We start from the raw sequence: 56,494 nt of genomic DNA, 5'->3' as shown, positions 1-56,494 counted from the left end.
CAGTGCCGCCTTGTAGGCAGCGGCACCCGGCCACCCTGAGCCTGTCTCCAGAGCCTCGTACTGCCGCGGTGTCATGCCTGCGGCCGACGCGATGTCCAAGGCGGACCGGCCGGATCTGGTGCGGTAGGCACGCAGGGTCTGCCCGACCGTCGTTCTATACATGCCCTGTTGTCCCTTTTCCGGGTGCCACCCCAGCCTGCGGGGCCTGTTGGCGCACCACCATAAGGGCCGATCCACGCTGCGTCACGAGGGGAAAGAGGATTGGGGGCACGGAAACGGGCACGCTGTCCATCTGGTCCGATCCGAGGCCTTGGCGGTTCAGTGGTACAAACCTGTATTAACTGACTGTCACAAACGTGAATATGGCACGTGCTTCCGCTGCCGAATGGGCGCGACTGTGCCCCGCCCAGGGCGGGAGGCGGGCTCGATGGGCCCGCGTCTGCCTACTGTGAGGCGGGATGCGACCCCGAGAGTGTCCCGCCGGGGCCCGCCTCACTCGCGGGGCGGGCCCGCATCGGCGGGACGCGGCGGTCGGCGTCGGAGACGTCGAGTAGTCCGGACTGAGCCAGCTTCCAGCCCAGCTGGAGGCGGCTGCTGCTGCCGCCGATCGCGTCGCTCAGTTTGGCGATGTGGTTGCGCACCGTCCGTTCGTTGATGCCGAAGCGCTTGGCGATGGTCGCGTCGGTGTGTCCGTCGACCAGCAGTTGAGCGATGGCCCGCTGGCGATCAGTGACCCCGTCGACGCTGGGCTCGGGTGGCGCGTAGAGCGGGGTCGCGGTGAACCACAGCTGGTCGAAGACTCCTGCCAGGTAGTCGACGAGCGCGGGCTGGCGGACTTCGAGAGCGACCTGACGGTCCTCCTGCGCCGGGATGATGGCTACGCTCCGGTCGAACAGCAGCAGCCGCTCGGGCAGTTCGTCCAGGATCCTCGCCTCGGCCATGCCGTCGAGTGCGGTGTAGTACTCCAGCAGGCCGCGGCCGTAGCGGGCGGAGGGCTGGTACAGGGTGCGCATCTGCACCTTCCGCTCGGCCAGCTTGAGAGCGCGGGGGAGCGCGTCGGCCAGTGCGGACTCGGAGCGGATCCCGCCGGGCTGGATGGCCAGCATCCGCTCCTGGGTGTTGTCCGCCGCCTCGTCGATGGCGGCCCTGATCCGGGGTCGGCCCTCAAGGATCGTGAACGGGCCGCTCTGAACGGGCCGCGAGACCTCCAGGTGCATCATCGGGTTGAGGAGCTCTGCCAGGCGGGCGCCGCGCTCACGCTCGACCGCCACCCGGCGCTCCAGCGTGTCCAGCAGCCGGGGCAGTACCACGGCGGCCTCCACGGCCAGGAAGACGTCCTCCCGTTCGGGATCGGGGTGCAGCAGACCGAGATCGATCAGGCAGGGTGCCCGCTCGGCCTCGGCGCGGGCAACGGATCCTCCCGACCGCAGAGCGCGCTCGTATATCTCGGCACCGTCTGCACAGACGTCCTCTTGCTCGGGGTGCTGGTGCGGCTCTATGCCCCCTGTCACTGCTGCCCCTCTCACCGGTGTTGGTCAGGCCGGATGCGGAATCCTACGGTCCGACCGGGTGTGGAAAGCGAACTGATTTTCGGTTACGAGGGGCGGTGTGCCGCCTGCGCACTGGCCCATCCCGCATCCGAACCGCTCGCCACCGCGCGCGATCCCGGGCGTGTCCCCGTGTCCCAGCGGCGCCTGCAGGCACAAAGATCCGTGTGGCCGTCCCCGTTCTTCGGTTGTCTCGCGGAGAGCCTCTCCGCCCCTCACGAACCCCCGAGGTGGCGTGGAAACGCCGCCGGATGCCGGTGTAGGGGCCCGGCGGAAGAGAACGCTCCGTGAGCCTGCGTATACCGTACCGGTATATGTCCAGGTGAGGGGAGAGGAAATTGTCCATCCAAGATCCGATGACAGCCGTTCCAGCCGCCTGGCTGCTGCAACGTGCCCGCTCGGAACCTGACACGCAGACGACACTGGCTCGGTTCCTCGGCGTTGCCCAGCCTTCGGTGCACCGCTATCTCAGCGGGGAACGAGAACCCACCTTCGCCGACCTGCAGCGCCTGATCGCCGCCATGGGATGCAGGTTAGAAGTGCTGGTGCGCTCAGAACCCCAAGCCGCCTTCCCCTTCCAGGAGGACCGGCTCACCGCCTGCCAGCCCTACCGGGTCAAAGAGCCTGCGCTTGCCCGCCTGCTGCCCATCTGCCTGCAACGCGAGCACGGAGGCTTCCCCGCCGACATCCCTGACGGACCCACCCCGGGCGAAGCACTGGGATGGCTCTACGAACTGCGGGTCCTGACCCGTCAGGCCGCTGCCCCCCGGCGCCGCCTGGAGACCGTCAGCGACAGCCACCACCACCCGCACGACGAGCAACTCCTGCGCCGCCTCAAGCCGGTCGGCTCCGGCGCCCGCCAGGCCGTCGCTGCGCTCGCCAGCGCCATCGACCGTGCGGCACAGCGGACGAGCCGCGAAGAACGCCGGCCGCGCCGTAGTCGCCGCGAGATCCCCGACCGCCTGGGCCGACGGACCTGGGCACACGCCGTGGTCTGCCTACGCGCCGATGCGACGATCTGCGCGGACCTCGCCCGCACCCTGCCCGACGAGGACCGCTACCTCGCCGCGGAGCTCAACGAACTCGCCCAGCACAGCGCCGCCTTATACCGGCAGGCCGCGGCGACCACCGCGTTCACCGCCTGGCGCAGCGACCTGGACGACCCACGCTGCCTCGACTGGCTCGACGGCGGACTCCAGAGCTGACCGCTCGGTCAGCCCTGGGCGGGAAACAGCTCGAGCAGCTTCTCGCGCTGCCGAGGCCCCAGCCCTCGGACCTTGCGCCGGGCCGGAACCTTCAACTCGGTCATCAGCTGCTGCGCGCGCACCGTGCCGATTGACGGAAGGGCGCGCAACAGCTGCTGCACCGGCGTCTTGCCGACCACATCGTCCGTGCGATTCAGCACGGTCCCAAGATCCAGTTCACCGGACTTCAACGCCGCCAGCACCTCTGCGCGTTCACGCCGCGTCCGCAGAGCCTTCTGCAACGCCTCGGCACGCGCCTCGGGACTCAGCGCAGGAAGCGCCATGGGTCTCACCCGTTCTCTCTCAGTCGATCAATTCCGGCCATCATGCCCTGACAACAAGCATTGCGAACAGGCGATTTACGGCGAGGACGGAAGCCGGGCCCGAGAGGTCAGGCCGAGTCGCTCCACGGCCCACTGCAGGGCCGGCTGTTCCGGGTCAGCGGCGATCCTCTCCGCCAGCGCCCCCGAGATGCCCTCCAGTCCGCTCAGGCAAAGGTTGGCGATATCCGTGGTGACCGCCTGGGCGCGGACCCGGTCCGCGGGCCCAGACCAGACCCTGGGCTGCCCGGGGTGGCTGCGCGCCCAGCGCGCCGATACCAGATGGGTGAGCCTGTCGCCGTCCCACCCGCTCAGCGCAGCCAGATACAGATGGGCCCGGCCGGCCGTGTCCGGGTCCGCCCGCTGGGAGAGACTGCGCTCGAAGTGCACCCGGGCCGCGCCAGGGCGGCCCGCCAGCAGCTGAGCGAGGGCGAACCCGTGACTGACCTGCGGGTCGTAGGGATCCTTGTCCTGGGCGGCCTCGTACAGGGGCAAGGCCTGCACCGGGCGGCCGGTGCGAGCCAGGAGCCAGGCCCAGTTGTGCAGATGAAGGGCGCTGCACTCCAGATGCGCGGCCTCGATCGCCGCCGCGAGTGCCCCCACCTGGTCACCCGCCTCCCACAGGGTGAGGGCGTGCAGGTTGTGGGCGCGCCCGGAGGTCGGCCAGCGCTTCACGGCTTCCGCCGCGACCTGCAGCGCCTCGGCGTCGCGCCCCAGATCATGCAGCGCGGCAGCGAGCGCCTCGTACCCGCCCAGCCGCTCGGGGCCCAGATCGAGGCAGCGTCGGGCGGCGGCCAGCCCCGCCCCCGCCGGGACGTCCGGGCCCGCCACGCGCCACAGTTCGGCCAGGTCTTCCTGGATCACCGCGCTGCCCGGGTCCAGGCGGGCAGCTGCCTCCAGTGCCTCGCGCGCTCCGGCAACATCGGTACGTCCCAGCAGGATCCGCCCCAACGCCCCGGCCATCCAGCCCTGATCGGGCGCCAGAACCACCGCCCGGCGGGCGGCGGCGATGGCCTCGTCGAAGCGCCGCAGCGCTTCGAGGGCCTCGGCCAGCGCGGCGTGCGCGGCAGCATTCAGCGGGTCCAGTGCGGTGGCACGGCGCAGCACGACGGCGGCCGCCGCAGGCCGGGCCAGGCACAGCAGCACCTCGCCCAGCAGTCGGTGGCGGTGGCTGGCGTGCGGGTCCTGCAGCTGACTGTGGGCGAGCGCGGCACGCAACTGCTGCTCCGCGTCTGCATGGCGGCCCTGTGTCATGGCCGCATCCGCCAGCTCGGTCAGCACCGCCGGATCGTCCGGATACACCGTGAGCCCCCGGCGAAGCACATGCTCGGCCTGTGCCGGGCGGCCACGGCGCACCAGGGAACGACTGAGATCGACATAGGGCTGCGAGAGCACACAGCCATCGTGGCCCTCGGGCTCCCTCCACAGCGGCTCGTCCCACCACTCGGCAACCCCGAAGTAGGCGCCCATCCACTGCAACTGGTAGCTCAGCTCCCGGTACAAGGCCTCGGCGCACTCCAGGTTGGTGGGCGCGAACTCCAGCCAGGCACGCAACACCGCCTCGTGCTCGGCCACCCGCAGCGGATCCAGCTGCCACCACAGATGGTGGAGGTGCTCGCTTCGCCGGACCTCCGCAGCGGCCAGCGCCGCGTCCGCCAGTTCCTCTCCGCCCTGGTCCCGCAGGGCGAAGGCCACCTGCTCTCGCAGGCAGGCGTGCCCCGGCTCCAGCCGCTCCGCCGCGCAGAAGGCGCCCAGACGCTCCTGCCCTCGCGCGAACAGCCCAAGCCGTACCTGGAAACGAGCACTGTTCGGATCCAGTCGAACGGCGGCGCGCAACTGCTCCAGCCCCGATTCACGGTCGCCCTGATCGCACAGGAAAGTGCCCCACAGAGCGCGCAGCCCGGCGTCCTCGAACTCCCAGCGCACCGCGTGCTCGAACTCCTTGCGCGCCTGCTCGGTGTCTCCTTCCCGCCACAAGGCCAGCGCCAGCTCCTGGGGCATGATCCCGGCACGGCGCAGGGCGCGGGTCTGCTCGCTGCGCAGCGCCGCGCGCTCCTCCTCGTCGAGCCCTTCGGCAGGCGCGATGTCACTGACGCCGGCGAACTTGTGGCGGAGCAGATCCAAAGCGAGCAAGTCGTTGATGGCATCAGCCAGTTGCCGCCACGGAAGCCACCCGGTCGGAGCCTGGCGAGCGTGCGTACGCAGACGGGCCACACGTCGCAGCCCCTCCTCGGCGGAGTGAACGCCTCCCACGCGGGCAGGACCGTTCAGCGCCTGCTCCTCCACGTCGCGCTCGTCGAACCGCTCACGTCGCATGCTGGGCCCTCTCCTGCCGATCCGGGTGGAGCCCTCACGCTCGCTGTCTGGCCCCCCGGAGGACTGGACGATCCCGGAGGATGCACAGGCAAGCACTCCCTCTCCCGCCTGACGGGCATCTCATCGCCCTGCCCGCACGTGGAGCGGGCAGGGCACCCCGATCGCGCGACGCACGGCTCCGCTCCTATCCGGCAGTCACACGGCCCGCCGGACGGGCAGGCCAAGGCCGCGGCCGCCCGCCCGGTGGGAGGCGGTGCGCCGCAGTGACCGCCGGATAGGAAGCAGGGATCTCTCCGCCGGTGGCCGCACTAGCTTCGCGCTGACCACCGCCAGGCCGCCCGCCGCACTCTCCAGGCGACTGCCGAACCAAGGAGCCCCCTGCACATGCGCCTTCGCCCCGTTCGCGCCCTCTCGCGTCCGGCGTCCATCGCGGTCGCTGCCGCCGTCTCCGGCACCCTCGCCTGGGCCCCGTCGGCGTCGGCCGCGCCCCAGGCCGACCGCTTCGGCCCCGGCTGGTCCATCCCCGATAGCGACGGCAACGCCGCGACCAGCCACATCGGCGCGTACGGGCCGCCGGGAATACGGGTCCACGGCGACTGGGAGACCTACTGCGCCGACCCGGAGAAGAAGGGCCCGGACGCGGCCGGCGGCTACGGAGCGCCCGCGGCAACCGCCCACTGGACTTCCTCGGTGACCGGTAAGCAGGTTCCCGACGCCCATGTCGCGTACGCCAGTTACGTGATCGGCCGGTACGGGCAGACCCAGAACGCGGCCCAGGCCGCAGCCGTGGACGCCGTCGTGTACGACATGCTGGCGGGCGGCACGTACGGCATCGACGGAGCCCGCGGCAAGCAGCGCCTGGCCTATCCGAACGTCTCCACCAGCTCACGCACGCTGGCCCTCGACTACATCGCCGAGGCCAAGAAGTACGCCGGCCCCTACACCCTGACCCTCACCCCAAAGACGAAGCAGGCCCCGGCCGGGCAGAAGGTCGAGGTCAGCGTCGCGGTCACCGCCACCCTCTCCGGCGCGAAGGTGCCCGGGGTCAAGGTCAAGCTCACCGAGGCGGGAGAGAAGGGCGAGAGCGGCCAGGTCACCACCGGCGCGGACGGAACGGCCCGCTGGAGCTTCACCGCCGAGACCAAGGGCACCGCCAGTGTCGAGGCGAGCGCCGACCAACTGCCCGGCTCCCAGCTGAAGCTCCTCACCCCCCGCGACCCCAAGGCCCAGCGGATGCTGCTCGCCGGCGACACCACCACCGCCAAAGCCGCCGCCACGGTGGATGTCACCGCCCCGCCCGGCGGCGTCCAGATCCGCAAGAAGGACCCCGAGGGCACCAAGATGTCCGGGGTCGCCTTCGAACTCCTCGACGCCGACGGCAAGACGGCCGCCCGCGGCACCACCGACCACGAGGGCATCCTCGCCTTCGACAACCTGCCCGCGGGCACCTACCTGCTGCGGGAGTCCAACAGCAACAGCCCGCTGCACGCCCTGGTACCCGACCAGAAGATCGTCATCACCGAGGGCAGGACAGCAGCCGCCAACCCCGTCGTGATCACCGACCCGTTCAAGCCCGCCGAACTCACCCTCAAGAAGATCGACAAGGGCAGCCGCAAAACCCTTCCCGGCGCGGTCATCAACATCGCCGCCGACACCGTGGACGCGGACGGCAAGCACGCCCCCGGCAAGAAAGTCGCGGCCCTGACCACCGGAGCGGACGGCACCGCCACCGCGAAGCTGGACGTCCTGCTCAAGGCGGGCACCACCTACTGGGCCACCGAGGTCAAAGCCCCCACCGGCTACCGACTCAACGCCACACCCCAGCAGCTCACCGCCAGGCCCGCAGCCCGGGTCGAGGTCACCATCGCCGACACCAAGACCCCCACCACCCCGCCGTCCACGCCGCCTGCCGCTCCGGGGCAGCCCGGCCCCCCGGCCGCACAGCCGCCAGCCCCCTCGGCACAGCTGGCCCACACCGGCAGCGGCAACATCACCTGGGCCCTGGGCGCCGGAGCAGTCCTGCTGGCCGGCGGAGGAGCGACGGTCTGGGCCGCCCGCCGCCGCAAGAGCACCGACACGCCATCCTCCTAAGGCAGCCCGCTGCCCAGCACGCCTTTTGACCGTCTCCGACCGCCATGACTGGACAGGGAGCCCCATGCCAGAACAGCGCCAGAGCTCCGTCGTTCCTGCGCCAATCCGCCGACGCCGGGCGATCGAGGTCTTCGGCAACCGATTCGGCCGCCTCTACAACGACGACGTTGTCTTCCCCAGCGGTGCTCGAGGCAGCTATCTGCGCTGGCAGTGGAATCAGCAAGGAGTCGTGGTCGTCCCCGTCGGACCGGCCGGGCTGGCCCTCGTGCCCACCTACCGATATCCGGTGGGGGCCGCCTCGCTGGAGTTCCCGCGCGGGGGCTGCGAGCCGGGCGAGGACCCCCAGGCGGCGGCCACAAGGGAACTGGAAGAGGAATCCGGCCTGAAAGCACTCTCAGTGCGCAACCTGGGCCAGATCCACACCGACACCGGCCTCATCGAGACCAGCGCTCATGTCTGCCTGGCCACAGTGCAGTCCGCCGCAGACGCGCAGGCTCGTCCCGAAGCGACGGAGTCCGTGGCGGCCCCTGTCTGGCTGCCCAAGCACTTGGTGCTGGAACGACTCCAGCAGGGGCGGATCACCTGTGCGGTCACCCTGGCCGCGTTCGCCATGGCGATGGCCGAACTGGACCGGCCTGCCCCGGCCTTTGCCACTCTGCAGCCCAGCGCACCGACGCAGGGATGAGGACCTGATGGATGCCCCGGACACGCGGACACCCGACCGCGACAGCCTGGCGAAGGAGCCCTTCTCGATACAACTGATAGACGCCACCGAGGGGTTCGTCCTCGCACGTCTGGCTCCCCACGCCACCACCGAACCTTCTACCGACACCGAGCGCATGGCCTCGCACCTGACGCACGGAGTGCGCCTGCACGCCATGCACGCCCGCCTCAACGCCCGCGCCGTCGGTCTCCACGAGGCCTGGCTGTCCTGGCGCCACCTGGCCGACCTGGCCCGAATGTTCAGCGACCACCCCGACTACCGGGAAGACTTCGGCCGCACGATCTGGGAATTCCCCCACCCGATCGCGGCGCGGGTACAGATCCGGCTCGCCTGCGGCCACCGCCATGTACCCCGGCCCGCGGGCGCCCGCATCTCACTCACCCGCGCCGCCCTCGACGGCGAACCCTTCAGCCGCCTGCGCGCCTCCGGCAGGCTGCGGACCACCGGCGACTTCACCGAGCACGGCGCCGGCACCTACACCGAACACTGGTACCTGCTGGCGGTCTGCTCGGCCTGTGTCCGCACCGCACCGGCCGCCGCCACCGGTCACGCCCTCGGCCGTGACCTGAAGGAAGTAACCGCGTGAGACCCATCAGACGCCGCCTAGCCCGCCGCCGCCTGGCCCGCGCGGCAGTCGCCGTGTTCATCGCCAACGAGCTGCAGTGGGGCGCCCTCCGGGACGAGATCCTCACCCAGCTCGGCACCGCACCCGCGCTGCGGGCGGATGCCGCCGCCGAAATGGACCGCATGCGCCGACGAGGACTGCGCGCCCTCCGATACGGCCTGGCCAGCGACCTCGCCCCGTTCTTCGCGAGGATCCAGGACGCCGAGCAGTCCGCAGAGCGCCTGCTGACCCCGCGCCTCATCATGCCTGCCCGGCGCGGGCCGACCACCGGGTGGGGCAAGACGAGCCTGGCCGACCGCGCAGCCGAGAAACTCACGGCACTCGGCGTCCGCCGCGAGGGCAGGCGCGGTAGGCGCCGGCGCCGCCGACCGCGCCCTGCCTGATTGGGATCAAGGGACACAGCCAGGCCTGTGTCCCTTGTCTACCTCTGCCCTCAAGGTAGATATCTCCAGGTCTAGGAGGTTCTTGGCAGTCATGCAGAGGGACGCGTAGGGACACTCAGGGACAGATTTCTCGGTCTTGCATGCGAAACCGGGTCCCGGACCGGGCGCTGGTCAGCGGACCGTGGGTGACTGTGACGAGGAGGGCGGAAGGGCCACGGTCTGCTGCTGGGCGGCGTCGATGGCCTGCTGCTGCCGCGCCGCCGGCACCGCAGCGCCTGTTGCCGCTCCGGGCCGGGTGTGCAGGTCGTGAACTCGTGAGGCCGCCTGCCCCCGTGCCGCCTCCGCCACGGACTGCAGGAAGAACGCTTGGGAGGCATCGCGCGTAGCAGCGGCTCGCTCTTCCCTGATCTCCGGCGGATAGTAATCGTACAGAGGTTCGAGGACTTGATGGCCGACGGCTCGCTCCGCCGCGTGCAGGAGTTGGCGGGCGGCATCGGGCTGCTCGACCAGCCGTTTCGGCAGGGCGTCGAGCGTGGAGGAGAGCTCCAGCGGCTCAGGGGCGGGGTCGGCGACCTGGCTGAAGACATCCATAAGGTTGCCCCGGTCCAATTCCCGGGAGAGGTACCACAGCCGCGCGCCGTTCTGCCGCACCTCGTGATCATCCCCGGGGGCTGGCTGAGGGGCTGCCGGATCAAGGCTGATGAGCCGGTCGAGCGCAGCCCGGGCGTAGGGCCGGGCCTCCTCTGTGTTCAGGGACGCGCCGGCGAGCACGGCCCAGTGGTGGCGAAGCCTCAACTGCTTCTCCGCTGTGGGAGCATTGCCCGCATTCTCAGCCTGGACGGCCCGCAGAGCGGCCCTCGTCTGCGTGTTGCCTTTCTCCACCGCCTCCCAGGCGTGTATGTCCAGGTGATCGGTCACGAGTGACAGTAGTTCGTGATCAACACGAAGCGCCCACGCCGCTCCGGCCTGGCGCCAGGCCACCCGGTCATCTCCGGGTCCACTATGCGCGGCAGCGGCACGGTGCGTCTCCCGAAGCCAGTCGGCCAGAGCCTGGCCGAGCCGCGTCTCCTGGACAGCTTCCGCCTCGCCAAGGGCCTGTGCGAGCACCCTGCCGACCGGTAGCTCGGTGCTCTCGGGTGAGGCCGCGGTCCCGGTAAGGATCACGTACCGCTGCATCGGCCGGTCGTGCTGTGCCCACTGCGCCACGGCCTCGAGCGGATCGGCGGTCAGCGTGCTCCAAGCGGTGTCGTCGTCGGCGACCCGGACCGCGTACCACCGGCGAAGGCCGCCTGCCTCGAGCGGGGCGCGCCCCTCCAGCAGCGGGAACAGAGCGTCCCATCGCGCTCCTGCCTGCTGTGCGTACCCGTCCGTATCCAGTTCGCCGCTCTGCAGCTCCTCAGCCAGCTCGTACAGTTCCAGCTGCAGATCGGATACCTCCTCAGCCCGCCGTGCCGCAGTCCACGCCTGCCCGGCGGCCTCCAGTGCTGCCCGTTGCGCCACGCTGGGTCCCTCGGTGGCCGCCAGTGCTCGTCCCTCCGCCGAAGTCAGCTGCTCGAACAGCACGCTCGTGTAGGCAGGGTGGTTGTCGGCCAGCTTGTAGGGGGCGGCGAAGCCGTCGGCGGGGTAAGCCACGACAGCCTGCCTCGGCGGCTGGGTGAACTCCACGTGTGCGTAATGGGTGTTGCCGACCGTAGCCGAGGCCAGGATGGTGGCGCGTGGCGCCGGTCCCGGGCGAGTCCCCAACTCATCGGCAGCTGGCCCGAGGTAGACATCCTCGATGTCAGCGTCGTCTGCTTCCGCCAACTTGGCTGCTTCCGCGAGTTCGGCCTTGGGTCGGTAGACGGCACGCCGCTGGCCGAAGAAGTCGCCTCCCCAGTCGAGGGCTGTCTGCTGCTCGGCTGCCCCCCGCTGGATGCGCTCCAGCATGTTGGCATCCTCGGCGAAGCTGGCCAACCGGCTCACCCAGGCGAGGACCGGGCCCCGGGGAGGTACTTCGGACAGGTACTGGATCCAGCGCACTCCCATCTCCTCCGGGTGCAGCCCCTCGGGTTCGTCGGCCAGCAGCCACTGCGCCAGTTCGCGGTCCACTTCCCAGTGCTCACGGGGCGCCGACAAGGTCGCGCGGACCTGCTCGACCAGGCTGCGCGCAGTGCGTTCCCGCCACTGTCCGCCGCCTTCGCTCTCTTCGATTCGGACCGGGTTCGTGGAGAACAGAGTGTCCGGACCGGGCCGGTGCTGCTGTGTCCACACCGACAGGGCCTGCCGGGGATCCGCGGTCACCCGGTACGGTCCGCCCTCGGGACCGATGCGCAGCAATGCTGGCGCCAAGGCCGGCACCGTCGCGGGCCCGTCGGAGGGCACAGACTGGTTCCAGGTCAGGGCTCGCAGTGTCTCGTCGACGCGGCCCAGCGCCATCCACCTCTCCACCTCCCTCCGCTCCCGCAGGCTCAGCAGGTAGCCCTGATCCAGGGCGTGCGGCACGTCGAGCACCTCGTCGAGCACGCTCATCTGCCGTGCCACCTCCAGCCGCGCCTGCTGCTCGCTGGGGAATGCGGCCCGCAACAGGCGGCGCGCCTGCGCCACAACGTCTTCGCCCGTACCCGCCGGTGCCCGGGTGATGATCTCCTCGTGGTGCGCGGCGAGGAACGCGAAGGCGGCGTCCTGGGCCGTCTGCTGCTCCTCGGACGCTGCCCGTTGGACCCTGCTGCGCTGCCAGAACTCGCGCTGAGCGTCCTCGCCGTCCGGTTCCCAATCCCGCCGCACCAGGCCGGGATCTCGCTCGCGAGGCCAGCGGGCCGCCCACGCCCGCTCTTGCTCGGTCAAGGGCTCGCCCTCCGGGGTGAAGCGGCCATACAAGTCCGCCACTTCCTCAATCCCCGGCGCGCTGTCGGCGTAGGCCTCGTAGAGTCGGTTTGACTCTTCGAAGTTGTCCCCGGCAGGAAAATCACGGTAGATGGCATACAGACGTTCCGCCTCAGCGATGGTCTCGGCGGTGTACCGGTAAGCGACCTGCGCCCACTGCCTCAGGCCGGGGTGGTCCTGCCCCAGAAAGCCGGCGATCCGGCCCGCCTGTATATCCCGGTCCAGGGCCATAGTGAGGAAGAAGTCTGCGGTGGGCCTCAACGCAGGTGCCTGCCTGGCCGCCTCGTTCATCTGCCGCCACGCCTGCTGGTAGTCCTGAGCGGACCATTCGGGCCAGGAGTCGCGGTCTGGAGAGCCCCACTGGCTTTCGTGCTCCAACAGCGGCAGCAGCTCGCCCACTCGGGCGCGCAGGCGTTCCCAGTCACGATCGGTGAGGTTGGCGAGCGCAGGGTCTTCCTCGATGCCCTCGGGAAGCGAGGTGCGGAATGCAGCTGCCCATCGATCCGCCGCGATTTCGGTACCCAGCCCCAAAGGCGTTTCTGCAGTGTCCAGATGATGCCGAAGCCATGCTACTTGGGCGTTACGCCACATGTCTGCCACCAGGCCGGGGGAGGGCTCGCTGGCGGCGAGCTCGGCCAGCGACACCTCGTGAGCCCGGTCGTCGTCGACCGCCAAGACCCGGTGAGCAAGCCCCTGCTGGTCGGCCCGCAGGATGTACAAGGCGGCGTCCAGCGGGTGCGCGCTGACGTACTCCGTGGCTTTCCCGTCAGGGCTGGTGGTGATCACGAAGTAGCTGGGGTCGTCCGCCATGCCGCCTCCTCCATCTGCTGCTCGAAGGGCACAGCGTGCCTTCGCCGACACGGAGACAGCGGTGTTGGCCGCGAACTTTGTGCACCGCTCCCGCCCCACGCAACACCATCGTGTTTCCCGTCCCGCCACACGGTGGGCGCCCGCCGATGGCGACCTCGCCGCCACCGCCCGCGCCACGCTGCGACAGCTCGACAAGTGGTGGGATACGGAGGGCGGCGGGCCCGTCCTGCGGGCTCTACACAGGGATCTCCTCCCACCGTGCGGGAGCCAGCCCAGCAGGCGCCCAGCGGGCATTGCCGCGACTGCAACCTGCGTGGTCAGGGTGGGGGAACTGCTTCCGGACCATCACGCCAAGGAGCCCCGCCATGCCAGCGCGCCCCTCTCCCACCCGACTACTGCGCATCGGGACGGCGGCCGCCGCAGCCGGACTCGTCCTGGTCCTGGGAGGCTGCAGCAGCGACCCCTCTACTCCGCGCGCAACCCACACCTCGACGCCCGCGCCGTCGCCCACCCGCACCAGGCCGCTGCTCACGGTCCAGCAGGCAGACCGGATCGTGAACCGCTATCAGCAGGTCAACACTGCCGCCAACGCCAGGCAGGACGCGACACTTCTGGGCACCGTCGAGGCTGGCAGTACCTTCGAACTCAGCCGCGCCGACTACAAGCAGTGGTCCACCTTCAGCGAGAAGGAGCAGAAGGAGTACCTCGAGCCCTGGAGCTACACCCAGCGCACCTACGACATCCCCGCTCAGGGCAAGGCGACCTGGTTCATGATGCGCGCCCACACCACCGCCCAGGGCAAGCCCAGCAAGAACTCCTCCCTGGCCGTTTTCGACAACACCGACGGCAAGGGCTTCAAGTTGGTGTTCTCCGTCCACGGCATCCAGGGCAAGCTACCCGCTGCGTTGCGTGGACCAGACGGACTGGTCACCCCAGTCCCCGCCACGGCCACGAGCGGTTCCCTGGCACCGAGGGACGTCACCGCCAGCTTCGAGGATCTCTACACCACCGGAGGCCAGCAGGAGGGCACCCGGATCGACCGCACCACCCCCTCCGCCAAGACCGCCTTGAAGATCTACAAGGAGCGGAACAAAAAGCTTGGCCCGAAGGGCGGCAGCACCCGGTACTTCGCAGCCGAGCCCACCCACCCCGGGGTGTACGCCCTCAAGGCTGGTGACGGTGTCCTGGCCTTGGTCCCGCTCGCCCACACCAGCGAACTCATGGTCACGAACTCAGGCCTCCAGATCAGCCCGAGCAAGGTGGAGAAGCTCTACGGAGCCAAGACCGGGCCCATCGTCACCGACGTCTTCCACGGCCAGGCCGCCGCCTACCTGCCCGCTCGCGGCAACGCCCGGATCCTCGGCTTCACCTACAGCGTCGTCGACGCCCACTGACCGGAGGAGACCGTGACGACCGCCCTGACGCACCTGCCCCGGGCCTTGGCCGGCGTGCTCGCCGCCGCAGCCCGCGAAACCGGACACCGCATCGACACCAACACCGCTCCGGCCGGGCTGGAATGGCCTGCCGATGTCCTGGCCACCTCCCCGAGCCGGCGCTGCACCATCCTGCAGGTCGCCCCGCTCGCGGCCGACAGTGAGCAGATCAGCGCGCAGACCGCGCAGGCACTCCAACGCGGCCTGGACATCGTGTGGTTCACCCCTGAAGCCCACGACCCGCCCTGGCTGCAGTGTGTCCCCGCGGTCCGTGTCACCGCACCCGCACGTCCTGGCGGAGAGTGGACCGCGCAGGCCGCCGTGCAGCGGCTGACCGCTGACGCCTGTACGTGCGGCCCGGCCTGGGGGCACGGCGCACACCGCTCCTGGGCACCGCCCGAGCCGGTCCCTCTCGCCGCGATGCTGGCCGATCTCCTGGCCGGCCGCCTCGTCCACGCCACCGTCCAACCTGACCTGCCGGGGCGCCGGTTCACCGCGTGGGCGAGGAATCAGGACGTACGCGCCGAAGCAGACCACCTGCGCACCCTGGCCGCCGGCACCCGCGAGCTCACCGACGCCGCCAAGGCCTCAACGCCCTACATTCCGCTCCCCGAGGGGCGGCCCGCCGCGCCGCTGGGCCAGCTGCTGGAGGCCGCCCGCCGATGGGCCTGCCACAAGACCGGAGTGCTCTGCCACATCGAAACCGCGAGCGCCGACTGGATGGCCGGCGGCCTCCTGGTCACCCCCAGCAGCCGCCCTCCAGGCAGCGCGCTGCCCCCGGTCACGGCCCTGGTGCGCCCCCTGCCACACATGGCCGACTGGACCAGCGAACTGAGCACCGTCCCGGTGCTGGTCGGATCACCGGAGGAGTACTTCACTCTCCGGCGCACCGCACCCGCGGCCGCCCAGATCCTCATCCTGTGACCCGGCCTCCTGCCCTGCGCTTCAGTCACTTCCATTCGGCGGCCGGCCGGCGTGCCCTCTGGGAGAGCCTCCTCAAGACGCCCGCCTCATGGGCCCATTGAGCACTCCGTAGCCCGCCGGGCGGGAGCGAGACGGGCGCCCGCCCGAAGGGCATTGCTGGAGCACCACGCCGGTGACAACGCTGAGGTCCGTTTCTCCGGCCCCTGCCCGCCTGTACCCCCCGGCGGACCAGCCACGGGGCCCCGATACCCCTTGGCGAGCGAAGGTCACGATGACACCCGACACCCCTTTGACCGTACCCAGATCCATCCCGGCAGCGTCGCAGCGTGCTGTCGCGGCACGGGCGTCCGGCCTGCGGACTCCTGGCTCGGCCTCACCGGCCCAGGCGGCACGACGGTGACCGCGACGATCGCGGTCGATGCCGCCGCTCCGCCTCGTGCCGCACGGCGCCTGCTCATCGGCTTCTTCGTCGGGCTGGGCGTGGTCATGGCGGTATGGGGGGCGCGGATGCCTGCCGTCCAGGCAGCAGCCCACCTCGGCCCCGGCCGACTGTCCGTGGTGCTGCTGGCCGCAGCGGCAGGCATGGTCGCCGGTCTGCAGATCGGAGGCCGCCTGGCTCAGCGGCACGGCCCCGCCCGGCTGCTCGTGGCCCCCGCCATCGTCTTCGGCCTCTCCCTCGGCGCCCTGGGACAGTGCCGCTCCCTGACCAGTCTCTGCGTCGTCGCAGTGGCCTTCGGCCTGGCACACGGTCTTCTCGACGTCGGAGTCAACGCGGCAGCGGTGCAGTGCCAGCAGAGTTTCGGCCGCAGCATCATGTCCGGGCTCCACGCCGCTTACAGCCTGGGTGCATTGGCCGGTGCCGGCCTCGCGGCGGTCACCACCTGGGTGTCCCACCAGGTCGTATTCGCCGCCGTTGCCGCCGCAGTTGCCCTGACGGCCGCAGCAGCCGGACCGAAAGTACGGCACATACAGGCGCTCAACCAGCACTCCGCCGGCGAAGAGCACAGCGACTCCGGCGGGCCCAAGGGACTGAGCCGCTCGACGATGTGGCTGCTGGGATCGCTCGCAGCGGCCTGCCTGCTCGCAGAAGGAGCGGCCAACGACTGGGCGGCTGTGCATCTACGCCATCTGCACGCGTCAGAAAGCACGGCGGCATCCGCCTACGCTCTCTACAGCGCCGCCATGGCCGCAGGCCGACTGTTCGGTGACCGGTTCACCGCCCGCTTCGGCGCGGTCACCGTCGTACGCGCAGGCGCCCTCATCGCATCCGCCGGCCTGGCCGCAGGACTGCTCGCCAACTCCGCTCCTGCGGCACTGGCCGGATGGATGGCCCTCGGACTGGGCCTGTCCACGGCCGTCCCCTCCTTGATCACCGCAGCCGGACGCGGTGGCCCGCGAGCCGTGGGCACCGTCGCGGCGACCGGCTACATCGGTCTGCTGGCCGGACCCGCCGCGATCGGCGCGCTCGCCTCGATCCTCACGCTTCCCACAGCCCTCGTTCTTCCCGCAGTCCTGGCTGCCGTCGTCGCAGTCACCGCCCGCCGAGCACTGGAGTCCTGATGGCCAGCACACCCACCCCCGCTTCCCAGCCCTTGCCCGTCGAGGAGCTGGAGGCGGTGATCTGGGACTACAACGGGGTCCTCGGCCTGCAGCCGACCTCCGAGATGTGGTCGCGTCTCGCGGTCCTGGCCGGTTGGCCCGCCGCGCACACCGAGATCTTCATGCGGGCCTTCTGGGGCAGGCGGGCCGCCTACGACGCCGGCGTGCTCAGCGATCACGCGTTCTGGCACGACCTCGTGCGCGGCGGACGGGAAGCGGGCCCCGGAAGCGAGCTCCTGGCCGCCCTGCGCACGGCCGACACCCAGATGTGGACCCGCACCGACCCGGCGGTCCTTGAGGTCCTGCACAGCGCGCATGCAGCCGGAGTTCCCTCGACGCTGTTGTCCAACGCGCCGCTCCCGCTGGCCTCCGCTCTCGACGACACCGAGTGGTGCGCCACCCTGATGTCCCGCACGGTGTACTCGGCCCGGATCGGGGTGAACAAGCCCGAGGACAGAGCGTATGAAGCTGCCCTTGCAGCGGCTGGATGGCCCGCCCCCGGCCGGACGCTGTTCGTCGACGACCGAGCCGACAACATCGAAGCCGCAGCCCGCCTGGGGATGCGCACGCTGCACTACCGCGGGGACGCGGCCGAGCTGGCCAGCAGGCTGCCGCAGGCCACCATGGTCTGATCCACCGGCAACTCCTGCCGCTGACTCAGCTGTCCCGGCCCCGGCCGCACGCCTCGCGGGAGGCGTCCAACACGTGGACTCGACGCGATCTTCTCTGTCCTCGTGCGCGCTCTTTCGGGCCAGCAAAGCTCCGCACCAGGGCGAGGGCTGCCGCACCTGAGAGGCGGGCGGCAGCCCGCCGACCCCCGCTGAGGAACGACGCACGACCGGCCAGTTCGGCGCCCACCTCCTGAAGACCGTCCTAAGCTGCACCCTCCTTTGACCCGGAGCTGACCCACCTTGTCCCGCACGCCTCCGCAGATCAGCGTCATCCCCCCCACCCGCCTGCTGCCCAATCGGCTTCCCTACCTGGAATTGCTCCACGAGAGCCTCACCGCACAGACGGTGGAGTGGGAACTGGTCCTGGCGCTCGACGGAGCCGATCCCGACCTGGTGCCGAATTCTCTGGCTCGCGACCGGCGCGTCAAAATCCTGAGGCTGCCCAAGGTCGGCGCCACCAGCGCCCGAAATCTCGCGCTCAACCTGGCCGAGGGCGACTGGATCCAGTACGCCGACGATGACGACGCCTTCCCCGCAGATGCCTTCGCCGCACGCCACAGTTACGCTCTCCGCAGCAACCTGGGCTGGGTGGCGGGCTGGCTAGCAGACCTATTTCCCGACGGCACGACCCGGGTGTGGAGGTGCCCTACGCCGCCCGGCGTGCATTCAGCCGGCGCGGTGTGGACGTACTGGCCTTCCCCCAAGGACACCATCCCTCTCTGCCAGACCCAGATGATCGCCCGCCGTGAGCTCGTGCAGGCCGCTTGCGGCCACGGAGGTCTGCCCCAGGGCGAGGACCTCGTCTACGTCTGCGCACTGACCAACCTCAGCGCCGGGGCCTTGCTGCCTGTGGTGACCTACCACTACCGCCAGCACGAGGAGCAGATGACCCGCTCCCGAGACCACGATCGCCTGGAGGGGGCTGTCCGCGAGTTCGCGTGGCAAAGCGGACGCCAACTGCGAGCACGTCTGGAGAACCACCCAGCGGAGCGGCTCGACACCACAGCACCGGCGGCTGCCTGAGCGGCACGGAGGCGGTGCGCTGCCCGCCTCACGGGAGGTGCACCAACAAGTGGGCCGTCAGGCGGGAGCACACCGTACACCCTGGCTCAAGGCCTCGCCCCGGCCCCGGCACGGTGCCCAGACTGGCTGCGCACCCCGCCCCTGACCCGAGGTGCGCAGGCAGGGGACGGAGGAGATGGGCACCTGCTCCGTCCCCCGCCTTATTGCCCCCTCGCCCGAGAGAGCCCTGATGACCGTCACCTCGCTGTCTGCCGGTGTCCGCGCCCGCTGGCACCGCACCATCGCCTCGCTGCCGGAGGACCGGCCCGCGGTGACCCCCTTCCACACCCGGCAGTGGGCCGCGGCCTGGCAGAGCCCGCAGGTCGAATCGGCCCTGACGCACCGGCACTTGCTTCTCACGGACGGCCAGTACAGCCACCGGCTCTCGTACCAGCTCTCCGACACCAGCCCGCTGTGGAAGGCCCTGGAGAGCGACACCCACCGCCGCACCCCCGTCTTCTCCGGCCCCCTGGTGCACGCGCCCAGCCTCTACAGCCAGTACGGCGGGCTGCCCGGCGCCTCCGCCCTGGTCCTGGCCGAGGCCGTCGACCGGGGCCGCCAGCTCGCCCAGGAATGCGACGCCCAGGCCCTCCTGATGCCCAACCTGGCGCCCGCTGAACTGGCACAGTGGACCCGGATCCGGCCCCCCGACGCTCAGGTGCGCCTCTTCTACGCCCACCGCACCCCGGTCGGCGCCGGCCTCGCGGAGTTCATCGCCCGCATCCCCAGCAGCCAGGCCCGCGAGGAGTTCCAGCGACAGCACCGCCGCGGCGCCTCCGCCGGGTTGCGCCTGCGTGCGGTGACCGGCGCCGATCTGCCGCCGGTCTTGCCCACTGTGCATGCCCTGCACCAGGACGAGGCCCGCAGACAGGGCCGTCCTGCCCTCTACAACCTGCCGATGCTCACCGTTCTGCCCCGCATCCCCGGTGCGCTCGCCCTGCTGGCCGAGGAGACCGACGGCACTCTTGCCGGGGCCTTTCTGGGCTTCCGCCACGGGACCACGCTCTATCTGTGGGCCGAGACCGTCGCGCACGGTCGACGCGGTGACCATGCCCTGGGGTGGCTGCTGGCCGAGAGCATCCGCCATGCCGCCGCCACCGGCGCCCGCGTCCTGGACGCCGGACGCGGCCACTACCAGTTCAAGCGCCGGATGGGCTTCACCCCCGTCCCGCTGACCACGGCTGTCTACCTCACCGCCCCCGCCCCCCGGGTCATCAGCAGCCTGCGGGAACTGGACACCGCCCTGGACGCCATCGGCCGCCCCTGACCCAAGGAAGTGGACATGACCGCACACGAGGCCACCCCCGAGGGCGCCCCCGCCCTGCTCCTGATCGGCACGGGGGAGAGGCACTACTGGCAGGACGCGCTCAGGTCCCTGGCCGACCGCTACCGCGTCCTCCTCCTCGACGACACCGCGCCGACCTGGCAGCAGCCCTTCCTGGCTGACCACCAGGTAACCGACCTCAGCGACACGGCCGCGCTGCGCGCCGCCGCCACCAGCCTCGCGACCGCCCACGACATCGGGGGAGTGCTCACCTGGGACCCGGCCGCCCCCACCGCCGCGGCGGCCGTGGCCCAACTGCTCGACACCGCGGGACTGGACCCTGCGGCCGCACGCGCCAGCCGTAACCAGGCGACGGCCCACGCCGTACTCGACGCCCACGGGGTGGACGCGCCCCGCTGGGTGCCGGTCGGTAACGTCGGCCAGCTCCGCATCGCCGCCGAGCACCTCGGCTACCCCCTCGTCCTCAAGCCCGCCATCGCGGGCAGCGCGGGAGCAGTCCGGGTGGACGGAAGCGAACAGCTCGATACCGCCTACGCGTTGACTGCGCAGACAGCCGCCCGGCATGGCAACGAGAGCGCGGGCCTGCTCGCCGAGGAATACGAGTACGGGCCCGAGGTCGGCGTCGAAGTGGTCTCCATCCCCGGCCGCCACGTCGTGGCCGCGATCACCCACATCCAGCGCGGTGAGGCCTTCGAAGCGACCGACCGCCTTGTCGCACCCGCCCTGCGCTCCCCAGTCACCGACGCGGCCGAGCAGACCGCCGTCGAGGCGCTTGAGGCGCTCGGCATCACCCACGGCGTCTCCCACGTCACGGTGCGGCTGACTTCCAGCGGGCCGAGGGTCACCGCCGTCACGCCGTGCCTGGCCGACGACCTGATCCCGCACCTGGTCCGACTGGCCACCGGTATAGACCTGGTGGCCGCCGCCGCCGACCTGGCCATGGGCCTCCTGCCCGACCTGCGCCCCAGACACCTGCGCGCGGCAGCGATCGGCTTCGTCCACCCGCACACGGCAGGAGAGCTGCGGTCGCTGACCGTGGATCCCGCTCTGGCCGCCCGCACCTGGTGTGACCGGGCCGTGCTCGAGCAGCAGCCCGGCACCCACCTCGCTCCACCGGCCGACGGCCACTCCGCACGCCTCGCCCACCTGGTGGTGACCGCCGAGACCCCGGCGCTGTGCCGCAGATACCTGGACCGGGCGCTCGCCGCTGTCCATGCCACCATCGAGCCGGCCGGCCCCGATGACCAGGCCGACGAGCAGGCGGTCGCCGCCTGATGCCCGCCCACCAGCCACTCGTTCCCGCCCCCGCCGCCGTAGGAGCGCCGGCAGCGGGCAGCCCGGCGCCCCTCGGTCACCAAGGAGAGCTCGGCGGGGCAGCGCAGGCTCTCGATGCGGCCTTCCTCACCCGCAGCCCGCTCCTGGCCGCCTACCTTCCCGCCGGATACCCCGACCCCGCGACCAGCCTGGACCTGCTGCACCAACTCGTCGCCAGCGCCGACATCCTGGAGGTGGGCTGGCCTTACAGCTGTTCCGAACGCCAGAGTGGCCGGATCGCAGGTGACCTGCGATGACGTATGGCGTAGATGTACGTGACGCAGCTGCCCGTCGTTCCGTCGAGCTTGGCGGGCAGCCGGTGGGGCCGGTCCTCGGCGCCTTCTCGGTGGCGGGTTTTCCGGATCTCCGCAGCAGCGTGGACGCCTTCGTCGCCTACGCCGAGCACGGCGCAGCGATACTGGAGGTGGGGGCGCCAGCGGCGGATCCCTGGCTCGATGGTCCGGCTATCGCCGCAGCTCATCGCTGTGCTCTTCGCGCTGGTGATGGCGTGCGCATCACGCTGGAGACGGTGCGGCGAGTGTCGGCTCGAAGTGACGCGCCCGTCGTCGTCATGAGCTACTGGTCGACCGTTCAGGCCCTTGGTCCGCGGCGAATGGCCGCCGAGCTGGCCTCCTGCGGCGCGACGGGGTGCCTCGTACCGGACATTCCATCGGAGCACGTGGAGCAGTGGGTGGCGGCCGCGACGGAGGCCGGGATCAGCGCTCCTCTCCTCGCCAACCGGCAGGCGCCGTACGACGAGTTGGGAATCGCATGCCGGGCCGCGACGGGGTTCGTCTACGCGCCAGCGGTCGCGGGGCAGCGTACGGGCTACTCGGCCGGGATCGACCTGGACAGCCTCGCTGCCTTCGTACGATCCCTCCGGCGCATCGCTCCGTCGACCCGGGTCCTGACTGGGATCGGAGTTTCAACTCCCGCAGTGGCAGCTGCTGTTGTCGCCCACGGGGCCGTTGATGGGGTCGTGGTCGGCTCGCCGCTCATCCGGGCGTTCGCCGAAAACGGCCTGAGCAGAGCAGCCGGTCTCGTGCACGAGTTCGCCGCCTCGATCGCCCAGCCGCGGGGCCGGTGACTCCATGCACGTACTACAGGCCGAAGGCGCCGCCCTCGATGAGGATGAGCAGGCCGATGACGTTCAGCACCAGGCGCAGCAGGACGTGGCCCCAGCGGCTGAGCGCCTTGGCGATGACGGGGCGGGTGGCGAAGTAGCGTCCGGCGGATCACGCCCCCCTGGCCTGACCGGGCCCCAGCGTCCACTCAGCCTCGACCTGCCGCGGCAGGTCCACCGGCTTCGCTCCGCGACGCGTCTGCCGGTTGCCGTCGGCATAGGTGTGAGCACCCCGGACCAGGCAGCGCAAGTCTCGGCGTTCGCGGACGCCGTGGTCGTCGGCTCGGCAGTGATCCACCGAATGGTGGGCCAGCCCACCGCTGCCGCCGAGGTCGCCCGCCCACTCCGCGGCCGGAGTACGCCGCACCCGGCGCTCCCAAGCCTGACCAACAGATTCCCCACCACCAACTCCATGAAGCAGCCCGCGCCATGCGCATGCAAGAAGGAGCTCATCCGATGACGAAGAACAAGATCCGCAGCACCCTCGCGGCAGCGGCAATCACAGTTGCGGCACTCGGAGGGGCAGTGGCAACCGCCCCGGAAGCGGCAGCGGCCTCGTGCAACCCCTGGACGCAGAAGGGCAAGACGACGACCGCGGTGAGACTCCGGTCGAACCACTCCACCAGTTCGGCAGCCCTCGGGGTCCTGAGCAAGGGCACCCGCGTCACCTCCAACTGCCTCTGGTGGGACGGCCACTCCCAGTACCAGTGGTACCGGGTCAAGGTCACCAGCGGCGCCAACACCGGCCGGACCGGCTGGATCTGGGGCGCCTACTGGTGGGGCTTCGCGAACTGACCGCCAGCGTCTTCCCGCGAGCGGTCACCGCGTAGCCGGGCATAACCCCGCCCGGCTACGCGGCCTTTGAGCGCCTCGCTGCCGTCCTTCGTCTGCCGGCTGCGGACACGCGGGACGCCCTGGGGCGCGCGGGGATTGCCGCTGCGCCCAGTTGGCGGGCGAACTACGCCAGGCTCTGCGCGTTCCGGCCGTGACAGCGGCCTGACCGGCCCATACGCGGCCGTGTCCCTGCGGACGTGCGGGCTACCCGGTCACCTGACAGCGGTTCCGCGCTGAGGGGAAGAGTCCGCGGCGCGCTGGGGAGCGGTTTGCGCCGGGATGGCCGGACCGGCCGCCGGGGACGGCGCTGCGGCGGCCGGTGCCGGCCGCGCGACGTCCATCGCTGCCACACGCTCGGACGATTCACGGGCCAGCCCCCACAGCGCCGCGGTCTGGGCATGCGTCAGACGCACCGCGGCCTTGCCGAACAGCCGCCCCGCGTCAGGGAGGGACCCTGCCCGCTCCGCCACCTCAGCGCTGTGGGTCCGGTGCTCGGGGAGCAGCGGCGTCATACGCCGGTGCGCCTGGGCTTCGATTGCCTCCACGCTGGCCTGGTCGTGCAGCCCGGCAGAGACCGCCGTCGTGCGGAGCAGCCGCAGCGCGGACGGCGAGATGTCCTGGCCTGAGTCGAGGTCCGACTGCAGCCTAGCCGCAAGGTTGACCACCGCTTGCAGCTTCCACAGCTGTGCACTGTGGGGGGTCATGATCCGCTGCTCCAGCGGCCAGGTACTCAAGGCGTAGTAGCCCTTCACGGCCTGCAGATCGCCGTTCAGCACGGAACAGACGAAAAAGGGCCGTTGCGAGGTCTGATGGGAGTTGCGCTCGCCCTCGCGCAGCGACCGCAGACTGTCCACGGGCAGGGCGTCATCGTGGAACGCCGCGTAGGCCTGGGAGATCAAGGTAGGGCCGGCGGGAGCGCGGAGAACGAGCAGAGCGGCATGGACCTTCTCCCGCGCGGTGCGTGGCGCCTGCTGGCCGGACTCGACGGCTTGTTCAGGTAAAGGGACTGGCTGTTCGACGGCCCGGTGCAGCACGAGGGACGTCTCGATCCTCCACTGGGTGAAGGCCCGCTCGGATTCCTCCCGCAGTGCCCGGATCTCCTCCTGCCCAGCCCCATCGGCCACGGCGCGGCGGGTGGCCGCCAGGAGCCGGACAAGCTCCTCTTCGCGGGCCTGGAGGTCATCGGACATGAGAGCACGCTGCCACGAGAGCCCGTTGCCGCAGGGAGGCATAGCCCGCCGCCCGGGCTCGGCAGGCCGACGCAGCCCGCCGGGCAGGAAGGACGGCAGATATCCGACCGCGGGACGGGAGGCCACAAGGTGGCCGTGCCGGGACCTCTCGTGCTCCTGTCCGGCGCCGCTCATGCTCGGCGGATGTCAGGTGCCAGCCACAGGGAGGGGCGGGTGGACGGCAACACGGATCTGCTGGTGGTCGGCTTCGACCTGCGCACCAACCGCGAGGTCCATGTCTCAGAGCAGCCCGCGCAGTACTGGCGCGCCCGCGGCTACCCGCACGGCGACGCCACCCTCATCTGCTGCTACTGCTACCGCGGCATCGACGCCCCCCGGGGCACCCGGATCCCGCTCGTGGTCCGGGGCCGCCTCGGGGGACAAGTGCGCACGCACTTCGCCCACCCACCGGGCCAGGCCCCCACCGCGGGCCACGACCCCGAGAGCGTGTGGCACCTCCATTCCAAGCACACCCTGGCACGGTGGGCCCGCACCCAGCCCGCCGTCACAGCTGTCCACATCGAGCAGTGGACATCACAGCGCGACCGGCGCGCCGCCGTCCTGGCGACCCTCATCGACGGCACCCGCCTCGCTCTGGAAGTGCAGAAGGAACTGCTCACCGACGCCCACTTCCAGGCACGGCACCACGACTACGCCACTCAGGACATCCGCGACGTGTGGTTCTGGCGGCCTGGCCTGCAGGTGCCGCACGCGGTCCTTGCAGAAGGACTGCCCGTATGGTTCCTCGACCCAGCCGCCGTCCAGGCCGCCACCCTCATCGCCCGTCCCCACCTCCGCCCCCACCAGTGGTGGCAGCTGACCGACCTCGCGCCCTTCGCACCACACCACCCGCCCTGCGCGCTGGACACCACGGAGAAGGTCAACATCGCGCTGGACGCCCTCGGTCTTGACCAGCACGGGGCCTCGCTGCCCCGCGCGCTGCAAGAGCAGCTGCGCGAGGACCACCGCAAGATCCAGGAGCTTGCCCGCCAGCGCGCCAACGAAGCAGGCCGGGCTGCACTGGAGCGTTTCGCTCGTCAAGGCCGAACGCACCGCCTTGCACCGCGCCTGCCCGGTCAGGCTGTCCCCCGGCGCCGCCAGGCACCCGCAACAAGAACACCGCCAGCGCCCAAACCAGCCACACCGCAATGCGAGGTCTGCAGCAAACCCCTCGACCCCCGCCTCACCCCCTACGGCCGCCACCTCTTGTGCTGACAGCCCCGAGCCGGGCCTCGCGCGTCTTGCCGGGGCCGGGGCCGGCGGGCAGCGGCGGGGTGGCTGGGCAGGCTTCGCGTGCGGCGTCCTGGTCGGGTGCAGGTCGTGGACAGCACCAGCGCAGCTGCGTCCCGGGTGGCACAGGCCGTGACGGACAAAGACATGAAAGCGTGGCTGAGGCCCGGAAGGGGGCCGCCGTTCGGCCGTGGCCGGCCGCCCGGCTCCGTACCTCCGCACGTTGCCGTGACCCCGCGGCGCCGCCGGGGCTTACGTTCGTCGGCTGAGGCAGACAGGCCGGGGGCGGGCGAGGCCGGTCGACACGCGCGACGCGCCGGGACGCGCGATGGAAATGCTGAGCGGATTGAAGGATCAGCGCCCACGGCCCGCAGTTGCTGTACAGCATGTAGAGAGAGACACGCCCTCACCCCGGTTGACCTGCTGGTTTCGCTGACTGATACCGCTCCCAAGATCGGATATGCCGCTTAGGGAACCGTGTTATGCCGCTCCTGAGACCGCGTTATCCCGCTCCTGGAGTCTGGATATCCGGCTCCCAGAAGCGGCAAGCATGAACCATGAGTACATGTTGTGGGAGTTCAGGGATCCGGACTCGCGTTAGGGTGTGCATGTACTCATGGTTCATGTAGCCCGACGACCGGAGAGACGGTATGGCGCGCTCTGCGCAGCAACCGGGGGAGAGCGGTGCCCACGGCCCGGAACCGCGCACGCGCTTCGGCTACATCGGCGGCTACAGCACGGTCGACAACGAACGCCTGGAAGCACTGGCAGCCGTCCCCAAAGAGGACGGAGGGCTGACCGACCGCGAGTTCCGCATCTTCATGTGGTTCGTCGGCGCCACACCCTGCCCGGGGGAGCCGGTCATGAAGACCACCGCGTACATCGGCAAACGGACGGGGACATCCCCCGACGCCCTGGGCCGCATCGTCCGCAAGCTGGTCAGCCGACGGCTCCTCTTCCTCGCCGACGAGTTCGGCCGACAGCGGTTCTACAAGGTCAGCCCGTACTTCGCGAGCCAACTGTCCTCCGCGGAGCAGCGTGAGGCGATCCGGGCCTACAACCCGCCGGACATCCCGGGACTCCGGGACCTGCAGCGGCCCAGGTTTGTAAAGGGGGATCAGTGACCACCAGCGGCGACCCGGTAGCGCGCGAAGTCCTGCGGCGCACCAAGGGCCTTAAACCCAACCAGCGGCTCATCATGCAGCTCTACGCCGTCATGCCCAAGGACTTCAGCGGCGCGGTCAAGCAGACCGCCACCAACCTGGCCGGCGAGCTCGGCATGACACCCACCCTGTTCAGCCGGGTGCGGGGAGAACTCGCCAAGGACGGCTGGCTCGAAGAAGTCGAACGAATCTCCAACAGCCCCATCTTCCGCCTGGGCGAGAAGGCCACCGGAGAACGCACCGTCATCCCACTGCGGTCAGCCTGACCCACTCCGCTCCCACCCGGCCGCATCGGACAACGACCAAGCGACCCAAGCGACTGAGATCGGGACGCCCGTCATCGGCGCGTCCGCAGCGGGACGACAACAGCCCCAAGACGCCCGCGCTGCGGGAGACGGCGCACTCGGCAGCCCGCGCGGCGGGAGGCCGCCGGGTCCGCCGCGACGAGGGCTGGCTGCGTCCGGACAGCAATAGGCACGGTGGAGACCGAGGCCGCCCGCACGCGACCGGCGCGGGGCAGTATCCCGGAGGAGACCGTCATTCCCGCCATACGCAAGACCCTAACCGCCACAGCCCTGATCGGCGCCGTCCTGACCGGCGTCGCAGCCTGCGGGACCGCCGAGAAGCTCTCCGCGGCACAGAAGATCGACCGGGCCGTCGCCAAGCTCGGCGAGCAGCGTTCGCTCTCCATGGAACTCGACCTGGACACCGACACCGCCACCCTCGAGGCCCTGGACACCAAGGCCGACCCCGGCAACCCGATGCCCACCGAGGCCACCCAGCTGCTCGCCGACGCCCGCGTCTCGCTGTCCGTGCAGTCGAAGAAGCCGCTGAAGGACTCGGCGGAGAAGGACCTCACCGGCATGGCCGTGAAGTTCTCCAGCGCCGATACGGACCTGATCGAGTACCGCATCGCCGGCGACTACGCCTACCTGCGCGCCGACGCCAAGGCGATCGCCGCGAAGACCGGCAGCCCCCTGCCGGCCGCCGAGGACCTCCCCGAGACCGCCACCGCCCTCAAGGCCCTCCTCAACGGACAGTGGATCAAGATCTCCACGGCCGACCTCAAGGACGGCACGGGCACCGGCGCCAGCGCCGCCCCCAGTCCCGACGCCAGCACCCAGCGCAAGCTCACCGAGGCGCTGCGCACCGTGCTGACCCGCGAGGTCGCCCTGAAGGACACCGGCGAGCGAGGCGGCACCGACCACATCACCGCCACCGCCGCGCTGAAGACCCTGCTCACCGAACTCGTCGACAAGGTCCGCCCGTTCGCCAAGGACCTCCCCCCGGGCGCCGCGCTGCCCTCGGCCAAGGACCTCAAGGACGTGCCCGACGAGAAGGCCACCGCCGACTTCGCCCTGAAGAACGGCCAACTGACCAAGGTCACCGTCAACCTCGCCAAGCTGGCAGAGAACGCCAAGGTCAAGAAGTTCGACCTCGTCGTACGGCTGGGCACGGGCGAGACAGCCACGGCACCATCCCAGGCCACCAAGGTCACCATGGAGGAGCTGAGGCAGCAGTTCCTCGGCGCCCCCGCGACCGGGAGCCTGGAACAGACCCCCACCGCGTGACCCAAGCGCGGGCCGGTGCCGCCCGGCCCGCGCCGTCCCGACGGCTCATACGCCGTCCTGCTCCTCCTGCAGCCGCAGCACATCCAGGATGTGCACGAGCTGACCGTCTTCCGTCCGCGCAATCAGCATCACCTCGTGCGGTTCGACATCCCCGAAGTCGGCAGAGGTGATCTCCTCCCGCAGCTGGCCCTCGAATCTGGCGCACGACGGGCAGTTCTCCAGATGGATCAGATACCGGGCCGGAGCGCGCACCTCGGCCCGGCCAGGCCGCTGCTCCGCCTCCAGCACGAGGGCCTCTTCCCCGCTGAGATGCCACCCCATCCGCCCCGTGACCCGGTACAGCATCAGCGGACGGCCGATGTGCTGGGCCTCGAGCAGCGAGCCGATGGCATGGACCACGTCCCCACGGCCGAAGTGGCCGGTATCGATGATCCGCTGGTGAACGGCGCTGGTGCTCAGTTCGTCATCCGACATGGCCGCGACCGTAGGGCGACGACCGCAGTCCGGCATCATCGGCTCCCGTCCCATGGGCAGCAATCCGCGCCCGGCGCGCCCTACGGACAGCTCCCACTGACTGCCGCCCGCCCTGCGGGCCGGCCAGCACCACGCGAAAGGACACCGGTAGCTGACCAGCCCACCCGGCCCCTCTTCCTGGAGACCCCGTGAAGATCCGTTGTCTGTTCCGCCTCCGCCGCACGACCACGCCAGCTGTCCTCGCGCAGCTACCCAAGCAAGCCTGGGAGCAAGACGGCCCCTTGCGGATCGGCGACCTGGCCCACGCGCCGCAGGACTGCTTCCGTGAGGAGGTCGTGTGGGTGAAGGGCGACCGCGTCGGTGTGCGCACTTACCCCGCAACCGACTCTCGGGGTCATGCCTCCCGCTCCCAGGTCCGCCATCTGCACGACTGCGAGCCGTGCATGGTCGCGCCGCCGCCCCGGCCACCGCCGAGGAGGAACGCGAGAGTGCCTACTGAGACCAGCGGCCGGTAGACGACCGCGAGCTGCACGACACGGGGGATGAAGGAGCGGGTCCTCACCGACGCCAGCCCTCACTGAAGGGACCGAGGTCTTTGGGACGCCGGCACACCGGGTGCGGGCGCCGGTGGGGCGGCTGGCTTCCGTCACGATGGGCATGGGCCCGCCAACCGCCCCTGGCACGAACACTGTCCCACTCCCGACGCACGTACCGGTGCGCAGGCCTCTGGCAAGCGGCAAATCCTGCGCGGGCGCGGCACATGAGGCAGCTGTGACCGGGCACGTTGTCCGTGGCGCCCTCTACAGTGGGCCCACCGCGCCGGTGCTGAGCCGGAAGGAAGGAGAGCACAAGTGCAGGAAACACAGGGCCCCTACGCCTGGTGCTTCTCCCACGGCGTTCTCCATCACTTCCCGGCCGCCTCGACGCCTTGGTGCACGGCCACCTGGGCGTGGCTGGCGGGGGAGAGCCGCGAGGAGGCGCTGGCGGCGAAGACCGCGCGCTTTGGCGAAGCGCGTTTCCTCGACGCCCTTCCCCTGACCGACCAGCTCGTTCTCACGGGCGCAGGGCAATCAGCAGGGCCGCGCTGAGACGGCCTGGAGCAAGGGGGCGGGGATGAGTACATCGCTGGGATGGCGAGGGGAGGGCGCGTGCCGGGTCACGGATCCGGACGCCCTGTTCGAAACTGGGTCTGCCCAGAACCGAGCCAAGACCGTGTGCACGGGCTGCCCAGTCCGGCTGGAATGCCTGGCATACGCGCTCGATAACCGCGAGTGGTTTGGCGTGTGGGGCGGGATGACGCAGCGGGAACGCCGGGCACTGCTGCGCAGCCGCCCCAACGTCACCTCTTGGCGACACCTGCTAGAGAACGCCCAGGCCGCAGCCGAATTGGAAGCGGCCACCGGTGCCCGGACATCCGCCGGCCGAGCCCAGGCCAAGGCGAGCTGAGCGCCTAGCACCACCGCGTCGCCCAGGGACACAGGGACTCCCAGGGACACACCTCCCGGCAACACTCCGGACTTCGAGCAGCCGCGCGATGCACCGTTACGTGCCCAGACCGGTCTCCGAGACGCGCTGCTTCAGCGCCCGCCGGGCGGAAGGAGGCGATGAGCGGCATCCGACTGGGCTCCGCACGACACGGATGATCTCGCCAGGACGGTGCGCGGGGTGCGTCCCGCCCTGCGGGAAGCTCCCACACTGACGTACCGCCCGCTGGTACGCGACCGAAGTGGCGCACCGGCAGAGCGTGGCCGGTGCGCCATGACCGGCAGGATGACCAGCGTCCGCTCCCAGCACACGAGCAGAGCAGAAGGAGAACGCGGCGATGTCGATGGAGATGGAGTTCCCCGTCCCGGACTTTGAAGGGGCCGCGCGGACCCTAGCCGCGCAGCGCGAAGGCGTTCGCCGGGCAGTGGACCAGGGCCACCTGGCCCCCGACATCGGCGCAGCGATGACCTCCCCGCAGGCAGGGGGCTGGCTTGCCTCGCAGGGCTTTGAGGTGGTGGCCTCCCTCGACGACCTCGAGGGCCCCTCCAGCGGATCCGTGGAGGTCCCCGCCGGACTCGCGGACCGCGAGCTGTCCGGCCACGCCGATCTCGCCAATGCCTGGCAGCGCCTCCAGCTCTACCGCCGGCTGCTGCTCACCGGCACCGCCGAGCAGCAGCGCCAGCTCCTCAACCGGCAACTTCTGCAGCAGATGTGGCCGCAGAGAATCGGCCCGCCCGCTCTCCTGAGGACCTGGGAGGACCGCTTCCCCGAACTGCGCCACACCCCCAGCCTGTGAGGAACGAACAGCAACTTGAAGTCGCCCGCGTGGCACTCGCCGCATGCGGCAGCCGCGGCTACAGCCTGGCAGGCAGCCTGGCGATGCAGGTGCACGGTGTCCGCGGCGCCCGGGACTCCGACGACGTCGATCTGTTTATCAACCAGCTCCTGGATGACGCCGACACTGTCCGCCAGGACGTTACCCAGGCACTGCGGGAGGCCGGCTACCACGTTGAGCAGGTCGCCACCTGGGGTGTGACCGACGGCGTGGCGACCGCGCAGAACGGCGAGATGTCGGTCAGCCACCCCGACCACGGCACGGTCAACCTGCAGATGGTCTGCGTCGCCCGGTACCTGAAGCCGGTCGACCGCGACGGGATACCGGTGACCGCGATCGGCGAGTGCCTCTACCGCAAGATCGAAGCGCTGCAAAACCGTTTGGGCGCCAAGGACTTTCTCGACCTGGCGCTGCTCCAGGCGCACATGGGCCAGTCCAACGCCGACCGCTACATCGGCATCTACATCAGCGCCCTCGCCCAGCACCAAGGCCGCCCGGAAAGTGAACTCCAACAGGACCTCTACCAGGCGTTCGCCCAGGTGGCCCAGGTACCCGACGAGGCATTCGCCGCCTACGGCTACACCCCCGCCCAGGCTGTGGAAGCGCGGACCGCCATCCTGACCTGGGCAGACCGACTGGCACCCGAGCCCAACCCGATGCGCCGCGACACGGCGATCGCCTCCGGTCACCTCTCGATCACCTACCAGGACGCGCAGGCCGCACTGAACCGTATGGCTTGCAGCCCCTCGATGACCCGGCTCTCCGACCAGCAGCTCAGCTCCTGGCGCGCTGAGGTGACCACCAGCCTCCTACAGGCCATGGCGACCCGGCAGAGCACCCAGCACGCACAGCAGCAGCTCCATCCGATCACCGGAGAGCTGGAGCGCCGTGCTCAACTGACCCCTCACGAACGGGCTGCAGAGGACGCCGTACGCAGAGCCGAGGAAGCCGAACAGATGGCCGGCGGCGACCCCGGCCGCCTCGGCCCGCTCGGCGTCCTCGTCCGTCTCAAGCCACCCCCACCCCCCGCCGCGTCCCCGCCGTCCAGCCCGCCCCAGACCCCGGCGGCCGAGGCGCTACTGCACCAGCAGCACCTCCAAGCCCACCAGTACATCCAGCCAGGCACGGGCAGGCAGACGTAGTCGCCAGGGGCCTTGCGGCGGCACGGCGACACCATGGACACCGAGGGACGGGCAGACGGAGGGACACACAGGGACACAGCTGACAGCAACGCGCCCCGCCCCCTTGGAGTGATGCAGGGACCACGGCCCGGCCGCGGCTACCAATGAGGCGGGGGCGGGGGCCACCCCTCGCGGTGAACAGGTTTCGCGGCCAGAGGGGGGCGGCCACCCGCAACCGTGACGAATCCGGCCGTCCAGTCACGGCGACCACGCCCTGCCAGACGGAGCCAGCCGGCTCGGGGCCGCACCGCGGACCAGGAACCCTCGACACGGCAACGGATCGACGCCCCGACGGTGGGCAGACAGGGACACAGAGGGACACAGCCGCCAGCAACGACCAAAGATCAATCCGCAGGCCTACCACCCGGCGGGCACCCCACCGTCCCGGGCTGCCCGCCGAATGGGAAAACCGCAGGTAGCTGCCCGCCCCACGGGCCTGGCAATCTCCGCCGTCCGCGGCCTTGGCGATCGTGTGATCCGTCCAACCGCACGATCCCCCTACTCACCCAGAGGAGAGCCCGTGACGCCTGGCATCGTCTGGATCTACACGGAGGGCTACCGGGACGGGGACGGCGCCGCGCGTCTGCTCCGCGCGGACAGGGCCGACGAGATCTTCCAACTGAGCTCCTCGGCCATGCTGGTCAACGGGACCGACACAGTTTGGGACCCCATCAGCCCCCCGTCCCGGCCCAAGGACCTCCCGCCGCAGTTCCTGATCGCCCTGGCCCGGGCCATGCAGACGGCCCGCCACAAGTGCGCGGACGGCAATGACCGGGTCGTGACCGCCCAGTACAGCCAGACCACCGGGTGGCGATGGCAGGTCTGCCTACTTCACGAGATACCCGACCCGCCCCAGCGCGAGCCCCTGCCGCCGGCTCTCACCGCCGCGACACGCTCGGTGTGGGGGATCCCCTCACCCGAAGCACCGGAAGCGGACAGCCCCGCTGCCTAGAGGACCTCAGGGGGCTTCGTAAACGGCAAGTCCGCGAAAGCGGCATGTGATGGACTACCGACTGAGTAGGGACTGCTCACGGTCGAGGGGGAGGACGTGGACCGATGCATCGTCCTGGTGGACGCCGGATATCTGCTCGGCGCGGCTGCGACTCTGCTGACGGGCGACGCGACACGGTCGCGCCTGTCCGTCGACCACGGGCAGCTGATCGACCAGATACGCCACCGCGCTGAGGCCGACACCGGGCAGACACTCCTGCGCATCTACTGGTTCGACGGAGCTCCCGATCGGGTGCCCCAGCCTGAACACCGGCGCCTGCGGGTGATGCCCCGGGTCACCGTGCGTCTGGGCCTGCTCACCCGCATCGAGGGACGATTCCAGCAAAAGGGCGTGGACGCGGCCATGCACGCCCAGCTGACCGAGCTCGCTCGCAACCACGCCTGCAGCGACATTGTGCTGATCACCGGCGACGGAGACCTCTTGCCCGGAGTGATGGCAGCCAAGGACCACGGCGTGGCCATCCACCTGTGGGCCGTACAGGCGGCCGACGGCGAGTACAACCAGTCCGAGGACCTGGTGGCGGAGGCCGACGAGCGGCACCTGCTGGACAGAGCCTGGCTGACCCAGGCCATCAAGGCTGCCGAGCCGTCCTCGGCGGAGCAGGACGCGAAGGCCCCAGTCCCGCCCGTGCTCGAGCATGCCACGCCGGGCGGCGAGCCCGAGCCTCCCGTGTCAATGCCGCCCCGAATCCCCACCCCGAGCGCCCTGGCTCAACGCCCCGCGCCGGCCGCCGCCTTGCGCTGGTCCTCGGACACCGGCTGGGTCGACCCGGACGCAGGGTTCCCGCTCCTGCGTGACCTGACCACCCCGGAACAGGAGTGGGCGGACCGAGAGCACGACATGACCCAGGTCACCGGTGAGCCCAGGGAAGTGGGCCGAACCTTCGCCACCCGCTGGACCCAGCGACTGCCGCACGCTCAAGCCGCGCAGCTCATCGACGCACTCACCGAGGCCAACCCTCGCATCCCGCGCTCCCTCGACGGTGAACTGCTGCGCTACGCGGCCCGCTTCGGAATGATCGGCAACGAGATGCTGGAGATCAGCGAAGACGACAGGGTGGACCTGCGTGCGGGATTCTGGGATGGCATCACACTGAAAACCGACCAGTTGGCCGCCGCCCGCTGAGACTACGGTCGCCTCGGCGAGATACGCGAGCCAGAGACGGCAGCCCGCTCACGCCCGTACGACGGGAAGCGGCACAAGACCAGCCGACCAGCTGCGCGGATGCCTGCAAAGATGGACACCGGACTGTGTCAGCCGGGGGGGAAGCGAGGGGAAGTGGCTTCAGGAGAGAAGCGCGGCCGATTGCTCGTGGTCGACTTCGACTTCTTCTTCCATAACCCCTATGAGGGCATCCCCGCCCCGCACCGCGGCGATGCGGCGCTCTACGACTGGGCTCACGGGGAGAACCGTTGGCTGCGCGAGACCATCTGGCCGATCCGCGCCGAGGAGTTCCTGCGAGCTGGCATTCAACCGCCGCGTTGCGAGGGATACGAGGACTTCTGGGCACGGTTCACCTTCACCAGCGACAACCCGCCCCTGTTCTACGCCGACTCCAACATCTACGCGGGCCGTCTCACCCCCATGCACTTCGGCCTGTTCAACCTGAAGACCACGGTCTGGAAGGACATCCACCTCTTCGACGCCCACCACGACAGCGGCTACCCCCACGATCACGGGCCGGCGTCCTTTGAGGAGTGGAGAGAGATCGGGGAGTTTTCGTGCGAGGACTGGATGCTCGTCCACCACGACAAGGGCAGCCAGCTCACCCTCACCTACCCGGCTTGGCGCCCAGGCGGCGACTCACATCCGCCCATGATCCCCCTGCACACCACGATCGACGACGGGCGCAAGGTGGCCACCACGTTCGACGCCGTGTTTCTGTGCCGGTCCGGCTCCTGGGTGCCCTCCTGGTGCGACGACCAGTTCACGGAGCTGCTGAACGCCTTCCCCGGTCGGATCAGCCTGTTCCCCGGCAGTGAGTGGACACACCCGCGACCGGATCCCCTGCCACACGCGCGGCGAATGGCCGACATCTTTACTGAGCTGCGAACCCGACTCGAAGCACAGGCGACCCACACGCCCCTGCCAACTCCCGGCGCCCGTCCCGCTTCTGCTCCACCACGCGCCCTTCAGCACACCCCCCACCCTGACCAGTCCCGCGCCCGCCCGAGACATTGAACTCACCCGACGGCGAAGGTGTTCGCCAGCCTTCCCCCGTGCGGGTGTGTAGAGTGGCTGCACCGACGACGCGGGGTGGAGCAGCTCGGTAGCTCGCTGGGCTCATAACCCAGAGGTCGCAGGTTCAAATCCTGTCCCCGCTACTAGGTAGGAAGGGCCCGGTGACCCGGGCCCTTCCTCGTGCTCGGTGCCTGTGCCGCTTTCCAGGACCGTTGCCTCCTGTTCCGGCATCCGCCGACCGGCTTGCTGAAGAGCGAAGCGGGGCAAAGCCTAGGCGGCCTTCGTTTCCACCCAGGTCGTGCTGCCCGCCTGGCGGGCAGCACCCGTGAAAGCTGCCCGCCGGAAGAGAGCTCGAAGCCCAAGAAGCCAGCTGCGCTCCCAGCGGGCCATGCCGACCGAAACACTGGCGCCCGCCGACCCTTCTCGTCGACGGAGCCAGCAGACATGACCCATTCAGCGATCCCAACGTCCCTGACGACCCCGCTCAGCAGCACCCTTCCCCACCGCACCCAGGTACAGGTGGGTTGCCTCAGCGGCTCGTCGGCGCTGGCTTACCTCGACGAGCACTGGCCCGCTCTCTATGCCCGAGACGGCCAGGCCACGCCGTACCAGTGCCGGGCCTGGCTGGGAGGTTGGGCCATCCACCAGCCCCCCGGCTCGGAACCCGTGGTCATCGTCGCCCATGACGGCCGGGGAACGGTCGCAGCCATGGCCATGGCACGGGACACCACCGACAGCGGCACGCTGCGGCTACGCCCCTTGTCCGCACCGACCGCCGAAGTCATTCGCCCCGTCGGGCCAGGCGCCGAAGACCCTTTTGTCACGGCCGCGTTGATCGGGCATCTGAAGGCTCACGGCGAGGACGGTACCGAGGTCGTCCTCGCGGACATCCCAGCGGCCAGCACGATGGGCCGGCATCTGCGAGCGCAGTGGGCGGGGCACATCGTGGAATCCCCGTACGCCACGGTCACGCTCCCCGTCGACTACAGCGCCCTCTCCCGCTCCACCCGACGGGAGCATCGGCGGCGCCAACGGACCTGGGACGACCTCAGCCGCACCCATCACGTCCTCTATCGCCGTACACACAGCCCCAAAGACCTCCTGGAGACCTATCCCCGCCTGCTCCGTCTCCACCGCCTGGAGTGGCCGGAGCAGGCCTCCGGAGCGGAAGACGACGCGGCCTGGCACACCGTGCTCGAGCGGTGCGGACCGGGCGCCTTCATCGCCACTTTGGCCGTGGACGACCACATCGTTGCCGCGCAGCTCTGCCTGCGCCGAGGCACCCGGGCGTATTCGCTCCTCCCGGCCATGGACCCGGCGTACCGGAGCCTCGCCCCGGGGCACGCCCTACTGCGCTACCTCACTGCGGATCTCGCAGCCGCCGGTCATCGGATCCTCGACCTCGGCCGGACCACATCTGACCCCGGACAACACGCCTATAAGGCGCAATATGGGGCAATATGGGCAGATTCGTTGACGGCGTCCACCTGCCCATCCGGGACCGAGACGGCCACACAACTCCGAACCGCCTGCTGAGAGATTCGCTGCTGGGGCGAAGCGAGACCTTCAGCGTCCCGCCAGAGAAGAGACGGAGAGGCGCCGCCGCGTCTTGTGCGTGGGAAACTGCCAACTCCGGCCCGGCTGAGACCGGGGCGGAGCGTCGACGGGCAGACCGCGCCGGGACCAGTACGTCGTTACGGCCGTGGCACATCCGGCGCAGCAGGCAAGCCGTCATCGAGGCCACCGACGATTGCGTCGAAGAGCGCGGGGTCGCCGGGCAGCGGGCCGGTGGACGGCGGCATGTCCAGCAGGATCCAGGGGGAGGGGGCCGGGCCGGGCCATTCGAGGCTGCGCTGGCGGTCGTGGTCGACCATGAGAACGCGCGGGGTGGGGGTACGGGCCAGAGCAGCAACCAGATGACCGGAAGTCGAGGTCTTGCCCTCGCCGCCGCGGCGGAGGCTCTTGTCGTTGAGGATGCGCCGTACGGTCTCCTCGACAGGGCGGGTGGTGCACGGCGCACCAGCACGTGCTGCGGGGAAGGCGAGAGCACGGGCCTGGGCAGGGGTCATACCGGTGGCAGCGCACAGCGCCCGCACCGTGTCCTCGGGCAGGCCGCCGGAGAGGTCGGACAGGCGCTGGCCGGCGGAGCTGCCAGGCTGGAGGCCAAGGACTTCCATGGCCTGGTGCCGGTGGGTACCCAGGGCGGCCGCGACCCGCTTCACGTAGTCGGGCAGCGCCTCGCGGGGCCGAGGCAGCGGCGCGCAAGGCAGACGCGAGGGGCGGAGGGCCTGCTGACTGGCACGGGCAGTGACGGCCTCGCGGGCCTGCTCCAGGGACGTCCGGGGGTTCTCGCGCATGTAGGCGCGCACCGCGCGGTCGAACTGACGATTGAGGCGGTCGGTCACGACTCTCACATCCTCATCGGCCTGCCGTCCCACACCCGCCGGCCGACACACGAGAGGTTCGAGGCATGACGGAACCACTCGCGCGAGTCTCAGACTTCTGCGGTCCCCCCGGCGGTGTGGGCGTCAGGGTCTCGGACCGGGCGCGGCGCGGTTGCCCAGTGGTGCACCACCACACTACCGGCGCTCCCCGCAGCGACTGAAGGCAGGGAGCACAGCGCCGCGCGTCCAACGCAGGAATTCAGCCGCTCCGCCGGGCCGGGCCTTGCCGGACCGGGATCGGCCGCAGGGCTTGCGCCGCTCCGGCGGCCAGCGGCCGACCAGAGGTGGCCAGCCGGGCAGCGCCGCAGGCCGAGGGCAAGAAACTGGTCATCTCCCTGCGCCCGGTCCCAGACCGCTACGCTGGCTGCAGGCACACCGCCGCCGAAGGGGAGTGAGGACATGGCGTCGCACGAGAAATGGACCGTCGACCGGCTTCACGTCGCCCTGCCGCACAGCGCGCTCCGGCAGCAGCTCGTGACGGACGTCAACATGACCGACCTGGAGGAGCTGCCCCGACGCCTGGAGGGCTGGGCAGGGGCCGCGGAGACGCTCGAAGCGGCACGCCCCCGCATCGAGGCGGCACGCGCCTACGTCAAGGAGCACGGTGTCCTGCCGCCCGAGTACGACAACGCCCCGGACATGACCGACACCGTCATCGACGACGCGCAGGGGCGGCGAGGCGCCGCGTGACCTACAGGCTCCACATCCCGGGCGACCAGCACGACATCTACAAGGCGCTGCCCGACGAGGCACGCCGCGACATCGCGGTCTGCCTCGTCGACGCCGTCCACGACCCCCTCGGAGCCAGCGAGCCGTACGGCGAGGACGACGGGATCATCCGCACAGTGGCTCGCGGCCGCGCGGCTGTCGTCATCCTCATCGGCGAGCAGACGAACACGATCACCGTCCTGGCGATCGCCTACGCCGGCTGACCTGAGGCCCGGGAACAGCCGTGGGTGGCCCTGCGGAGGGCGAGGCGGTGGGCGCGCAGGCGCGGAGGTTTCTGGGCAGGCTGCCCTGGGACAAGGCCCACCAGGTGCTGTCCCACCCGGACATCGTGCGGGCCGCCGCCCGCATCCAGGAGCATGAGCTGCTGGCCGGGGCTGAACTCGCGCCCCGCTTCGGCGTGTTCGCAGACCGATACCGCCAGGCCGTCGCCACGCCCGACTATGAGGTTCTCAGCCGGATCTGCCCCGCCAAACACGGGCAGTGGGGCCGGGCATGCGTGCTCGACTCCGGCCACGAAGACGCCACGGGCGGTCTGCACTGGGGGCTGACCACCGACGGCCGGCCGATCGCGTGGGCAGGCACCGCTCCCGACGACGAGTGACCTGGCCGGAGGCCAACTGGCCAGTACAGCACGGCCTTCCGCGGCGACCGCTACTGTCGGCAGGGACCGTGAAGGAAGGCAGAGACGTGGCGCGGGTGAGGCGGGCACGAGCGCCCGAGAAGTACGAGCTGTTCCAGTGCAAGCTGTGCCCGTGCAAGGGGACCAACCAGCAGATTCGCGGCGTTGGCGCGCGGATGGCGGCCTACCGGGTGTGCAGTTCGTGCGACTTCTGGCTGACGTGCCTGGGCTACATGATGCTCGGCGACCAGGACCCCGACGGCCGCCGTGTGCTGAGGATCGACGGCCGCCACTACCTGACCTGGACCCAGGAGCAGGGCTTCCCGCCCGAGATCGGCTACGCCGGCGCGGAGACGCGGCGGTACATCCTGCTCGACGATCCGGCAGGCAGCGTCCGCACGACGCATCTGCTGTGGCTCATGGGGCACCATCCCGGAGGACTTCCGCGACCGGATGCCCGACAACGCCGTCTTCGCTCCGGCAGCGTAGAAGCCCGCGACCGGACGTTCGCACTCCGGGCGCATGCGGGCGCAGCCGACAAGGAGCGGGCGACTCACCCGGCCGGTACCGGGCAGCTGAGCTCGAGGACCCGCTCGCACAGCCGGCCCGTGACGTGCGTGCCGGTCACCGATACGTCCGAGAGCCACTCGGCAGCCGCCAACTGCTCCACCAGCATACTGAGTTCGGTGGGATCGACGGCACACAGCGAGGCCAGCATCTCGACTTCAAGGCCCCGGCCGAACGGCCCCAGCCGCCCATCGGCGCTGCTGTGCGCGGCACAGGCAAGAGCGAGCAGCCGCACCGCGGCCGGCGTCTTCTTTTTGCGCAGCTTGCGCTCGCCCACGGCCTTCTGTGCCCACCCCGACAGTTTGGCCCGCATCGACTTCCCGAAGACGAACGGCCCGCGGTCGCCGTCATGGGGGAGGAGCGAGGGCACGATGATGTGGGTGGGGTTCTCGGAGGTGGAGGCCAGTAGATCGGCCACGGTCCCGGGCAGCCGCAGCCAGCCCGCGTCGACCATCGCCTGGAGAAGCTGTTCGGCATCGCCCAGGGGCAAGCCGTTTACGTCCAGGGCGGTGACGTTGCCGCTGCCCCTGCACGCGGTGCGCAGCGTCAGCAGCAGCATGAGCAGACGCCCCTCCGGGCCAGGAACCGGCGCGTGATCGCGGACGTAGGCGAGGACGCCACGCGCGTGCTCCCACTGACTCGGCCCGGTCAGCACACGTGCGACCGCCCCCTCGAGGCCCTGACCGGTGCGCTGCTCCCACTGAAGACGGACGTTGGCCGCCGCCTGCTCGGCCCGCCGCGCCTCGGCACGCAGGCTCCCGTCGTCCGTCACGTCCGCCCAGGTGGCGAAGGCGCGCGCTTTGCGGGCGTGCAGGCTGGCCAGGAGCTCCAAATCCGGCTCGCTGGACTCCTGGTAGGCACGAAAGGCATCGCCGAGCTCGATGAGCTCGTCGCGCAGTACCACCGGCTGCAGATCGTGCGGCACGACGCGTTGCGCGATCTTCCCCCACCGCTTGGCCCGGCGCGACCTCGGCGCGGCCGCCGCCGATCGAGGCGCGGGCAGCCGCTGACCGCCGCCCACCTCCCTCTCTGGGGCATCGGGCGCAGTGGCGGAGAAGACCGGCGCTCCCACCCCGTCCCCGGCAGCACGTCCGGGAGTCTTGCCCGCGCCGGAGGCAGGGGCCGCCGCTGCGGCGGGGGCGGTGGCAACGACGCGGGCGGCGGGCTGGGCGGCCGCGCAGCGTGAACAGCATTCCCACGCCCGCCACCATCGCCCGGTCGGATCGGTGACCACGGCCAGCACCACGGCTCCCCCGCACCGCAGGGCCCCGCCTGCGGGGCCCTGCCCCCGGCCTTCTCGGAATGCGCCTGACATCCTTCCGCGCGGCAGGCACACGAAGCATCACGCCGCGGCCCCCCAGCTGCCCGCAGGTGAGCCTTGAGATGGGCAGTGGCGAAGGACCGCCCCTGAGCGGCGGAGTCCAAGCGCTGCGGTGGGCAGGCGCTCCGGCTGCAGGTGACCTTCACCGCCGGCACGCCGCGCCCCGCAGCATCCAGGCGTACGGTCCACACTCGCCCCGTCACCCGCTCGCTCGCGACATGGGCCTGCGCCATGAACCGCCCCTTTCCGCTACCACCGAAGACCGGATATGCCGGTCAACATCATCAGGTATCCGCCAGTCTCAACGCAGGACACCGGCCGCATCGCGTCAGCCGTGGTCACTCGCGAGGGCTGAGTCGTCTCCGGAAGGACGGGAGGAGCGAGATACGACAAGCCGTCCGCCTGCCCCATGACACCGGCCAAGGCAGCTGCGGGAGCCGTCCTCGCCGTGTAGCGTCGCTGCCAGATGTCGTGGTTCGTACTGCCCGCGCGCGAGCGCGGGCGCTTTGCTGTGCAGTGCCGGACCAGGGCGATCACCTCTGGGGCCGCGCGGTGCGGTTCCTGACAGCGACTGAGAGGCACCAGCATGGCCAGCGGAACCGTCAAGTGGTTCAACGCCGAAAAGGGCTTCGGCTTCATCGCCCAGGACGGCGGCGGACCGGACGTCTTCGCTCACTACTCCAACATCAACGCCTCCGGCTTCCGCGAGCTGCAGGAAGGCCAGGCAGTCACCTTCGACATCACCCAGGGCCAGAAGGGTCCGCAGGCGGAGAACATCACCCCCGCCTGAGTCTGGACGTCATCCGGGCCCGGGGAAGGCGTTCCCGGGCCCGGATGAGACGGCGCGCACACGGCCCAACTGGCGTTTGAACGCCCGCAGCCACGCCCGCGGACCGGCCGCCGCCACGACCGGCAGGCCCGCCTACTGGGAGGCGTTGCCTCTTTCGTGGGCCCCGCAACGGGGCCTTGGGGGCACCTCGCGGCCTCGCGCTGCTGCTGCACCTGTGCCGGACGATCCGCCGATCCCACGGCAGCCCATGGATCGAGGACAAGCCGCGCTCACACGCAGATGTACGTGCGAAGAATGATGCTATTTCGTACGGTTCACTTCCCGGCTCTGACAGGACAACCGGGCTCGGCGGTCCCGCGCTCCGATCGCACGCCGCGCGGGACCGCCATCAACGGCTGTGGCGAAGGGCCATGGCTGGCCATGCCGATGTGCCGGGTGTCATGCCTGACCCTGTGGGACCCGCGCGGCTGGGCTCCACATCATTTCTTCGTGCCGGGCCCCTCGTGGGCGCCACCCTTCGGGCCTGTCGGTGTCGGCCGCAGCCCCGGCCGCTGTCTGTGAGGGCCCAGTTTCACTTCTGGCCGGCAGTGCACGCAGGGCGCCACTTGGCGGCCGAGCGCGTCGATGGCCTGCTGGCGGGTGACCGGCTTGCACCGACCGCTCTTCTTGGCGGCCCAGCAGGCGCCAACATGGAGAGCATCCACGTTCGCCCTGTTGAGGCCGTACTGGATCAGCCACTCGGGCTCCGCAGGGCGCCGCTGCTCGCCCTGGCGGCGCTCGGTCTCCCGGCGTTCCTCCTCTGCGATCCACTGATCGAGTTGGGCGAGGGATGCCGCCGTCTGCTGGACCACGACGCGGCGGGCGAAGCGCAAGAGATCGAGACGGGATGGTGAATCGTTCACGAGTTCGAGTGTAGATTTTCCCGGAAGGTTATTCGATCCTCAGTTCGATAACCTGCCAGGGAAGGAGGCGGGGATATGACGACCGTGAACAAGGCATCCGGAGGGCGGGTCTCCACCGTGATGCACGTACGCTGCCCGGACCGTCTGCCGGATGAGCTGTATCGCCGCGTCCTTGAGCAGATGGCCGATCTGTCCCCGGTCGTGCAGGCACTCCCGCCTACCGCGGCCCTCGCCGAACTGAAAGGTGCCCTGCGCTACCACGGAGCTGGCGCGGATGTGCGCCGCCTCGGCCAGATGCTGCGCGTGCGCGCCCTGACCCGGCACGGCGTCAACCTGCGCATCGGAATCGGACCGGTGATCAGCACGGCCACAACCGCCTCCGCCCAGGTTCCCACGCCCGGCGGCGTGCTGGTCATCGCTCCCGACGAGGCTGCCGACTGGCTGGCCGAGCTGCCCGTTGAAGCCCTGCACGGCATCGGTCCTCGCCAGGCAGACGCACTCCACGACTACGGCATCCACACCGTGCGCTTGCTCGCCGCCGTACCCATGGCCACCATCCAGCGCCTCCTGGGAGGCCGCGCCGGCCGCCTGGCCTCCGAACGGGCCCGCGGCATCGACCCCCGCCCCGTCGTCTCCCGCAACCTGCCCGCCTCCGCGACCGTCCGCTACACCTTTGACCGGCACACCCTGGACGGCGCTCACACCCGCGCGGCCCTGCTCGAACTCGTCGTCCGTCTGGGGCGGCTGCTGCGCCGCCGCGGCCAGGCCCCGCAGGTGCTGACTCTGAGCCTGGCGTTCGCCGGAACCGCCCGCTGGGAGAAGAGCCGTCGCCTGGCCGAGCCCTCCGCGCACGATGATGACCTACGCACCGTCGCCTACCAGCTGATGGACGCCGCCGGACTGCAACGCGGACGCCTGACTGGCCTTGCGCTCAGAGGCGACGACCTCCTGGACGCCGATACCGTTCCTCAGCAGATCTCCCTCGACCCCTCGCGGGAAGCCCGCCTGGTAACCGAGGCCGCTGTCGACCGAGTCCGCGACAAGTACGGCTCCGGGGTCATCGGCCCTGCCACCGTCTTCCGTCACGCCTCATGACGGTGCTCCCTGACCACCGTCCGGCCGCGACGACTGACAAGTCCCGCCGCAAGCGGGCGGTGTTGTCAGTGCGGCCCGGCATCCTGTCGATGACGGATCGTGAAGAGGGAGTGGCAAGGATGCCAGACAGGGAGTTCGCCGTCGCGATCCCCGCAGCTGACGAGGGAGCGGTCAAGCCGTGGCGGAAGCTGCTGCGCGGACTGGACGAGTCCCAGCATGGTGCACGTGGCTGCTTGGGGGACTGGCTCGAGGCTGGCGCCTCCTACGGCCTCCCGGCGGGTGCCGTGATCGTACTGTGCGACCCGCTACCGGGCGGCGACAAGAAGCGGGTGCGCCTGTGGCGGGTAAAGACCGACGGCACAACCAAGGTGGAGCGCGATTCCACGCTCGGCTCCGCCAACGCCTTCGGCACCTCAGTGCGCGGCACGATGCGCCGCCTGGTGGACAAGCACCCGCCCCGGCCCGGACCCGTACGGCAGCTCACCGCTGCCCCGCCGCGCGTCAACGAACGCGCGGACACCTGCGGGCTATGCCGCCAGCCGGTCGCCGCCCGCGAAGGCGTCCTCGCGCGCAACCACCGTGGCTACACCGAAGCCCGCCACCAACCGGGCCAGTGCCCACCCCCGCCGCCCCTCAAGAACGACTACCCGCAGGCCTGCGGCCGCTGCGGCGGCTGGCTGGAGAAGGGCGAAGGCATCCTCTACGAGGCCGCCCCGGCGCTGCCCGGACTGTACGGGGCCAAGGCCCTGCTCAAGGCTCGCCACCCCCAGGACTGCCCGCCGCCCGGCCAGCGCACGGCGCCCCCGCCGCGAGCCAACATGCGCGAGCAGGACTGCATGCTGTGCGGCCACCTCGTCGCGGCAGGCACCGGCCTCCTGGTCCGCCAAGACGCGGGCTGGGAGGTACGCCACCTCGAAGGCAAGTGCCTGCCGACGGAGGAGCTGTGGGAGATCACCCGCGGTGAACCAGGCCCCTACCGACGACGCCCCGAACGCTGGGCCCCCGCGGGTACCGTGCTGCGCAGCACCCTCTACGACCACGGCCGTCCCTTCCCCGACGACGCACCCGGCTTCCAGCGACTGCGAGACGGCGAGGTCTCCGCGATCGTCACCACGGTCCGCGAACGCCGCCCGGAGTACTGCCGCGACGAGGACGGCAACCAGCCCGGCGACCTGATCGGCGAGGACGGCTGGTACTTCCGCATCCTCGTGCGGCCAGCCACCGCCGACGAAGCCGCCGACATCCTGGCCCAGGAGGCCACCGCGCACCGCCGCGCCTCCCTGGCCGAGCGGCGACGACGGCTGTTCGAACAATCCGACGACGGCGAGATCCCCGAGACGGTCGACCTCACCGGTACGGTCCAGGTCGATTTCGGCGCCCTGCGCTCCCTGCACCAGCACTGGCCCGATGATGAACTCCACGTCGACGAGATCGCCGGCACTGCCTGGTTCCTCCGTTACAACGGGGCGGACGGCGACAACTGGTCCGCGAACAACATCGCCGGCTTCATCGCTCGTCGTATGCCGCTCACCCCGGAGCGAGCCCAGCTGATCGCCGATCTGCGCGCTGAGTACGCAACTTGACCTTCCCATAGGAAGCGATCTGTCCCGAAGACACCGTCAGTGTCGGTGGCCTACGGCACAGTGGCGGGGTGCAGCCACTCTCTGGCTTCACGCCGCTACGATTCCGAGGGCAGTGATGGACCGCGACACCTACGCCAAGAACTTCGCCAAGCGCCGAGAGGCCGAACTGCCCGAGCAGTTCCGGTGGGTGCCCAGAATGTACCGGGCCGCTGCGGCACGACTGGAAAAGCTGCAGCGGCAGGCCGAGCGACAGTTCCCCGGCGTCTTCGATCGGCTGGACCATGATCGCGAAAGCGCTGCCGACACGATCCCGTCCTGGTGCTGGTTGCCTGTCGCCCACGTCCAGCAGGTTCTCGCCGACCACTACCCTCATCGCGTCACCACCACCCCTGGCGCGACCGGTCCCGGACGCGCTGTCCTGGCAGCCGGCGACGCAGCCCTACTGGCCGCGATCGGCGCATGGCGGGCCGCCGGACGCCACATGGTCAACATTCACGACAGCATGGTCGTCGAGCTGGGAAAGGCGAGCGACCGGATGCCCGCCGATCTGCCCCAGCGCTGGCCCCTGTACGGCCTCTACATCGTCTCGGAGGCGCCAAGCGGGGCCCTGGGCGCCTTCCTCCATCTGGAGTGGGACGAACGAGAGCGACGAGCTGAACTGCGCATTGCCCCGGACGTCTCCCCGACCGCCGCGCTCGACCGCATCCCCGTCCAGCCGCTGCACCTGGAGGGTGACACTGTCACGGAAGCCGCCCGCCGAACAGTGCTGTCGCTCCAAGCGGGGGTCGACAGGTTCCTCGGCACGCAGACCATCCCGGACATCTCCCCGGGCAGTGCCGTCGATGAGACCGCCCGACTGATCGCTGAGAAGAATGCGTTCTGGGTGGCGGCGGCGGACTGGCTGGCTTCCGACCGCACAACACCGTTCGACGCTGCCGTGCTCGGCGGCGGCGACCCCACGGACCAGTGGCCGCCCGCAAAGACCCATTCCACAGGCCATGCCCCGATGCTGTGGCTCGCCGGTCCAGCGACTTGAACACGAGCGGCGCGCTGTTTACAGCAGGTACTCCCGTACCCCCGCCTCCCCTCCGCCCTACCGAGCCCCGGTGAAGCGCGGGACGTCGGCGGGGGCGAGGTCGGGGCGGGGCCGGTGCCATCGTGCGGGGTGCCGCCAACGTCCGGCGCTGTCCCGGGCGACATCGACGCCGACCTCCACGACCAGCTCAGGCCGTACGAGCGTGACGTGCAGGACCTCGCGGGAACCCCACCCAGCCGAGAACGTCCAGCCAGTCCACGGATGCCCACCCTCGGCCGGAGCCAGCATCGTGCCCACACTCCGGCCCGCGGCCTGGGGCAGCGTTGTGCTCCGGCCGGTGTACTGAAGCCTCCCGCTGGCGTCGTAGCGCCCCAGCAGAAGGGTGCGTGGCGCGACGGGGGAGCCGGTGACCGCCCCGACGATCGCATCCTCGGTCTGGCGCGCTTTGTACTTCCGCCAGCCGCGAACCGAGGACTCGTAGGGGCTGTCCAAGCCCTTGAAGACGACGCCTTCGAGGCCGGTAGAAGTCCAGGTCAGCCACTCGCTGACGAGATCGGGGTCGGTGGTCGACGGGCACAGCGTCCACGGCGCGGTCAGCCGCCGCTCAGCGAACAGCTCCACCAGCGCGGCTCTACGCCGGCGGTACGGCCACCGGGTCGTGTCCGTGCCCGTGAGCCGCAGCAGATCGAACACGACGAAGTGAGCGGGCCACTGCTCAGCCAGCCGGGCCGCACCCGCACCGCGCCGCTGCAACCGGCCTTGGAGCCGCTCGAACGCCAGGCGCCCGGACTCCCACACGACCAGCTCTCCGTCCAAGGCTGTCGCGTCCGGCAGCTGCGTGCTGGCGGACCGAATCTCAGGGAAGGCCGGAACCAGGGCGGTGCCCTTGCGCGAGCGGAGTACGAACCGCCCGGCGTCCACCGACAGCAGGGCCCGCCACCCATCCCACTTAGGCTCTGCGGCCGAGCCCGGCGGCAGGACCGGTTCGGCCACGGGGGCGGCGAGCATAGGTTCCGGCAGCGTCCAGGTCATGTACCGATGCCTTCCACCCAGACTGCCGAGCAGCGGGCCTGCCCGACACAATCAGCCTCGGGCAGAGTTACGGAACAGACCCGCAGCTCCGTGCGGCCACCTATGTCTTCACCCGGACCAGCATCCGCTCCACCTCCTGTGGCGGGTACTCGGCGAGCGGGGCAGCCGTCTGCTCGACCCAACGGCGGAACGCTGCTTCCGCGGCGGCTTCGGCGCCGGTGACTGGTCGTCTGCCGGAGACGGACCCTGTGACGTGAACGGTTCGCTCCATACCCACTCGTGGCGGCTGATCTTGAAAATGTGCAATCGGTGCCCTGCTATCTGGCCCGGCGACCATCAGTCCCGGCAGATGGATGCACGCCTGGTTGCTGCTGGAGATTGTGAGCGTGCTGTGACCGTGGCAGCGGCTGCACATGGCGCGCGGATTGCGCCGGTTGGCCAGCGAGTTGCGCAGCGCGGTCTCGCGACTCACCGGCGATCTTGTGGGCCCGTTTCAGGAGTTCGCCTGCCTGGGGAGTGGCCGGCTCCTGGCGGAGCAGCGCGTCGAGCTCGTCGCCGGTGATTTTGCCGTTGCGGTCCAGGAGGTCACTCGCTGCGATGATGGCTTGCCAGTGGCGGTCGCGGAAGGCCAGGGCGGTACTGCGCGCGTGCCTGAGCTGCTCCGAAGACGCTCCTGTTGCCATGAGGGCTGCGTAGTCGTGGTTCGCCAAGGCCTGCACAGCGGATTCCCTTAGAGGGCTCCACAGCTGCTGGTCATGAAGCCACCGCTGCTGGGCTAAGACTCCCCCGTACAACAGGGTGAGGTAGGCAGTTGACGAGTGCCATGTGACGTCGGTGTACGCCTCGGCCATGCCAGCATCGGGCGTCTCTGTTGGGGCGATCACGCATTCGGAGACAGAGGCTTCATCCGTCGCCAGGGCGACGATGGCATGTCCGGCTTCGTGCAGTGCCGTGAACCGGCGGTAGAGGGAATCGTCGAACTGCAAGGCTTGGCCTACAGTCAGACGCCCTGTAGGTGCGTCTTGAGCAGAGACCTCGTCTGCCACGTCTGTCCTCCTCTTTGCGCGCTGCTTGATTGGCAGCAGGCGTCAAGTCTCGCGCAGGGCAGGCGGTTTGAAAGCATCCCCGGAATCCGTCAGGTCCACCAGGCGTCCCTACGCCGCCGGTACGGCCACCAGGGCGGATCCGTTGCCGAAGCATTCGTCAGGTTTGCGCTGCTGCCCGCAGTCGCCAGCTGTCTTTGATCTCCGTTGCGCTGGATGGAGTGCATGAGATGTGGCCCAGTTCCGGGGCTTCTGCCGCGACGAGGACGTCGACCTGAACATCCCGGTGGACCTTGACTTCTCCCGATTGGACTGACACCGCTGCCAGGGCGGCGACTTCACTAGTCTGGCGCCATGCGATTGGGGGAGGCACTGAAGCAGCGCAGCGCGTCGCTCGTTGTATCGGCCATGCTCACGTGCCAGGTCCTCACCACAGCGGTCAACGGTCCCCATCCCATCGCCGTCTACACTGCGCTCATCAGCGGCGCGCTCTGGACCTGGCACGGCCACCACACCACTGACCGTGCCACCTCGTCCGGCTTCCTCGCACAAGCGCTGACTTGGGACTCCTTCGTCCGCCCGACCAAGGCGCCCGACCACCCCACCGCGCTCTACCTCGCGATGGCCGCACGCATGCGGCAGACCGAGCAGTACGTGCGCGCATTCGCCGGGCAGCACGGACTGGAGCAGATCTCTCTCGCACTGCCCGGCGACCGGCACAGCTTCAAGGACGCCCGCGCGACCGGCCACGGCCGGCGCGGGCACCTGTGGCTCGGCGCCCACTGGTTCCACCCGCAGCACACCCACCACCTTCCGTCGGTCCTTGAGCACGAGCTCGCTCACCTCCGCCGCCGTGACACCCGCACACGACGGGTCATCGAAACCTGCGCGCTCGTGGCAGTCACCCTCGCTGCAGGTCTCCTGCCCACCTGGGCTTTCACCGCGACCGCCCTGACGGCGTGGACGGGCACCGCTGCTCTGCACTGGTGGGCTGAACTCTCTTGTGATGCCGCCGCGGTGAGGGCCTGCGGCCGCACCAGTGTGGCCGCCATGTGGACGGCCGACATCGCCGACGAGCGCACCACGTCCCTGACCGCCCGAGCCTGGAACTTCATCCGCGCTGGGCACCGGCACCCGCCCTTGAGACTGCGCCGCTGGTTCGCCCTCCACACGCCGCTGCGCCCCAGCGATACACCCCACCCCCTCAGCACCCTTCCCGGCGCCCCCTACACGACCCCCTGCGGGTCATTCGGACAGTGAGCGCCCGCAGACCGCGGCACGGGCCAGGACGATCATGGCAAGCATGCCAGTTATCGAGTGAGCAGGTCAGGATACTGCGTGGATCATTCCGTTGAGAAAGACGCGCAGTCGGTACATGTTGGGTTTTCTGGACTCCTAACGTCACTGGGGAACGGCGCTGTTCAGCGCGCCTACCCGGTTGGAGTCTGCTGCCATCGGGGGGTGACACCGAGTGCTGCCCACCACCTGGTCAGCTGGGCGTTGCTCACCAGGCAGGTGTTGAGTTGCCAACTCGGGTGCCCCTGCGGCCGGATGTGACTGAGGACGTCCCGCAATGTGTCCTCCAGGGCCTCGACGCGACGGGAGTCGGCCGTCGTGTCGCTCATCGCCTTGGCCTCTTGGGGGAGGGGGTCGGCGACGAAGGTGCCCCTGCCGTGCACGATGTCGACCAGCCCTTCGGTGCGCAGTACGCGCAGCGCCGCCTGAGCGGTGGAGCTGGCGATCGCGTACTGCTCCTGAAGGCTGCGCACGGGGGGCAGGCGTTCGCCCGGCCGCAGATGTCCGGACAGGATCTGCCGCCTGAGGTCTGCGGCAGTCCGCTTATAAGGAGGCAGCAGGGCAAGATCCGGCGAGGGTGGCGCGACGTCGCCCGCCGTGTTCACCGGCTGCCCCGGGCCGTGCCGCGGCGGGGCCGGTTCGGTTCCCGGCCGATCTGCGTGGCGACCTGCCTGATCTCCGGCTCGCCGTAGGCGGTGCGCACCCCGGAGGGGCTGTACCCGGCGCGGCGGGCGAGCTCCTCCAGGCCGTAGGGGCGGTTGCCGTGGAACTCGCGTCCCCAGGCCAGGTGTTGCCGGATCCGGGCGTCTACGGCCTCCTTCTGTGCTTTCAGGTCGTCGAGCGCCAGCAGCAGCGGGTCCGTCTGGAGCGCTTGACTCGCGGCCTCCAGACTGAGGGCGTCGTTCTTGCGCTGCTCTGCCACCTGCTCGCAGGCATCGGCGTAGCAGTCCTCGGGAGTGACGGTCCCCGGTTCGGGCATGGGGTGGCGCAGGGCAGCCAGCTCTTCAATCGGATTCATTTTGCGATCATCGCAAAGATTTACGATGATCGCAATAGGTCCTGTGGCTCCAGCGCTGCCCGTCGGTCGGCGGCGGCAACACCACTGCTAGGGCGGTCCCAGGCCCTGCCATGCGGCCAGCGGCGGCGCCCGGCCGACGGCAGATCGCGCCTCCTTCCGCGGGCTCCTGCCGGGCAGCCGGCCACTGGCCGGCGCCAGGCGCGCTCACCTGCCCCGGTCGAGAGCGTGCGCCCGCCCAGCGGTACGCCGAATGATGTTGTTGCCCGTCCGGCGGGAGGGCGCGCGATGGGCAGGTCAGACCAGGCAGGCTGGGGCCGGGGCCGTCCTAGTCTCGGCTTGCTGCCCCGATGGAGGGGCGCACCGCGAAAGGGAGCCGACTTCATGACCATCCAGCCGACTGCCTCGATCACCACCGACCCCACTGGCCTGACGCTGCGCGTCGAGTACACCGCTTCGCTCCTGGACCTTCCCGTGCTGGACATCTGGCAGGTGCAGATACAAGCCGAGGGGAACCCCGTAGGCAGCCTCCGGGCCGTCCGCGGACTGTACGGGGGTGGCCCGCAGGAGGCGGAGACGTGGAACGAGGGGTGCTCCGTCATGGATGGGGTGCTTTCCGTGGACATGGCGGCAGCCGCCGAGCAGGACTTGGTCCCCGAGGAGGACGAGCAACTGGCCGACCTTCGCTCCCGGCTGTCCGCGCGGGGAGGCATCTGCGCCGTGGTGGCCGAGCAGCTGCTGAGCGATGAAGCGGTGGGGCTGAGGGAATGGGGATCCCGCAATGTGCTTGTCTTCGACCAGTTTTCCTTGTCGGCGCCTTGGAATGACCCCGTCACTGCGGCTTGCGTGATCTCTTCGGTGGTCGGCCAGGCGGCCGCTGGTGATTTCCTGCTCGTCTTCCCCGCAGGGACAGTCACGGGAGGAGGAGACACCGCCCTCCTGGAAGCGGGAGGACGCCTGCTGTGGGCAGAGCAGTACACCGACGACCTGTACTGCCTCGACACCAAATTCGATCATGGCGAGGGCACCGCCGAGGCGTGGGAGTTGCTGCTCTCCCGGGTCCGACGCTGACCTGTCGAGCGCCCGCGCCTCCCGGGGACGGGGGTTGCCGCCGCCGGGTGCTGCTGGCCGTGGTACCGCAGACAGGTCGTTGAACCGCCTCGTGGATCCCGGCCGCCCGGGCGGGAGGCTCATCCGGCTGCGATCCGGGTGAGCATCAGGTGAAGCCGGTCGGCTCGCCCCGGCTCCCAGGCGGGCAGCAGGTCGCCGGTCGAGGGATCGAACTCGGCGCGCCATTGCGCGGCGCGTCCGCGCATGGTGGTGTCCCAGCCGTTCCAATCGGGCCCGGGCATGGTGGAGATCCAGGCCAGGTCGAGCTGATGCCCGAGCGCGGCGAGCCGCTTGACGACCGGCTCGAGGGCGACCGGGGTCCAGCCCATCAGGCGCCGCCCGCCGAGCCGGTCCCGCAGCACCGCGGCGGCCTCGCCGGCCGGGACGGCATCGCCGGGTACCCCTGGGGTGCGGGGACCGGCCAGCTGCACCCGCAGGTCGCACAGCGCCTTGCCCCCGTGGTCGACGGCCGTGACACGAGTGGACAACGGCGGCCTGGCCCGCCCCGACCCAGTGGGCTCGGCAGCCTGCACCTCGGCCCAGACGATGGCGAGATCCTTGAGGCCGAGCAGCCGCCGGGCCCAGGCGGACAACTCGGGCCGCCCTTCGCGCAGTTCACGCTGCCGCTCGCGGACGCGCGCGATCGACCGGCACATCGCGCACAGGTGCCGGTCCTCGTACGCGGTCAGCGGCTGCTGCGCCCTCGCCCCGCAGTCCTCGCACTGCCGGATTGCCATTCGCCGCGCGGCGGCCGCCGCGAGCTGGGCGGCGCTGGCCGCTGTCGGCTCCGCCTCCGCCACCAGGTACAGGGGCTGGCGGGTCTTCTTGTCGCGGAAGTCGCGGGCATTCACGTAGGCCCGCACCGGACCGCCGGGCTGGCGGGGGAGATCGGCGTGGGCGAGCTGGGTGCGGGTGGCCAGCGTAGGCGGCACCTGCCGCCAGCTGTCGTACGTCACCGTCACGGCGGCGGGCTGCGGTTCAGCGGGCATGGGACACGTCCTTCCTCAGGCGAGATGAACACCAGCGATCGCGCCCCACATCATGCGGATTGCGCGATAAGCGATGTACAAAAGCCACCAACCACTCCTTACAGAACATCGGAGCCCTGACCTGGGCACACAAAAACCTCGAAGAATCGCCTTACAAACCCTTACAGTTCGGGGCTGGGCTGATCAGCCGGACGCTCCTCCCGCATCCGCAGCATCCGCCCACGGCAGACCGAGCCCCGAGAACAACGCCTGCAGATCCGGCGGGTAGCTGGCGTACCTATCACGCGCGGCATACAGCCGCTTCCTGAGCTGCACCTCACGCCCACCCACCTGCGGCCGGTAGTCGGCCGTCACCCGGATCTGTCCCGCCTCGTCGACCAGGGGACCGGCCTCGGCGATGTGCCGCTGCGCGGCGATCACGATCTCCATGAGCCGCTCCTTGCGGCCCCGCCGCGCCTGGGGCACCGCCGAGGTCACCCGCGCGTCTCCCACCGCCGGACCCATCCGCAGCCTGCCTAGCTCCACCCGCTGCTCCTCGTGCAGCTCCCTCCACCGCACGTGCTGCTCACGCAGCCACTTCCCGAGGTCCTCACCGCGGTAGACCCGGCTCCCGTGCAGGAGCTCGGCGCGAGTACCGCCCTCGTTCTTGAACCGCTCAAGGCGTACGAGCTGGCGGTGCCAGGCGGCCGTCCATGGCCTGCCCTCGGGGACCCGCCACGCCCAGGAAGCAGGTCGCGGCATCCCCTCAGCGGCCGGAAGCCCCCCGATCTTGTCGAGCTCCGCGTCCTCGACGCCCGGCCGGCGCCGTTCGGCCAGCAGCGCCCCGATGGCCACTTCCTCGCCGTCGACGTCCACGGTTTCGTCCTGGCGGGGCAGCAGATGCCCATGTGCCTCGACGTAGGCCCGGGCGGCGGCCAGCAGCAGGGCCCGCCCTTCCGCGCGCGGCTGCCAGGCGAAGCCTTTCTCCGCCAAGAACTGCACCAGATCGGGGTGGACACGCGGCCCACGGCGCATCCATTCCGCCCTCGCCGCCTCGGCGTCGCCCAACTCCTCAGCCAAGCGCGTCAGATCGTCCCTGTCCGCACGCGCCTTACGCCGCAGCTTGTCCAACTCCACCCCGAGCTGGACACCGTCCTCCTCCCAATCAGCCGGCACCTTCAATGTCCCGTGCTTGGCCTGGTAGGCGGTCGCGGCCTGCATCACGCGCTCGATGTCCCAGCTGGCCGGATCACTCACCACGCTGATCCTCAGCCAGTCCACCACCGCCCGCATCGAACGCTGCCGGGTCAGCGTGAGCATCTGCGCCAGCTCCCGCGCACGCTCCTCGCGACGCTGCCGCTCCTCGGCGTCCGTGAGAGCCGAGTGCGGCGAGCGGCTGGTCGACTCGATGGAGGCCGCCCCACCGTCAGGCTCGTAAGACTCCACCGCCCGCAGCATGTTCGTCACCGGGTCCCAGTCGGCCGTCTTCACCTCCTCGTCCGCCGGCCCTTCCAGATGCAGCACCGGCACGATGATCGACGCCGTCTTGTCCGGATTGCCCCGGTCAAAGCGGAGCGCCCGACCGGCGATCTGCAACAGCTCATGCTGCGCCCGCCGGGGCTCGACCAGGGCCACCGCGTCCACCGCCGGAACGTCAATGCCTTCACTGAGAACGCGCACCGAGCACACAACGACGAGGTCCACTTCGTTGCCGTCCAGATCGGTGCCCGCCGCCAGGGCCTCAAGCACCTCCGCCCGCTCGCTGGCCGGTACCTCCTCGTGCAGAGCCACGGCGAACACCCTGCGAGGGGCCGTCGTGCCCTGATCGTGCAGCAGCCGCGACTGCTCCGGCATCGCCTCGGCCGCCGCGATCGCCCCCGCCACCGTGCGGTGGTAGGTCAGCATCCGGCGGCACCCGAACTTCCCAGCCGCCCGCAGCGTCGCCCCCACCGCCGAGGCCAAGAGCTCCGCCTGCACCGTCTCGTCACCGCGCCCCTGCTCCGCGACCAGGTCCCGCAACCGCGCCTCGTCGACCTCCGCGACAACCACCTGGCTCCGAGCCAACTTGCCCCGGCGCTGCGCCTCGCTCAGCCCCATCCGGTAGGCCACGGGCCCGTGCAGCTTCTCCGACATCCGCACCGGCGGCGTACTGATCTGCCGCCCCCGCGCGTCCCGAGTCACCGCCCCGATCAGCCGCGGCGTCGCAGTCATCGCCAACTGGTGCACAGCAGGCACCAGACGGTGCGAGTTGATCCGCCCCCACTGCTTCGAAGTCTCCGTATGGTGCGCCTCATCCAGCACCTTCAGATCCCACGGTGGCAGCGCCGCGAGCCCGTCCCGGTCCTCGCGCAGCTTGTGCGCCGCGATGATCGTCTCCACACTCGCGTACGTCGTCAGCACCGTGTACGGCTCACCAGCCGCACGAAAGCCGTGCACGAGCTGAGCCAGCACACGAGGACTGGTGGTCACCCGCACCCCCGCATGCTCCATCCCCACCAGCCCCGCATCACGGTCGGCGTACACAGCCACCACTTGCCCACCGCGCCCCGACGCCCTGGCGACCCAGTACGTCTGCTCCAGCAACCCGCGGGTGGGAACCGCGAACAACATCCCACCCTGCCGCGCCACCCGGTCACCGACCATGAACCCGATCCTGGTCTTGCCCAGCCCAGGAGCCAGATGGATCTGCGCAGCATGCCGCTTGCGACGCGACCCAGGCTTGGGCGTGTACACCTTCATGACCGCCTCAACCGCCTCCGGCTGATGGTCGTACAGCCACGCCCAGTCATCACCCAGCGCCGCGCCCAGTTCGGGCAGGGCTCCACTCACCACAGCCAGCCCTCGCCGGCCCGCGGTGAATGGGTCCGGTTCGTTGCGCATCATCGTTCCCTCCCAGGCCCACCTTGATCACCAACCCAGGTCACGTGACCAAGATCAGAACCCGAGGGCTCGAGACTGTAGGGGTGGGGGGCGAATTCGCCGATCACCCATGTCTTCAATTCTGTGACAAGGCTAGCGGGCCGAGGTAGGCTGACACCACCTAGTCCGACCCAGTCCACCCGAAAGAGACCGGCCGACACCCGCACAGCGGTAGCCGCCCCCACCCTCCTAACCAGCCACACCGGAGGCCACGGAGTGGACTCTGGTGGCAGACCTTAGCAACTGACCAGCCGTCAGCCGCCGAACTTCCCGGTTTTCCTGCAACTTTGAGCGGCCCCTCAGATACACTCGACAACACGAGGAGAGAGGGTTGGACCACGGAGTGGGCCGGCACTCTCACCGCCACAGAGAGGAGACAGTACAACCCAGTCACCCCAGGGCCACGGAGTGGACCTGAGTCTGGACTCCGTCGGAGTCCAATGCCAAGCGGGCCGTAGGTCCGCCGCGTCCTCCTCCGGAGGAACGACGCGGCGGAC

55 protein-coding genes and 1 tRNA gene (1 of these 56 cut by a window edge) are annotated in these 56,494 nt (G+C 70.2%); 38 read left to right on the top strand and 18 right to left on the bottom strand.

Features of this window, described 5'->3' with window-relative positions:
- Together ACWC0C_RS39370 and ACWC0C_RS39365 are read right to left on the bottom strand one after the other, a co-directional pair.
- Positions 1-162: the 5' portion of an MmyB family transcriptional regulator gene (locus ACWC0C_RS39370; RefSeq protein ID WP_450869271.1), read on the bottom strand. Its footprint begins 948 nt before the window's first position; the window shows 162 of its 1,110 coding nt (coding positions 1-162); it begins with the start codon at positions 160-162; its stop codon lies beyond the left edge, outside the window.
- Between the two features lie 281 nt (positions 163-443).
- Positions 444-1,511, bottom strand: a complete 1,068-nt coding sequence (locus ACWC0C_RS39365; RefSeq protein ID WP_450869270.1) for a LuxR C-terminal-related transcriptional regulator — start codon at positions 1,509-1,511, stop codon at positions 444-446.
- 392 nt (positions 1,512-1,903) lie between these two features.
- On the opposite strand from ACWC0C_RS39365, the gene ACWC0C_RS39360 reads away from it, so the two are divergent.
- On the top strand, positions 1,904-2,752 hold the full coding sequence (locus ACWC0C_RS39360) for a helix-turn-helix domain-containing protein (protein ID WP_450869269.1): 849 nt from the start codon (positions 1,904-1,906) through the stop codon (positions 2,750-2,752).
- Between the two features lie 8 nt (positions 2,753-2,760).
- Here ACWC0C_RS39360 and mihF read toward each other — a convergent pair whose 3' ends face one another.
- Entirely contained in the window at positions 2,761-3,075 is a 315-nt protein-coding gene (gene mihF / locus ACWC0C_RS39355; protein WP_450869268.1) for an integration host factor, actinobacterial type, read from the bottom strand.
- A gap of 75 nt (positions 3,076-3,150) precedes the next feature.
- Positions 3,151-5,427 (bottom strand): tetratricopeptide repeat protein, encoded by a 2,277-nt coding sequence (locus ACWC0C_RS39350; RefSeq protein ID WP_450869266.1) that lies wholly within the window; start codon positions 5,425-5,427, stop codon positions 3,151-3,153.
- A 384-nt stretch (positions 5,428-5,811) separates the two neighbouring features.
- On the opposite strand from ACWC0C_RS39350, the gene ACWC0C_RS39345 reads away from it, so the two are divergent.
- The 4 genes from ACWC0C_RS39345 (at position 5,812) to ACWC0C_RS39330 (ending at position 9,250) form a co-directional block, all read left to right on the top strand.
- A complete protein-coding gene (locus tag ACWC0C_RS39345) occupies positions 5,812-7,518 on the top strand; it encodes a SpaA isopeptide-forming pilin-related protein (protein WP_450869265.1) in 1,707 nt (568 codons plus the stop codon).
- A 64-nt stretch (positions 7,519-7,582) separates the two neighbouring features.
- The gene (locus ACWC0C_RS39340; RefSeq protein WP_450869263.1) at positions 7,583-8,203 is read left to right on the top strand and encodes an NUDIX hydrolase; all 621 of its coding nucleotides are present in this window, start codon (positions 7,583-7,585) and stop codon (positions 8,201-8,203) included.
- A 7-nt stretch (positions 8,204-8,210) separates the two neighbouring features.
- On the top strand, positions 8,211-8,828 hold the full coding sequence (locus tag ACWC0C_RS39335; protein ID WP_450869262.1) for a hypothetical protein: 618 nt from the start codon (positions 8,211-8,213) through the stop codon (positions 8,826-8,828).
- Positions 8,825-9,250, top strand: a complete 426-nt coding sequence (locus ACWC0C_RS39330) for a hypothetical protein (protein WP_450869261.1) — start codon at positions 8,825-8,827, stop codon at positions 9,248-9,250. Before ACWC0C_RS39335 ends, ACWC0C_RS39330 begins: the two co-directional genes overlap by 4 nt.
- A 171-nt stretch (positions 9,251-9,421) precedes the next feature.
- On the opposite strand, the gene ACWC0C_RS39325 is transcribed toward ACWC0C_RS39330, so the two are convergent.
- Positions 9,422-12,922: a hypothetical protein gene (locus ACWC0C_RS39325; RefSeq protein ID WP_450869259.1), complete on the bottom strand. Its 3,501-nt coding sequence runs from the start codon at positions 12,920-12,922 to the stop codon at positions 9,422-9,424.
- Between the two features lie 365 nt (positions 12,923-13,287).
- Between ACWC0C_RS39325 and ACWC0C_RS39320 the strand changes: the two genes are divergently transcribed.
- The 11 genes from ACWC0C_RS39320 to ACWC0C_RS39270 all read left to right on the top strand — a co-directional run bounded on the left by ACWC0C_RS39320 (position 13,288) and on the right by ACWC0C_RS39270 (position 23,128).
- The gene (locus ACWC0C_RS39320; protein ID WP_450869258.1) at positions 13,288-14,316 is read left to right on the top strand and encodes a hypothetical protein; all 1,029 of its coding nucleotides are present in this window, start codon (positions 13,288-13,290) and stop codon (positions 14,314-14,316) included.
- A gap of 12 nt (positions 14,317-14,328) precedes the next feature.
- A complete protein-coding gene (locus ACWC0C_RS39315) occupies positions 14,329-15,279 on the top strand; it encodes a hypothetical protein (RefSeq protein ID WP_450869256.1) in 951 nt (316 codons plus the stop codon).
- A 396-nt stretch (positions 15,280-15,675) separates the two neighbouring features.
- Positions 15,676-16,839, top strand: a complete 1,164-nt coding sequence (locus ACWC0C_RS39310) for an MFS transporter (protein ID WP_450869254.1) — start codon at positions 15,676-15,678, stop codon at positions 16,837-16,839.
- Complete coding sequence (locus ACWC0C_RS39305) at positions 16,839-17,510, top strand: HAD-IA family hydrolase (RefSeq protein ID WP_450869252.1); 672 nt, start codon at positions 16,839-16,841, stop codon at positions 17,508-17,510. The genes ACWC0C_RS39310 and ACWC0C_RS39305 overlap by 1 nt, the downstream gene beginning before the upstream one ends.
- A gap of 279 nt (positions 17,511-17,789) precedes the next feature.
- On the top strand, positions 17,790-18,572 hold the full coding sequence (locus ACWC0C_RS39300; RefSeq protein ID WP_450869251.1) for a glycosyltransferase family 2 protein: 783 nt from the start codon (positions 17,790-17,792) through the stop codon (positions 18,570-18,572).
- A gap of 229 nt (positions 18,573-18,801) precedes the next feature.
- Complete coding sequence (locus ACWC0C_RS39295; protein ID WP_450869249.1) at positions 18,802-19,878, top strand: GNAT family N-acetyltransferase; 1,077 nt, start codon at positions 18,802-18,804, stop codon at positions 19,876-19,878.
- Positions 19,879-19,893: 15 nt separating this feature from the next.
- Entirely contained in the window at positions 19,894-21,171 is a 1,278-nt protein-coding gene (locus ACWC0C_RS39290; RefSeq protein WP_450869248.1) for an ATP-grasp domain-containing protein, read from the top strand.
- Positions 21,171-21,467: a hypothetical protein gene (locus ACWC0C_RS39285; RefSeq protein WP_450869246.1), complete on the top strand. Its 297-nt coding sequence runs from the start codon at positions 21,171-21,173 to the stop codon at positions 21,465-21,467. Before ACWC0C_RS39290 ends, ACWC0C_RS39285 begins: the two co-directional genes overlap by 1 nt.
- Positions 21,464-22,297: a tryptophan synthase subunit alpha gene (gene trpA / locus ACWC0C_RS39280; protein WP_450869244.1), complete on the top strand. Its 834-nt coding sequence runs from the start codon at positions 21,464-21,466 to the stop codon at positions 22,295-22,297. Before ACWC0C_RS39285 ends, trpA begins: the two co-directional genes overlap by 4 nt.
- Before the next feature lie 4 nt (positions 22,298-22,301).
- Positions 22,302-22,793, top strand: coding sequence for a tryptophan synthase subunit alpha (locus tag ACWC0C_RS39275; protein ID WP_450869242.1), 492 nt, complete (start codon positions 22,302-22,304; stop codon positions 22,791-22,793).
- Positions 22,790-23,128 carry an SH3 domain-containing protein gene (locus ACWC0C_RS39270; protein WP_450869240.1) on the top strand — a complete coding sequence of 113 codons (339 nt, stop codon included), beginning with the start codon at positions 22,790-22,792 and terminating at the stop codon, positions 23,126-23,128. Before ACWC0C_RS39275 ends, ACWC0C_RS39270 begins: the two co-directional genes overlap by 4 nt.
- Before the next feature lie 251 nt (positions 23,129-23,379).
- Here the strand turns inward: ACWC0C_RS39270 and ACWC0C_RS39265 are convergent, their stop codons facing one another.
- Entirely contained in the window at positions 23,380-24,357 is a 978-nt protein-coding gene (locus ACWC0C_RS39265; protein ID WP_450869239.1) for a hypothetical protein, read from the bottom strand.
- A gap of 213 nt (positions 24,358-24,570) precedes the next feature.
- Here ACWC0C_RS39265 and ACWC0C_RS39260 point away from each other — a divergent pair, with 213 nt between their 5' ends.
- The 4 genes from ACWC0C_RS39260 (at position 24,571) to ACWC0C_RS39245 (ending at position 28,360) form a co-directional block, all read left to right on the top strand.
- A complete protein-coding gene (locus tag ACWC0C_RS39260; protein WP_450869237.1) occupies positions 24,571-25,611 on the top strand; it encodes a competence protein CoiA family protein in 1,041 nt (346 codons plus the stop codon).
- 665 nt (positions 25,612-26,276) lie between these two features.
- Positions 26,277-26,750 (top strand): MarR family transcriptional regulator, encoded by a 474-nt coding sequence (locus ACWC0C_RS39255; RefSeq protein ID WP_403826088.1) that lies wholly within the window; start codon positions 26,277-26,279, stop codon positions 26,748-26,750.
- Positions 26,747-27,055: a replication initiation protein, RepL2 gene (locus ACWC0C_RS39250; RefSeq protein ID WP_403826085.1), complete on the top strand. Its 309-nt coding sequence runs from the start codon at positions 26,747-26,749 to the stop codon at positions 27,053-27,055. The genes ACWC0C_RS39255 and ACWC0C_RS39250 overlap by 4 nt, the downstream gene beginning before the upstream one ends.
- 213 nt (positions 27,056-27,268) lie before the next feature.
- Positions 27,269-28,360 (top strand): hypothetical protein, encoded by a 1,092-nt coding sequence (locus ACWC0C_RS39245; RefSeq protein ID WP_450869236.1) that lies wholly within the window; start codon positions 27,269-27,271, stop codon positions 28,358-28,360.
- Between the two features lie 45 nt (positions 28,361-28,405).
- Here the strand turns inward: ACWC0C_RS39245 and ACWC0C_RS39240 are convergent, their stop codons facing one another.
- Positions 28,406-28,834, bottom strand: coding sequence for a hypothetical protein (locus ACWC0C_RS39240; protein ID WP_450869235.1), 429 nt, complete (start codon positions 28,832-28,834; stop codon positions 28,406-28,408).
- Positions 28,835-29,228: 394 nt separating this feature from the next.
- Positions 29,229-29,396 carry a hypothetical protein gene (locus tag ACWC0C_RS39235; RefSeq protein ID WP_450869233.1) on the bottom strand — a complete coding sequence of 56 codons (168 nt, stop codon included), beginning with the start codon at positions 29,394-29,396 and terminating at the stop codon, positions 29,229-29,231.
- Between the two features lie 289 nt (positions 29,397-29,685).
- Between ACWC0C_RS39235 and ACWC0C_RS39230 the strand changes: the two genes are divergently transcribed.
- The 9 genes from ACWC0C_RS39230 to ACWC0C_RS39190 all read left to right on the top strand — a co-directional run bounded on the left by ACWC0C_RS39230 (position 29,686) and on the right by ACWC0C_RS39190 (position 37,064).
- Positions 29,686-29,922, top strand: a complete 237-nt coding sequence (locus tag ACWC0C_RS39230) for a hypothetical protein (RefSeq protein WP_403826073.1) — start codon at positions 29,686-29,688, stop codon at positions 29,920-29,922.
- 25 nt (positions 29,923-29,947) lie between these two features.
- Positions 29,948-30,280 (top strand): WhiB family transcriptional regulator, encoded by a 333-nt coding sequence (locus tag ACWC0C_RS39225; protein WP_450869231.1) that lies wholly within the window; start codon positions 29,948-29,950, stop codon positions 30,278-30,280.
- A 376-nt stretch (positions 30,281-30,656) separates the two neighbouring features.
- Positions 30,657-31,115: a hypothetical protein gene (locus ACWC0C_RS39220; RefSeq protein ID WP_450869230.1), complete on the top strand. Its 459-nt coding sequence runs from the start codon at positions 30,657-30,659 to the stop codon at positions 31,113-31,115.
- A gap of 29 nt (positions 31,116-31,144) precedes the next feature.
- On the top strand, positions 31,145-32,296 hold the full coding sequence (locus tag ACWC0C_RS39215; RefSeq protein WP_450869228.1) for a hypothetical protein: 1,152 nt from the start codon (positions 31,145-31,147) through the stop codon (positions 32,294-32,296).
- 559 nt (positions 32,297-32,855) lie between these two features.
- A complete protein-coding gene (locus ACWC0C_RS39210; protein ID WP_450869226.1) occupies positions 32,856-33,287 on the top strand; it encodes a hypothetical protein in 432 nt (143 codons plus the stop codon).
- Positions 33,288-33,383: 96 nt separating this feature from the next.
- A complete protein-coding gene (locus tag ACWC0C_RS39205) occupies positions 33,384-34,472 on the top strand; it encodes an NYN domain-containing protein (RefSeq protein ID WP_450869225.1) in 1,089 nt (362 codons plus the stop codon).
- A gap of 153 nt (positions 34,473-34,625) precedes the next feature.
- A complete protein-coding gene (locus ACWC0C_RS39200; RefSeq protein ID WP_450869223.1) occupies positions 34,626-35,528 on the top strand; it encodes a hypothetical protein in 903 nt (300 codons plus the stop codon).
- 69 nt (positions 35,529-35,597) lie between these two features.
- Positions 35,598-35,671 (top strand) — tRNA-Met (locus ACWC0C_RS39195).
- 301 nt (positions 35,672-35,972) lie between these two features.
- Entirely contained in the window at positions 35,973-37,064 is a 1,092-nt protein-coding gene (locus tag ACWC0C_RS39190) for a GNAT family N-acetyltransferase (protein ID WP_450869221.1), read from the top strand.
- Positions 37,065-37,222: 158 nt separating this feature from the next.
- On the opposite strand, the gene ACWC0C_RS39185 is transcribed toward ACWC0C_RS39190, so the two are convergent.
- Positions 37,223-37,933 (bottom strand): hypothetical protein, encoded by a 711-nt coding sequence (locus ACWC0C_RS39185; RefSeq protein ID WP_450869219.1) that lies wholly within the window; start codon positions 37,931-37,933, stop codon positions 37,223-37,225.
- A 438-nt stretch (positions 37,934-38,371) separates the two neighbouring features.
- Between ACWC0C_RS39185 and ACWC0C_RS39180 the strand changes: the two genes are divergently transcribed.
- From ACWC0C_RS39180 to ACWC0C_RS39170, 3 genes are read left to right on the top strand one after another with little or no spacing between them, the layout of a single operon-like run.
- Entirely contained in the window at positions 38,372-38,662 is a 291-nt protein-coding gene (locus tag ACWC0C_RS39180) for a hypothetical protein (RefSeq protein WP_450869218.1), read from the top strand.
- On the top strand, positions 38,659-38,904 hold the full coding sequence (locus ACWC0C_RS39175; RefSeq protein ID WP_450869217.1) for a hypothetical protein: 246 nt from the start codon (positions 38,659-38,661) through the stop codon (positions 38,902-38,904). The genes ACWC0C_RS39180 and ACWC0C_RS39175 overlap by 4 nt, the downstream gene beginning before the upstream one ends.
- Before the next feature lie 20 nt (positions 38,905-38,924).
- Positions 38,925-39,302: a hypothetical protein gene (locus tag ACWC0C_RS39170; protein ID WP_450869216.1), complete on the top strand. Its 378-nt coding sequence runs from the start codon at positions 38,925-38,927 to the stop codon at positions 39,300-39,302.
- Positions 39,303-39,873: 571 nt separating this feature from the next.
- Here the strand turns inward: ACWC0C_RS39170 and ACWC0C_RS39165 are convergent.
- On the bottom strand, positions 39,874-41,133 hold the full coding sequence (locus ACWC0C_RS39165) for a hypothetical protein (RefSeq protein ID WP_450869215.1): 1,260 nt from the start codon (positions 41,131-41,133) through the stop codon (positions 39,874-39,876).
- Positions 41,134-41,794: 661 nt separating this feature from the next.
- Here ACWC0C_RS39165 and ACWC0C_RS39160 point away from each other — a divergent pair.
- On the top strand, positions 41,795-41,998 hold the full coding sequence (locus ACWC0C_RS39160; protein ID WP_037751662.1) for a cold-shock protein: 204 nt from the start codon (positions 41,795-41,797) through the stop codon (positions 41,996-41,998).
- Positions 41,999-42,477: 479 nt separating this feature from the next.
- Here the strand turns inward: ACWC0C_RS39160 and ACWC0C_RS39155 are convergent, their stop codons facing one another.
- Complete coding sequence (locus ACWC0C_RS39155) at positions 42,478-42,900, bottom strand: DUF6233 domain-containing protein (protein WP_450869214.1); 423 nt, start codon at positions 42,898-42,900, stop codon at positions 42,478-42,480.
- Between the two features lie 75 nt (positions 42,901-42,975).
- Here ACWC0C_RS39155 and ACWC0C_RS39150 point away from each other — a divergent pair, with 75 nt between their 5' ends.
- From ACWC0C_RS39150 to ACWC0C_RS39140, 3 genes are all read left to right on the top strand, one after another.
- Positions 42,976-43,995 carry a DNA polymerase Y family protein gene (locus tag ACWC0C_RS39150; protein WP_450869212.1) on the top strand — a complete coding sequence of 340 codons (1,020 nt, stop codon included), beginning with the start codon at positions 42,976-42,978 and terminating at the stop codon, positions 43,993-43,995.
- A 119-nt stretch (positions 43,996-44,114) separates the two neighbouring features.
- Positions 44,115-45,578 carry a hypothetical protein gene (locus ACWC0C_RS39145; protein ID WP_450869211.1) on the top strand — a complete coding sequence of 488 codons (1,464 nt, stop codon included), beginning with the start codon at positions 44,115-44,117 and terminating at the stop codon, positions 45,576-45,578.
- A gap of 115 nt (positions 45,579-45,693) precedes the next feature.
- Complete coding sequence (locus ACWC0C_RS39140; RefSeq protein ID WP_450869210.1) at positions 45,694-46,614, top strand: hypothetical protein; 921 nt, start codon at positions 45,694-45,696, stop codon at positions 46,612-46,614.
- Positions 46,615-46,671: 57 nt separating this feature from the next.
- Here the strand turns inward: ACWC0C_RS39140 and ACWC0C_RS39135 are convergent, their stop codons facing one another.
- The 3 genes from ACWC0C_RS39135 to ACWC0C_RS39125 form a co-directional block, all read right to left on the bottom strand.
- On the bottom strand, positions 46,672-47,646 hold the full coding sequence (locus tag ACWC0C_RS39135) for an ATP-dependent DNA ligase (RefSeq protein WP_450869208.1): 975 nt from the start codon (positions 47,644-47,646) through the stop codon (positions 46,672-46,674).
- A gap of 100 nt (positions 47,647-47,746) precedes the next feature.
- Positions 47,747-47,917 (bottom strand): hypothetical protein, encoded by a 171-nt coding sequence (locus ACWC0C_RS39130; protein WP_450869207.1) that lies wholly within the window; start codon positions 47,915-47,917, stop codon positions 47,747-47,749.
- A 46-nt stretch (positions 47,918-47,963) separates the two neighbouring features.
- On the bottom strand, positions 47,964-48,692 hold the full coding sequence (locus tag ACWC0C_RS39125; RefSeq protein ID WP_450869205.1) for a hypothetical protein: 729 nt from the start codon (positions 48,690-48,692) through the stop codon (positions 47,964-47,966).
- 351 nt (positions 48,693-49,043) lie between these two features.
- Between ACWC0C_RS39125 and ACWC0C_RS39120 the strand changes: the two genes are divergently transcribed.
- On the top strand, positions 49,044-49,949 hold the full coding sequence (locus ACWC0C_RS39120) for a hypothetical protein (protein ID WP_450869204.1): 906 nt from the start codon (positions 49,044-49,046) through the stop codon (positions 49,947-49,949).
- A 170-nt stretch (positions 49,950-50,119) separates the two neighbouring features.
- Here the strand turns inward: ACWC0C_RS39120 and ACWC0C_RS39115 are convergent, their stop codons facing one another.
- Positions 50,120-50,590 (bottom strand): GntR family transcriptional regulator, encoded by a 471-nt coding sequence (locus tag ACWC0C_RS39115; RefSeq protein ID WP_450869202.1) that lies wholly within the window; start codon positions 50,588-50,590, stop codon positions 50,120-50,122.
- Entirely contained in the window at positions 50,587-51,003 is a 417-nt protein-coding gene (locus ACWC0C_RS39110) for a hypothetical protein (protein ID WP_450869201.1), read from the bottom strand. Before ACWC0C_RS39110 ends, ACWC0C_RS39115 begins: the two co-directional genes overlap by 4 nt.
- A 381-nt stretch (positions 51,004-51,384) precedes the next feature.
- Between ACWC0C_RS39110 and ACWC0C_RS39105 the strand changes: the two genes are divergently transcribed.
- Positions 51,385-52,071, top strand: a complete 687-nt coding sequence (locus tag ACWC0C_RS39105; protein ID WP_450869199.1) for a hypothetical protein — start codon at positions 51,385-51,387, stop codon at positions 52,069-52,071.
- 119 nt (positions 52,072-52,190) lie between these two features.
- Here ACWC0C_RS39105 and ACWC0C_RS39100 read toward each other — a convergent pair whose 3' ends face one another.
- Positions 52,191-53,099: a hypothetical protein gene (locus ACWC0C_RS39100; protein ID WP_450869198.1), complete on the bottom strand. Its 909-nt coding sequence runs from the start codon at positions 53,097-53,099 to the stop codon at positions 52,191-52,193.
- Positions 53,100-53,282: 183 nt separating this feature from the next.
- Complete coding sequence (locus ACWC0C_RS39095) at positions 53,283-55,961, bottom strand: DEAD/DEAH box helicase family protein (protein ID WP_450869196.1); 2,679 nt, start codon at positions 55,959-55,961, stop codon at positions 53,283-53,285.
- Between the last annotated feature and the right edge of the window lie 533 nt (positions 55,962-56,494).

The sequence above is a fragment of the Streptomyces sp. NPDC001709 genome, from assembly GCF_053596375.1.
The sequence above is the reverse complement of the archived record's forward strand: the minus strand, read 5'-3'. Positions and strand labels throughout refer to the sequence as shown.

Bases quoted from the DNA above. Each gene is read 5' to 3' on its own strand.
- ACWC0C_RS39360 (WP_450869269.1), top strand. From the start codon at position 1,904: ATGACAGCCGTTCCAGCCGCCTGGCTGCTGCAACGTGCCCGCTCGGAA.
- mihF (WP_450869268.1), bottom strand. From the start codon at position 3,075: ATGGCGCTTCCTGCGCTGAGTCCCGAGGCGCGTGCCGAGGCGTTGCAG.
- ACWC0C_RS39350 (WP_450869266.1), bottom strand. From the start codon at position 5,427: ATGCGACGTGAGCGGTTCGACGAGCGCGACGTGGAGGAGCAGGCGCTG.
- ACWC0C_RS39345 (WP_450869265.1), top strand. From the start codon at position 5,812: ATGCGCCTTCGCCCCGTTCGCGCCCTCTCGCGTCCGGCGTCCATCGCG.
- ACWC0C_RS39340 (WP_450869263.1), top strand. From the start codon at position 7,583: ATGCCAGAACAGCGCCAGAGCTCCGTCGTTCCTGCGCCAATCCGCCGA.
- ACWC0C_RS39335 (WP_450869262.1), top strand. From the start codon at position 8,211: ATGGATGCCCCGGACACGCGGACACCCGACCGCGACAGCCTGGCGAAG.
- ACWC0C_RS39325 (WP_450869259.1), bottom strand. From the start codon at position 12,922: ATGGCGGACGACCCCAGCTACTTCGTGATCACCACCAGCCCTGACGGG.
- ACWC0C_RS39320 (WP_450869258.1), top strand. From the start codon at position 13,288: ATGCCAGCGCGCCCCTCTCCCACCCGACTACTGCGCATCGGGACGGCG.
- ACWC0C_RS39305 (WP_450869252.1), top strand. From the start codon at position 16,839: ATGGCCAGCACACCCACCCCCGCTTCCCAGCCCTTGCCCGTCGAGGAG.
- ACWC0C_RS39295 (WP_450869249.1), top strand. From the start codon at position 18,802: ATGACCGTCACCTCGCTGTCTGCCGGTGTCCGCGCCCGCTGGCACCGC.
- ACWC0C_RS39290 (WP_450869248.1), top strand. From the start codon at position 19,894: ATGACCGCACACGAGGCCACCCCCGAGGGCGCCCCCGCCCTGCTCCTG.
- ACWC0C_RS39285 (WP_450869246.1), top strand. From the start codon at position 21,171: ATGCCCGCCCACCAGCCACTCGTTCCCGCCCCCGCCGCCGTAGGAGCG.
- trpA (WP_450869244.1), top strand. From the start codon at position 21,464: ATGACGTATGGCGTAGATGTACGTGACGCAGCTGCCCGTCGTTCCGTC.
- ACWC0C_RS39275 (WP_450869242.1), top strand. From the start codon at position 22,302: ATGCACGTACTACAGGCCGAAGGCGCCGCCCTCGATGAGGATGAGCAG.
- ACWC0C_RS39270 (WP_450869240.1), top strand. From the start codon at position 22,790: ATGACGAAGAACAAGATCCGCAGCACCCTCGCGGCAGCGGCAATCACA.
- ACWC0C_RS39265 (WP_450869239.1), bottom strand. From the start codon at position 24,357: ATGTCCGATGACCTCCAGGCCCGCGAAGAGGAGCTTGTCCGGCTCCTG.
- ACWC0C_RS39255 (WP_403826088.1), top strand. From the start codon at position 26,277: ATGGCGCGCTCTGCGCAGCAACCGGGGGAGAGCGGTGCCCACGGCCCG.
- ACWC0C_RS39240 (WP_450869235.1), bottom strand. From the start codon at position 28,834: ATGTCGGATGACGAACTGAGCACCAGCGCCGTTCACCAGCGGATCATC.
- ACWC0C_RS39225 (WP_450869231.1), top strand. From the start codon at position 29,948: ATGAGTACATCGCTGGGATGGCGAGGGGAGGGCGCGTGCCGGGTCACG.
- ACWC0C_RS39220 (WP_450869230.1), top strand. From the start codon at position 30,657: ATGTCGATGGAGATGGAGTTCCCCGTCCCGGACTTTGAAGGGGCCGCG.
- ACWC0C_RS39190 (WP_450869221.1), top strand. From the start codon at position 35,973: ATGACCCATTCAGCGATCCCAACGTCCCTGACGACCCCGCTCAGCAGC.
- ACWC0C_RS39180 (WP_450869218.1), top strand. From the start codon at position 38,372: ATGGCGTCGCACGAGAAATGGACCGTCGACCGGCTTCACGTCGCCCTG.
- ACWC0C_RS39160 (WP_037751662.1), top strand. From the start codon at position 41,795: ATGGCCAGCGGAACCGTCAAGTGGTTCAACGCCGAAAAGGGCTTCGGC.
- ACWC0C_RS39150 (WP_450869212.1), top strand. From the start codon at position 42,976: ATGACGACCGTGAACAAGGCATCCGGAGGGCGGGTCTCCACCGTGATG.
- ACWC0C_RS39145 (WP_450869211.1), top strand. From the start codon at position 44,115: ATGCCAGACAGGGAGTTCGCCGTCGCGATCCCCGCAGCTGACGAGGGA.
- ACWC0C_RS39140 (WP_450869210.1), top strand. From the start codon at position 45,694: ATGGACCGCGACACCTACGCCAAGAACTTCGCCAAGCGCCGAGAGGCC.
- ACWC0C_RS39135 (WP_450869208.1), bottom strand. From the start codon at position 47,646: ATGACCTGGACGCTGCCGGAACCTATGCTCGCCGCCCCCGTGGCCGAA.
- ACWC0C_RS39130 (WP_450869207.1), bottom strand. From the start codon at position 47,917: ATGGAGCGAACCGTTCACGTCACAGGGTCCGTCTCCGGCAGACGACCA.
- ACWC0C_RS39120 (WP_450869204.1), top strand. From the start codon at position 49,044: ATGCGATTGGGGGAGGCACTGAAGCAGCGCAGCGCGTCGCTCGTTGTA.
- ACWC0C_RS39110 (WP_450869201.1), bottom strand. From the start codon at position 51,003: ATGAATCCGATTGAAGAGCTGGCTGCCCTGCGCCACCCCATGCCCGAA.
- ACWC0C_RS39105 (WP_450869199.1), top strand. From the start codon at position 51,385: ATGACCATCCAGCCGACTGCCTCGATCACCACCGACCCCACTGGCCTG.
- ACWC0C_RS39100 (WP_450869198.1), bottom strand. From the start codon at position 53,099: ATGCCCGCTGAACCGCAGCCCGCCGCCGTGACGGTGACGTACGACAGC.
- ACWC0C_RS39095 (WP_450869196.1), bottom strand. From the start codon at position 55,961: ATGATGCGCAACGAACCGGACCCATTCACCGCGGGCCGGCGAGGGCTG.